Source organism: Microbacterium lushaniae (genome assembly GCF_008727775.1).
In the GTDB taxonomy this organism is placed as follows: Bacteria; Actinomycetota; Actinomycetes; order Actinomycetales; family Microbacteriaceae; genus Microbacterium; species Microbacterium lushaniae.
Genome location: NZ_CP044232.1, coordinates 1 through 57318, shown reverse-complemented (window position 1 = coordinate 57318; position 57318 = coordinate 1). Strand labels below are relative to the sequence as shown.

Below are 57318 nucleotides of genomic sequence, written 5' to 3'. Positions count from 1 at the left end.
GGTGGCGACCGGCGATGAGCGCCATCCCCGCGCCCAGCAGCGGCAGGGTGACCAGCAGCGGAACCAGCGTGCTCATCGGTCGTCACCGTCCTCGTCCGAACGCGTGCGGCGGTAGGGCCGGTCGGCGGGGGCGTCGTCACGGATGGCGTTCACGTCGTCGCTGCGCAGCAGGCGGATCGGGGCGGCCTCGGTTCCCACGAAGTCGGTCGTGGCGTCGTCGTCCTCCTCCTCGACCTCGACATCCATGGCGTCTTCGTCGGTGGGACGTTCGCGGATGGCGATGTCCTCGGCGTCGTCCTGCACGGTGTCGGCCTGCCCGAGCTGCCACGAGCGGTAGATGAGGGCGAGCAGGAACGCCGACACGGCGAAGGTGATGACGATCGCCGTGAGGGTCAGCGCCTGCGGGAGTGGGTCGGACACCGCATCCGGGCCGTCGGATTCGCCGTAGAACGGTGCCGCTCCGGGCTCACCCATCACGATCAGCAGCAGCAGGTTGGCCGCGTTGCCCAGCAGCAGGAACCCGATGAGCACGCGCGTGAGGCTGCGTTCGAGCATGGCGTACACGCCCGCGGCGAAGAGCACGGCCATGATCACGATGAGCACGAGCGACGCGGTCATACGGACACCCCCTCGCGGTCGCGCAGCTCCTGGCTCTGGCGGTCGACCTCGGCCCCGAGGCTGCGGAGCACATCGAGCACGAGTCCGATCACCACGAGGTAGACGCCGACATCGAAGATCGTGGAGGTGACGAACTCGACGTGTCCGATCAGGGGGAGCTCGGTCTCGATGAACGCGCTGGTCAGCGGCGCCTCACCGAAGAACAGCGGCACGACCGCGCACGCCGCCGCGAGGGTCATGCCCGCCCCCAGCAGACGGCCGGCGTCGGCGGGGGCGGCGGCGCCGAGCTCGTAGCGCCCGCCCGCGACGTACCGCATGACCAGCGCCATCCCTGCCACCAGGCCGCCGGCGAAGCCGCCGCCGGGGAGGTTGTGACCGGCGAACAGCAGGTAGAGCGACACGATGACGATCGAGTGGAACAGCACGCGCACGATGACCTCGAGCACGATCGACCGGTTCTCGGGGCGCACCTTCTGACCGCCCAGCAGCCACGTCTGCGGCTGGTGGCGCGTATCCGGCGTCGGTGCGCGCGGCCCCTCGTCCGTCTCCACGAGCGGCGAGCGCACGCGGCGACGCAGGCGGGGCAGCGGCGCGGTGAAATCCGACAGCGTGTCGGCGCGGTGGGTGACGAACACGAGCGAGGCGACGCCGGTGGCCGCGAGGATCAGGACCGACAGCTCCCCCATGGTGTCCCAGCCGCGCAGGTCGACCAGCGCGACGTTGACGACGTTCTGCCCGTGCCCGATCTCATAGGCCAGCATCGGCCACGAGTCCGAGATCGGCCGTTCCACGCGCGCGCTGGTGGCCACGATCGCCACGAGGGCCATCGTCACTCCGACGGCGGTGGCCAGCACGGCACGCGCGATGGGCCACACCGAGGCGTTGTGCTCGCCCATGCGGGCCGGGATGCGGCGCAGCACCAGGGCGAAGGCGACGAGGGTCACCGTTTCGACGAGGATCTGGGTGAGGGCGAGGTCCGGCGCCCCGCTCGTGGCGAAGAGCACGACCATTCCCAGACCCGTGACCGAGACCAGGACGACGCCGGTGTACCGCTTGCGGGCGCTGACGGCCAGCAGGCCCGCTGCGATCATCACGGGGGCCACCGCCAGCTGCACCGGCGTCTGCCACGCGGCGAGGTCGGCGCGCCACGTCGGGGAGGACAGCAGCGCCGTCCCCTCCGCCGCCACGAAGACGACGAAGATCGTCCCGACGTACACCGGGAGCGATCCGCGCTGGGTGAGCGACGTGGTGAACACCGCCAGGCGGGCGATCGCACGGATGGTGGCGTTGTAGACGTCGGTGGCCGTGAACGGCAGCATCCGCATCGTGGTGAACCGGCTCTTGCGCGCTGTGATCAGGAACACCCCGACACCCAGCACGATCGTGCCCAGAGAGATCCACAGGACAGGCTCGAATCCGTGCCACAGCGCGAGGTGCGGCGTGCTCTCGGGCGCGGCGAGGCCGGGGGTGGCGGCCGCCGCCGTGCGGGCGTACGGCTGCAGCACTGCGTCCACCCAGGGCGTCGCGATGCCCGCGACGACGGTGAGGGTCGAGAGCACCACGGGGGCGCCCAGGAAGCCCAGCGGCGGATCGGGCCATTCGGTGCGTTCGCGGCGGGCGCCGGCGGCGTCACGCTTGGTGGCGAATGCGCCCCACAGGAAGCGCAGTCCGTATGCGGCCGTCAGGATCGAGCCGAGGACGACCCCCAGCAGGGCCACCAGCGCCCACGCACCGCCGTGCAGGGCCTCCTCCAGGAGCGCGGCGAGCACTCCCTCCTTGGCGACGAACCCGATCGTGGGGATGACTCCGGCCATGCACGCGACGGCGATCGCGGAGAAGGTCGCCAGCACCGGCGCCTGACGGCCGACGCCGCTGAGCTCGCCGATGTCACGCGTGTTCAGCTGACGGTCGATGACGCCGACGACCAGGAAGAGCGACGACTTGAACAATGCGTGCGAGAGCAGCAGCGCGAGCCCTGCCAGCGCCGCCTCCTGCGTGCCGTAGCCGAGCACGATGGTGAGGAATCCCAGCTGGCTGACCGTGCCGAAGGCGAGCACGCGCTTGAGGTCGCTCTCGCGCAGCGCCTGGAATCCGCCCAGAAGCATCGTGAAGACGCCGAGGGCGATGACGATGGGGCGCCAGGGGGCGGCGAAGGCGAAGACCGGGGCGAAGCGGGCGATGAGGTAGATACCGGCCTTGACCATCGCCGCCGCGTGCAGATACGCGCTGACCGGGGTGGGGGCGGCCATCGCGCCGGGCAGCCAGAAGTGGAAGGGGAAGATCGCCGACTTGCTCAGCGCCCCGACCAGCAGCAGCACGAGCGCGGCGTCGACGGTGGCTCCGGTGGGGGCCAGCTCCAGGATGGCGGACAGACTCGTCGTGCCCGTCTCCACGACCAGCAACACGACGCCCACGAGCATGACGAGCCCGCCGATCGTGGTGACCAGCAGCGCCTGCAGGGCCGCGCGCCTGCTGGCGCCGCGCACGTGGTAGAAGCCGATGAGCAGGTACGACAGGATGCTCGTGACCTCCCAGAACATCACCAGCAGCACGATGTCGTCGGTGAGGACGAGACCGTACATTGCTCCGGCGAAGGCGAGCAGCACGGCTGAGAACAGCCCGACGCCCTGCGTCTTCCCGCGGAAGTACCACCGGCAGTAGAACATCACGAGCGCGCCGACACCCGTCACGATGAGCGCGAGCACCCAGCTCAGCGTGTCCATCCGCATCGAGATCTGGATGCCGAGGGCGGGGATCCACTCATATGTCTCGAACGGAATGTTCCCGTCCCTGACCGCGGCCGTCGACATCGCCGCGTGCACGAACGCACCGACCGGCAGCAGCGCCGCGACGTAGAAGGCGCGGGCGCCGAGGACCTTCACGAGCCACGGCAGCAGCAGCGGGACGAGGAAGAACGCGCCAAGGAGCGGCAGCACTTCGCCCTCCTCGGGGTCGACAGGCAGGATGCCGGGGGTCTCGGGGTGTCCCGACCATTCTACGTGGCGCGGGCGGTCGCCCGGTCCGGGGGGCTCTTCGGCCCGGCGCCGCCGCTGCCGCCCGGCGTCAGCGTGCCGGCGCGGGGCCCGTCGTGTTCCCCGCGTGGAACGTGCACGTCAGCCGCAGGGTCTCGGCGGGCGATCCCGCCAGCATCGCGGCGACCGCGCGACCGGCGGCACGTCCCTTCTCGGCCGCGGGCTGCACCGCCGTGGACAGCTCGTACGGCGAGAGCCCGTCCACGACGACGCCGTCGAACCCGGTGACGCTGAGGTCGTGCGGAACCCGCAGGCCTCTCTCCTCCGCAGCGCGCACGACGCCCGCGGCGAGGAGGTCGCTCTGGGCGATGACCGCGGTGGGGCGGGCGGCGGGGTCGGCCAGGAGCACCCTGCCCGCCGCCAGGCCCTCGTCGATGAGGCTGGCCCCGGCGGCGTAGGCCGGCGCATCGGGGTAGACCTCTCGCGCTCCCGCGAGGCGGTCGGCGGCGACATCGACCTGGATCTGCCCCTCCGCTGCGGCATCCAGCCACCCCGGCGGGCGGCCCGCCGACGTCGGCAGCGTCAGGATCGCGACGTCACGGTGCCCGAGGCCGGCCAGGTGGGCGGCGAGCTCGCGTTGCGCCTCGCGGTTGTCGAGCCTGATCTGCGGCACGCCGGCGCCGCCGTCTCCCTCGATGACCACGACCGGCACGTCTCGGGCGCGCAGCACCTGCAGCGACTCGCGCATCCGCGCGCTGCAGCCCACGAGGACGGCCGCGTCCAGGGGGGTCGTCAGAAGCGACGGCCCGGCCGCATCCCCGCCGCTGTCCTGCAGCAGGAGCAAGCCGGCACCGACGCCGGCGAGACCCTCGGCCAGGCCGTCCATCTGGAGCCGGGTGACCGGATCGGAGAAGACCGCTCCCAGGCGCGCGCCGACGACGACTCCGACGATTCCCGAGCTCCCCCGCCGAAGCGACGCGGCCCGCGGGTCGGGACCGGTGTAGCCCAGGCGCTCGGCGGCCTCGATCACGCGCTGTCGCGTCGCATCGGTGACCGGCGCCCGTCCGCTGAAGACCACCGAGGCGGTCGAGGGCGATACCCCCGCCCCGCGGGCGACGTCGGCGATGGTAGCTCGGCGCGCACTCATGTCGTGATCGTACCGCGCGCGTCGAATCGATTCGGTAGCCTGTCCGCATGGCCCACGCCCCCACCCGATCTCAGCTCGTGCGCTGGCGCGCCGCGATCTTCGCCATCTTCCTGGCCAGCGGCTTGAGCATCGCCACGTGGGCCTCTCGCGTGCCGGCGATCAAGTCGGGGCTGGAGATCGACAACATCGCGGTCGGCCTGCTGCTCCTGGGCGCGGGGATCGCCTCGATCATCGGCCTGTCGATCGCGCCGATCGTCCTGGCCCGGGCGGGAGCACGGCGCGGGATGCTGACGGCCCTCGTGATCGTCGGCATCGGCGTCGCGACCATCGGCATCGGCACCGACCTGCTGTCCTCCTACCCCGTGGTGCTGGTCGGTCTCGCGCTCTTCGGGTTCGGCAACGGCGCGGTCGACGTCATGATGAACGTCCAGGGCGCCGCGATCGAGAAGTCCAGCGGCCGCACGCTGCTGCCGCTGTTCCACGCCTTCTTCAGCTTCGGCACCGTGATCGGCGCAGGGCTGGGGGTGGTGGCGGCGGCTCTCGAGATCACCGTGGTCGCCCACACCGGCCTCATGGGCGCAGTGATCGTGCTCCTCGCGCTGGTCAGCGTCGCCGGCATCCCCGCGCGGGAGGATGCCGGCGTGGATGCCGCCCCGGCCGCGCGCCCGCCGTGGCGCGAGCGCGTCCTCGTCGCCGTCAGCGCGTGGCGCGAGCCGCGCACGTACGCGCTCGGCGTCATCATGCTGGGCATGGCGTTCGCGGAGGGCGGCGCCAACGACTGGATGCCGCTCGCGGTGGTCGAGGACCACGGCGCGGACGAGGCGCTCGGGGCGGCCGCGCTCACCGTCTTCTCGGTCGCGATGACCGTCGTCCGGGTGCTCGGGGGACCGCTCGTGGATCGGGTGGGACGCGTGGCGGTGCTGCGCACGCTCGCCTTCACCGCCGCGGCGGGGCTCCTCCTGTTCATCTTCGCCCCCACCCTCCCCCTCGTCTTCCTCGGGGCCGCCCTGTGGGGCGCGGGCGCGTCGCTGGGATTCCCGCTGGGGATGTCGGCGGCCGCGGACGACCCGGAGAAGGCGCCCGCGCGTGTGAGCGCCGCCGCGACGATCGGCTACGTCGCGTTCCTGTGCGGACCGCCGATCCTCGGCTTCATCAGCGAGAACGTGGGACTGCTGAACACCCTGCTGGTGATCGTCGTCCTGATCGTGCTGTCGGGCCTGTTCTCCTCCGCCGCGCGCCCGCTGGCGGTCGCATCCGCCGACGCGCCCGTCGGCGCGCCCTCGCGTTCCCGCCCGTCCGAGCGCTGACCGGGCGTCGCACAGCGGCACGCACGATGCCCCGGCCGTCGGGCCGGGGCATCGTGCGGTGCGCAGTGGGTATCGTCAGGGCTGGGTGACCAGGGTCCCCGGCAGTTCGTACTGGCCCTGCTCGGGCTCGGTGCCGTCCTCGACGTAGTCGCCGATGAGGTCGGCCACCTGAACGACGATCGCCGCCCAGTCCTGCTTGACGGTGGCGACGAACGGTCCGCCCTTCTCGATCTCGGCGAGCGCGAAGTCCTGACCGTCCACCCCGACCACCGGGATGTCGCTGACCCCGGCGGCCTGCAGCGCCTGCACGGCCCCGAGGGCCGGCTCGTCCCAGCCGCCCCAGATGCCGGTGACGTCGCCGCCCCGGGCGGAGATGACGTCCTGTACCGAGGTTCGCGCGTCATCCACCGGTCCGGGAACGTTGACGTGCTTCTCCTCGACGATCTCGATGCCCGCCGCCTGGAACACCTCGCGGGCGCCCTCGGCGCGCGCACGCACGCCGGGGTGCGGGTCGTGGGTGAGCATGACGACCGATCCGGAGCCGCCCATCGCCTCGATGAGGGCATTGGCGCTCTGCTGCCCGAGATCGACGTTGTCGCTCGTGACGTTCGCGGCGATGCCATCGGCCGCGCCGGCATCGATCGCGAACACCGGCACGTCGGCGTCGGCGGCGGCCTTCAACCCCAGCGAGATCTGCGTCGGGTCGCCCGTGCCGAGAACGATGGCGTCGGGCTGCTGGGCCGCGGCGTCCTGGAACGCGCTGTTGAGCTTGTTCATGTCGCCGGCGGTGTCGACGACCGAGACCGTCCAGCCGCGCTCCTCGCCCTCCGCGGTGAAGAGGTCGATCGCCTCTTTCGTCGCGGCGTTGGCCAGGTACGGCGTGACCACGGTGACGGTGACCCCGTCACCGCCGTCGCCCGCCTCCGCACCGCCTGCGCATGCGGTGAGGCCGAGGCCGGCCACGGCGGTCACGGTCAGGGCCGCGAGGGTTCTGTTCAACTTCATTGTCTTCCCTTTCATGGATGAGATCGGTGCGCGAGTGGGATCACTCGTCGGGCAGCGCTTGCGGCGACATCCCCGCGAGGGCGTGGAATGTCCCCGCGAGAGCCGGGTAGAGCTCGCGGTGCGCTGCCAGCAGGCGCCCGTAGCCGCTGCGGGCGGGACCCGGGTGGGTCTCCTCTACGACGGCGCCCGGTGCCAGCAGTGGCCGGATGCGGCCACCCAGCCCTGTCGCCTCGGCGGCGGCGCGTGCCGCCGACACGCATCCCGGGTCTTCCGCGTCACCCGTGACGATCGTCGCGTCGAAGACGTCGGCGAGGATCTGCCGCCACGCCGGCGAGGCGACCGCACCCCCGACGGCGGGGATGCGGGTCTGGTGGATCTGCATCGCCTCGGCCGCGTGGCGAAGACCCATCGCGACGCCGGTGAGCACCGCGAGGTAGTGGTCGGCGGCATCCGTGGCCTCCGTCACGCCGACGAAAGCGCCACGGAAGTGCCCGTCGCGCACCGGCGTGCGCTCCCCCGCGAGCCCCGGAAGGCACAGCGGGCGGGCGGAGAGGTCGCCGACGCGATCGGCTACGGCTGCCTCCACGGCGGCGAAGTCGCTGTCGGGGAAGAACGTGCGCCGCGCCCACGCCGCCGCCGATCCGGCCGACTGCACGGCGCCGATGCGCAGGCGGTGGTGCCATCCGGGGAGCACGAGGGAGTGGATGGGCGAGGGTTCGGCCGGTGCGCCGGCGGTCACGCCCGCGAGCCACCCGGTGGTGCCGAGGTACAGGTACGCGTCGCCGGGGGTGGATCCGACCAGGCCGTCGGTGGCCGAGCCGGCGTCTCCGGTGGCGACGGCGACGGGGATGCCCGCCCGCACGCCGAGCTGGGCGGCGGCCGCGGGCGAGACGGTCCCGGCCAGTGCGTCGCCGGGCTCGGCGCCCACAAGAGCGGGGAAGCGGTCGGCGGGTGCGCCGGATGCCTCGATGGCGTCGCCGAGCCATGTGCGCGCGTCGATGTCGAGCAGTCCGGTCGTCGACGCGGTCGTCACGTCGCACGTCGCCCGGCCCCCCGCGCGCCACGCCAGGTAGCCCGCGGCGCCGAAGAACAGCTGCGCCGCCTCCGGGAGGACACGCGGTTCGTGCTCGACGAGCCACGCGAGCTTCGCGGCGACGTTCGTGAGGTCCTGGTGGTTGCCCGTGCGCCGCTCCCACTCGGGGATGCTCGCGCGCAGCCGCTCATGCTGGGCGCCCGCGCGCGTGTCGGAGTACAGCAGCGCGGGGCGCAGCGACCGGCCGTCGGCGCCGATGACAATGAGGTCCTGCATCTGCCCTGTGACGCCGAGGGCGTCGATGCGGTGGGCCATGCCGGTGTCGGCGAGCGCACGGCACGCCGCATCCCACCAGTCCTCGGGGCGCTGCTCGATGATGCCGCCGGCGCCGTGGACGGTGTCGTACGACGCGGTGGCCCGCGCGATCACCGCTCCCTCGGACGTCAGCACGGCGAGCTTGACGCTCGACGTGCCGATGTCCAGGCCCGCGATCAGGGTCATGTCAGCGCCGCTTCCGGCTCAGGCGGCTGAGGCTCACGGCCAGGACGATGATCACGCCGGTGAGAACCTGCTGCACGTAGCTGTTGACCTGCAGGATGTTCAGGCCGTTGTTGAGCACGCCGACGATGCCCAGGCCCACGACGGTGCCGCCGACGGTGGGCTGGCCGGCCCGGGAGAGGGTGATGCCGAGGAAGACGGCGGCGATCGAGGACAGCATGAGCGGGTCGGCCGCGGTGGGGTGACCCGATGCCAGCCGCGCGGTCAGCACGATGCCCGCCAGCGCCGCGCCGAAACCGGCCACGACGAACGCGGAGAAGCGCACGAGCTTGGTGTTCACGCCCGACAGTCGCGCCGCCTCCGCGTTGCCGCCCACGGCGTACCAGCTGCGCCCGAGTACGGTCTTGGACAGCGCGAACCACACCAGCAGCACGAGGATGACCGCGACGATGACCGGAACGGGAACCGGGCCCACCCGCCCCTGACCGAGCCACACGAAACCCTCCGGGAGGCCGAAGACGGTGGCGCCGTTGGACAGCAGCAGCGCCAAGCCCGTGAACGAGGTCATCGTGGCGAGGGTCGCGATGAACGCCGACAGACCCAGGTAGGCCACGAGGAATCCGTTGATCGCACCGGCGGCCAGCCCGGTGAGCAGCCCCAGTCCGACCGCCACCAGCGGATCCATCCCGCCCACCAGGAGCTGGGCGGTGATGACGCCGACGAGGCTCGCGAGCGATCCGACCGACAGGTCGAAGTCGCCGACGACCATGACGACCGTCTGCACGGCGGCGATCATGGCGAGGATCGCGAGCTGCTCGAGGATGTTGGTGAAGTTCACCGGTGTGAGGAACACCTGCGGCTTGAGTACCGCGAACAGCACGATGAGGGCGAGCAGGCCGAGCAGGGTGCCGTAGGAGGCGAGGCGGGCCGGCAGCGCTGCGCCGCGCGTTCCGGCGGCGGGCGCCTGCGGAGTGGTCGTGGACATCATTCGGGCTTCCTGTAGCAGAGGTGGAGGATGGATTCTTCGGTGGATGCGGCGGGGTCGGCGATGCCGGTGAGCCGGCCCTCGTGCAGCACGGCGATCTCGTCGGCGAGCCCCAGCAGTTCGGGGATCTCGCTGGAGACGACCACGACCGCGACGCCCTCGTCGGCCAGACGGCGGATGAGCTGATAGATCTCGGCCTTCGTGCCGATGTCGATGCCGCGGGTGGGCTCGTCCAGCAACAGCACGCGGGGCCGCCGCTGGAGATATTTGGCCAGGACGACCTTCTGCTGGTTGCCGCCGGAAAGCTCCTCCACGGGCTGGCTCACCGATGTCGTCTTGATCTGCAGGTCGGTGCGGCCGCGCTCGGCCGCTTCGCGCTCGCGCCGGGAGGATGCCACGCCCGCCACGCTCAGCGCACGGAGGTTGCCGAGGGCGATGTTGGCCTGGATGGAGTGCGTCATGACGAGCCCCTGGCTGCGGCGCTCCTCCGGCACGTAGGCGATGCCCGCATCCATCGACCGCGCCAGCCCCCGGCGGGTCACGTCGTCACCGTCCAGGAGCACGCGCCCCGTCTGCGCGCGCTCGGCGCCGGCGATGATCTTCAGCAGCTCGCTGCGCCCGGCCCCGGCCAGGCCCGCGATGCCGAGCACGCGCCCGGAGCGCGCCTGCAGGCTGACTCCGCGGAGGGTGTGGCCGCCGAGGTCTTCCACGGCCAGCAGCACGGGACCGGCCGTCCCGGCCCTGGCCGGGTAGACCTGCCCGTGCTCGCGCCCGATCATCGCCGACACCACGTCGTCGGTGTCGGTCTGCGCGATCGGCTTGGTCCACACGTGCCGGCCGTTGCGCATCACGGTGGCGGTGTCGGCGAGGGCGAACACCTCCTCGAGGCGATGCGAGACGTACAGGATCGCCGTCCCGCCGTCGCGGAGGGCGCGGAGCACGACGAACAGCTGCTCGGTCTCGGTGTCGGTGAGTGCCGCGGTCGGTTCGTCCAGGATCAGCACGCGCGCATCCCGCGCGAGCGCGCGGGCGAGGGCGATCATCGTCTGCTGCACGGCCGAGAGCTCCCCCACCGGCACGTTCAGCGGCAGCGACTGGCCGAGACGTTCCAGGAGCGCGCCGGCGTCGCGGTCGAGGCGGCGGCGATCGACGATCCCGGGGATGCCGCCTCGGCGCGTGCCGAGGAAGATGTTCTCGGCCGCACCCAGGGTGGGCACGAGCGTGAGCTCCTGCGGCAGCGCGACGACCCCGCGCGACTGCCCGTCGCGCACCGAGCGCAATACCGCGGGTGCACCGTCGATGACGACCTCGCCCTCGCTGGGCGTGATCACCCCGGCGAGCATCTTGATGAGCGTCGACTTCCCCGCGCCGTTCTCGCCGAGGAGGGCGTGGATGCTGCCGGCGTGGAATTCCAGCGTCAGGTCGGAGACGACGCGGACGGGGCCGTAGTCCTTGCTGAGGCCGCGCGTGGCGAGCACCGGTGCGGCCGTGAGAGTGGGGGTCATGGTCTTCCTGTTCCCGGCGGTCGTCAGCGACCGCCGCGTACGAACGGCGTGGATTCGTCGGCGATCATGGGCGCATCGCTGGAGAGCACGAGCTCCAGGCCCGGCTCGTTCGCGCGGCGCTCGGCCGAGACCACGACGCTGTCGCCGGCGGTCAGGGCGCGGTCATCCACCACCGCGGCGCCGTCGGCGCTCAGGGTGAGGCGGGCCGACAGCAGGGCGGCCTCCCCTTCGGCACGCTGCAGGAGGCCCGCCGATTCGGCGTCGAGGTTCGTGGCCTGAACCGTCTCGGTCGCGCGGTCGATGCGGATGCCGAGGTCGGTGGAGAGCACCTCGTACAGCGAGCGCGTCGCCAGCGTAGACACCTCGATCCCCGCGGCGATGGCCGGCGGCAGCAGGGACGTCTGCAGGATGAGGGGTTCGCCGTCGACGTAGCGCAGGCGCACGAGCTCGAACGCCTCACGCGTGGGAAGGGCCATCCGGCGCTGCTCCAGGGGCGACACCTCGATCGCGGCGTAGCCGAGCACCTCGGTGCGCAGCGTCCGGCCCGAAGCGGCGATCTGCGCCGCGAAGCTTGCCAGCGGCCCCATCTCCAGGCGGTACGGGCGGCTGCGCACGTACGTGCCCTTGCCCTGCTCGGTACTGAGCAGGCCCTGGTCGGTGAGGGTCTGCACCGCCTGGCGCACGGTCATGACCGTCACGCCGAAGCTCTCGGCCAGTTCCTTCTGCGAGGGCAGGGTCTCGCCGGCGGTGAGCTCCTCCTCGGTGATCGCCAGCGCCAGCGCCCGCGCGATCGCGAGGTACTTCGGCAGGCCGTCGTTGCGGCTGAAGGAGATCCGCTGCGGGCTCCACGGCGTCCGGTCACTCATGCGCGCGCCTCGTCCCGGCGTACGAGGATGGGGGCCACCTCGTCGACGATCGCCGCCACCGGCTCCGGACCCTCGTTCGCGGCGGCGACCAGGCGCGTGCCGATGATCGCGCCGTCGGCGCCGGCGACCATGAGCCGCTGCACCTCCTCGTGCCCGCGCACACCGAACCCGACGCACACGCCGTACGGCCGCTCGCCGAAGGCCTCGGCGAGTTCGCCGAGTCGCTCGGCGGCCTTGGCCGCATTGAAGCGGCCGCCGGTCTGTCCCTCGGCGGACTGCAGGTAGATGAAGGGGTCCGGGAAGACGCCCGACGACAGCAGCGCGAGATCCTCCTGCAGGTGCAGGAAGATCACCGGCTCGATGCCGCGCTCTCGCGCCCGGGCCCCGATCTCGAGCTGCTCGGCGACGGGATGCTGCGGCAGCAGCACGCCGTCGATGTCGGCGGCGGCGAGCGCGTCGAGGAACTCGTCGGCGGGAAGGCGCTCCAGCGTGCGGGCGTACGCGAGGGCGATGATCGAGTCCCCCGGGTCGCGGCGGCTGGACGCGGCGAGTTCGAGCGCCTCCGCGATGGAGCCGAGGTGGTGCGAGGCCTGCAGGGCCGCCGCCTGGATGAGCGGGCCATCCAGCGCTGGCGCTGGCCCGGGCATGCTCACTTCCAGCGCGTCCAGTCCCGCCTCGAATGCCGCACCGGCGGCGAGGCGGAAGCGGTCGGGGTCGGGGTAGCCGGCGGGCAGGAAGCCCATCAGGATGCCGCGGCGCTCGGCGCGTGCCTGCGTCAGCCGGCGTCTCAGGCGGTTGGCCACGGATGCTCCTCATCGAACTCTTCTAGATGACTAGAACACAGTAGGGGTCCGCGCCGCCGCGCGCCAAACCCACGCGCTTGCCCTTGCTCGCAGCATCCCCACCCCATTCCGCGAAAGTGCATCAACCCGGCGAAAGTGCATCGAATCCGGTGCACTTTCGCCGAGGTGATGCACTCTCGGTGAGGCGGTTAGGCTCGACGGGTGCGTCTCGTCATCGCCCGCTGCTCCGTCCACTACACCGGGCGGCTCAACGCGCACCTCCCCCTGGCTACCCGGCTGCTCGTGCACAAGGGCGACGGCAGCCTCCTGGTGCACTCCGACGGCGGGTCGTACAAGCCGCTGAACTGGATGAGCCCGCCCTGCACGCTCACGGCCGAGGAGCCGGATGCGGCCGACCTCGATGACGGCGTCATCCAGCGCTGGCGCGTCACTCACGCCAAGTCGGGCGATGCGCTGCTCGTGCGCATCCACGAGATCCTGCACGACACCTCCCACGACCTCGGCGTGGACCCGGGCCTGGTCAAAGACGGCGTGGAAGCCGACCTGCAGCGCCTCCTCGCCGAACAGGTCGCCCTCGTCGGCGACGGCCTGACGCTCGTGCGCCGCGAGTACCCGACCGCGATCGGGCCGGTCGACCTGCTGCTGCGCAATCCCGACGGCGGCACGATCGCCGTGGAGATCAAGCGCCGTGGCGACATCGACGGCGTCGAGCAGCTCACGCGCTACCTCGAGCTGCTCGGCCGCGACCCGCATCTCGCTCCCGTGACCGGCGTGTTCGCGGCCCAGGAGATCAAGCCGCAGGCCCGCGTTCTGGCCACCGACCGCGGCATCCGCTGTCTCACGCTCGACTATGCGGAGATGAAGGGCATCGAATCCGGGGCCCCGCGCCTATTCTGATCCGCCGCCCGTTCCGCCGCCGGACGCCGCGGCCGGTGAGCGCCGATAGCGTGGAGGGCATGCCCACTCGCTCACCCTGGTCGTGCATCCTCTGGGATGTGGACGGCACCATCGTCGACGCATCCGAGGGGATCCTCCGGCGCCTGACCACCACCCTCGAGCACTTCGGGCTGCAGCCGCCCACGCGCGGCGAGCTGGCGCACTGGATCGGTCCGCCCATGTTCGAGTCGTTCCAGACCAACGTCGGGATGAGCCCGGAACAGTCCACCGAGGCGGTGACCTTCTACCGCGGATTGAGCAAGGCCGAGGGCTACACCTCGAGCGCGAAGCTCTTCCCCGGGGTCGCCGAGGTGATCGCGGCCGTCGGCGCCGCCGGCGTTCCACAGGCGACCGCCAGCTCCAAGCCCGAGGTGCAGGTGTCCGCCCTGATGGACCACTTCGGACTCACCCCGTACTTCACCGCCGTGGTGGGCGCCACACCGGATGAGCGCACCCTCAGTGCGAAATCCGACATCGTCGCCGAGGCGCTGCGGCGCCTGTCCGCGGCCGGGGTCGACATCAGCCGCCCCGTCCTCGTCGGCGACCGCCACCACGACATCGAGGGCGCCGCCGAGCACGGCGTGCCGGTCATCTTCGTGCGCTGGGGATTCAGCTGGCCGCACGAGGCCGACGGCGCGCAGGCCGCGGTCGACGACGCCCACGAACTGGCCGGCCTGCTCCTGCTTCCCGACTCCCCGGCATAGCCGGGCCCCGGCACCCACCCCGGCCGTAGGGTGGGGCGCATGGGCGAGCAGCCGAGCTGGGCGATCCGCATCCGGCATCTCGCCGGACGCATCCCCGCCACGCTCGTGCTGGTGGCCGTCGTCACCGCCGGCGGCGTCGTGACACAGGGACTGTGGTCGCCCCTCATCGACTCCCCCCTGTGGGAGGGCATCGCCTACGGCGTGCCCGCGCTGGAGGCAGGCCGTTGGTGGACGCCCCTGACGGGATCGTTCTTCCTCGCCCGCCCGTGGGTGTACGCCGTCGCCCTCACCGGATTCGCGGGCATGGCGCACCTGGAGTACCGGCGCGGATCGCGTGTCGCGCTGACCTACTTCGCGGTCGGCCAGGTGTTCGCGGTCCTGGGGACCATGCTGCTGCTGTGGCTGTGCGCGATGCTGGCGTGGCCGTGGGCGCAGGAGCAGGCGGCGGCTCTGGATGCGGGGCCCTCGGGCGGCACGATGGCCTGCATCGCCGCGGCGGTCAGCCTGTTCGCCCCGCCGTGGCGCCTGCGGGCGTGGGTCCTCCTGGTGACGATCGTCCTCCTCTTGCTGCTGTTCTCGGGCTCGCTCGCCGATCTCGAGCATCTCCTCGGCGTGGCCCTCGTGCTGGCCGTGGACCGGTCGCTGCGTCCCCAGCGGGTGACCGTGCGCGAGCAGCGCCTCATCGCGTTCGTGATCATGCTGGGTCTCGGCGCGATCCAGATCGTGACGCTCCTCGTGCCGACGAACGGTCCGTTCGGCCGCACCGCTCCTCTGGCGACATCCTGGGTCGATGTCGTCGTCGACGTCGTGGTGGTCATCGTGGTCGCGCGGGGGATGCGGCGGGGCCGGCGCTGGGCGTGGGTGGTCAGCGTCGTGCTGACCACCGTCAACGTGCTGTTCGGTGTGGCGCTGATGGTCCTGATCTCCGCCCTCGGCGTCGATGCGGTGGAGGCGGCGCTCTCCGCCGATGTGAGCGTGGCGCTGGCGACCTCCGTGCTGGCGGCGATGGCGCTGGGCTACCTCATCCTCGTCCGCGGCGCGTTCCGGGCGCGGCGCACGGCCCACATCGGCCAGGGTGCGCGCCCCACCACCGACGAGGTGAAGTCGGAGATCCGCCGGCACGGCGGCGGCACGCTGTCGTGGATGACGACGTGGGACGGCAACGACTACGCGCGCGCCGGCGGCGGCATCGTGGCGTATCAGCGCAGGGTCGGTGTCGCCCTGGCGCTGGCGGATCCGCTCGGGCCCGCCGCATCCCGTGCCGACGCGGTGACGGTGTTCATCGCCGACGCCGAGCGAGCCGGGCTCGTCCCGTGCTTCTTCAGTGCCGGCGAGGCCACCCGCGCCGCCGTGCCACGGGGGTGGCGGAGTCTCGTCGTGGCCGACGACACGATCGTCGACCTGCCCGGCCTCCGGTTCACCGGCAAGGCGTGGGGCGATGTGCGCACGTCGCTGAACCGCGCGGGCCGCGAGGGGATGCAGTTCCGGATGACGCGGCTGCGCGACGAGCCGTGGGGCATCCAGCAGCAGCTGCGGGCGATCTCGGAGAGCTGGGTGGCCGAGAAGGGCCTGCCGGAGATGGGGTTCACCCTCGGGACGCTGCAGGAGGCGGCCGACCCGGAGGTGCGGGTGGCCCTCGCCGTCTCCCCCGTGGGCGACGTCGACGGCTTCCTGTCCTGGCTGCCGGTCTACGGCGAGGGGCGCGTACGGGGGTGGACCCTCGACCTCATGCGCCGCCGCCCGGGCGGATTCGGCCCCGTGATGGAGTACCTCATCGGTTCGTCCGCCGCCCTGTTCGCGGAGGAGGGCGCCGAGATCCTGTCGCTGTCGGGGGCCCCGCTCACGCATCCGCCGGGCTCTGGCGCGATCGCGGACGTCACCACGTGGGTCGCGGATCTGATCGAACCGGTGTATGGGTTCGCCTCGCTGCACCGCTTCAAGCAGAAGTTCCAGCCGCGCTATGAGCAGATGTACCTGCTCTACCGCGACGAGGCCGACCTCACCCGGATCGCCGCCGCGCTCACGCGCGCGTACCTGCCGACCGCGACGCTGCGGCAGTTCGCCGACGCCGGGCGCGAGCTCGTGCGCGGCGAACACTGACCCGACCGCCGGCGGAGGCGGCCGTTTCAGCGATCAGATCGGGCGGATGTTCTCCGCCTGCAGGCCCTTGGGGCCCTGCGCGATCTCGAACTCGACTCGCTGATTCTCTTCCAGCGAGCGGTAGCCCGACGCCTCGATCGCCGTGTAGTGGGCGAACACATCCGCGCCGCCCTCATCGGGCGCGATGAAACCGAACCCCTTCTCCGAGTTGAACCACTTGACCGTGCCCTGGGTGCTCATTGCATGCCGTTCTGTTCTTGCCGGCGCCCTTGTGCGCCGTGGGAATCCCACGCTAACGCTCGCAAGCGCCCGCGTCACGGGGTGGTGACAGAAACGTTGCACGCCGTCAGAGGCGGCGAAGCCGTTAACCATACGACGCCCGGGCCGAGCCAGAAGCTCAAAGCCCGGGCGTCGACGGATCCCCCCGGATAGGCCGCGCAGAGCGCGGCTGCCCTCACTCTACTGACATCACCCCGGCCAACGCGATAGCCAAGGGCAAACTCGTATCGCCGGCTTTCCCTTCGTAGGGTGTCGGCGTGGCCCACATCGATCTGCGCGACCTCGACGACGACGATCTGGACGCCGTCGGTGCACTTCTGAGTGACCCGGACGAGGTCGCTCCGCCCGGTGTGGACGCTGCCGATCGGGAGGGGCTCGACCAGTGGGTGGCCCGCCGGCGCGCCGACCCGGATGCCACGATCCTGGTCGTGACCGAGAGCGGCGGGTTCGCCGGGGCGGCGGCCGCGTACACCCTCGACGGCGAGCGCGAAGTGGCGTGGTGGATCGCCTCTCACGCTCGCGGCCGCGGGGTGGGCGCCGACGCCGTGCGTCTGCTCGCGGCCCTCGAACCCGAGCGGCCGCTGTACGCGCGGGTGTCCGCATCCGAGGCGCCGCCGGAGGCGATGCTCGAACGGATCGGCTTCACCGAGGTGACGCCATCCGCCGGCCGCCCCCTCCGCTACGTGCTTCCGCCGACGCTCGAATAGCCCTCACCGGCCGCGGTCGGCAGAATCCGTCGTGTCATCCGGTGGCGGGAGGCGCAGCGGGTCGGGCCGGAATGTCTCGTCGACGTGGGAGGTCTGGGCCGGCTCGAGGTGCGGGTGCGTGGCGGCCGAACGTCCGAGGTAGGCATCGGAGTAGGCGTCCGACGCGGAGAGGTCCGCGTCCGACGGCCGGGGCCGCCCGCGGATGGACAGCGCACTGATCGCACCCAGGCACGCCATCCCGCCCACGACGTAGCCCCACGACGTAGCCCCACAGCGGAACGCGCCATGCGAACGCGATCGACGCCCAGTACGCGGCGAACCCGCACACAACGACGACGGCGATCGCGATCCGCCGCCACGTGGTTGCCATGGTTCACGGTAAGGCCCCAGCCTCGCGATAGGTACCCCCACCGAGAAGCGCGTTCGCCGCGATTCCTACCGACCCCCATCGCCTCACGGCACTCGGTTCTCACCTGCGGCAGAGATCCTCGCCGCGACCTCGTCCACGTACCTGTTCGACGGACCCGACAGCGACCGGAAACCAGTCCGGGCCAGTTCCAACTCGATGACCGAACCATCTGGTGAGCGAAGGGTGAGCGAGGGCACGGTGATCCATGGCGACAGGAAGTGCTCGCGCTGCACCGTCACCGCATCCGAAATGGTGACGATCTCTGGAAGCTCACCATCTGCAGTCTGGATCTCAGCTGTCCCCTCGGCCATCTGTATCCAACCAGCGCCGATACGGTGTTCGCGGCCTGTTGACGCGTCGAATGCGAGTCCCCGCGTGAACAGACAGACGACCTGAGCGCCGCGGGCATCGGCTTGCCGTGCAAGAGCGCGATGGCGCGTCGCCATGACCAGGGCGAGCGCGGCCGGCATCGAAATCGCCAAAGCGATCCATCCGACGACGACCCCCGGAGAAGCCCCGACTCGTGCGTTCACGATGGCTCCAGCGAGGGACACACTGACGACGATCACCGCCGCGAACGCGGCCGTTGCGGTTTTCCCGCGCGCGCGGGAAAACCGCAGGCCCGGGGCGGAAGTGTCAGTCATTGGGAAAGGGCTCTCGACGACGGCGAAACACCGACCGGCAGGTCGTCGATGTTCCGTCGATAATGCCGGCGATGGGAGTGGCTTGTCATTGTCGGAGGCCTTCAGGCACGCCGTTGCGCGCGGGTGTCAGCGGGAGAAGCCGTCGGCGGGGCAGGATGAAGCCAGAGCGTCGATCCGGTCGGCCAGCGCGCGCAGGCGGCTTCTGCCGTACGGGAACATGCTGCGGATCCCGTACCGGGTGGGGGCAGCCTCGAGCACGCTTCCGTCCGAGAACCAGACCGCCAGTTGCGTGTCGGTCAGAGCACCGCCCAGCACACACACCTCGGCGACGCCGGTGATGTCGCCGCGGAGCACGACCCGCGGCTCACCTGCGTCACGTAGCCAGACCTTCATGGAGTCATCCCCCAGCCACAACCATCCGCCACTGACGCCGTGATCGGGCTGCGCGATTAGATTCTTCGGCCCCAAATGCCTCGATATCGCGGCAGCCGACAGAAGGTACACACTTCCGCCGTCTCGTTTCAACTGCGCCTCGGCGGCAACCTTTAACCCGCGGTAGCGCAGGACAACAACGGACAGAATGACCGCGACGACCAGGAAACCGAACGGGAGCATTATCCACCGCGCAGGGTCAGCGGCTGAGAGCGGCACGAACACGATGCCGAACGACAGGAACGTCATAATGAGGAACCCGCACACGTACAGGGCGCCCATGAACCGGAACTGCGGAGGCAGGACCGACGCCGCGACTCGGACAGACCGGGGCATCGTCTCTCCCAAAAGTTCAATCTGAACACCGTGCGCGGCGACTCGTCCGGCCATTGCATTGTGGCGGACACACCGCACCATCCGGGAACCTCGCGGCGCAATCTGGGCGAGTTGTGCTCACATTCAGGTCAACGCGAACGACGACGAAGGGATGAAGCTGGCAACACCCCCCGTACTCAGGGGCAGCCACGGCAGCATCCGAGCGGGAGCCGGACAAAGAGTCGTCCCGCAGCCGTAGCGGCGTCCGCCGTCCTCTTGGCACCAGCTTTCATGCGGCAATGAGTCAGCAAGGAACATCGTCGACCGGCCCGGTTGGCGCGACCCATTGGCCATCCGCGAGTTGCTCTGGGGCGTCAATATTGAAGGTGGCCAAGTCATTGGCCGTGCCGGGGGCCACCTGGTCCGCGTCTAAGAAGATTACGAGCGGATAATTGTCGAGCGGGATGGAACCTGACGTGTGGTACTCGAGCCCGATCGGCGGTTCGCGCGTCGTGAACTCCTGCTCCGTTCCGAATCGGAACAGCCCCTCTCCCTGAGCTGCCGTGAAGTACTCCTTGTCATCATCGACTACGGCCCGATAGATGATCTCCAGCGATTGGAACTCTGGGGTCGTCTCCCCGCACCAGCGGAACACGACGTCCCCGTTGCGCTCTGTGAGAAAGACCGGCGCCGAGTTGGGCCTCGAAGGAAAGACCAATGCACACCCAGTGAGACCAATCAAGGTCACCGCTCCGACAACAGCGGCCACGAAGCGCTGACAGCGCGCTCTCCGGTCGTTCAGCATCACTAGCCCCAAAACTGAAGTCCGCGTCGACCTCGAAGTGGTTCGCGCTTGAAGAGTAGCGCGGCCACACCGGCTACTCGTGGTGGCGTCGGTCGCCATGACGAAGCCGCCGAGCGTGCCAACCGCGACCCCGCGACAAGCAAAGAACCTGGCGGAGCATCTTGCTCCGCCAGGTTCTCCTCTTTCCACGCATAAGGGCCCGGTATTTCGCATACCGGGCCCTGCTGTGCGCGAGGGGGGAGTTGAACCCCCACGCCCTTTCGGGCACTGGCACCTGAAGCCAGCGCGTCTGCCTATTCCGCCACTCGCGCGAGGCGCGGAACGGATCCCGCGCACTCAACTTCCCGAGGATATCACGGCCGACGGCTGCCACCGCAAAGCGCTCCCGCCGCACCACCGCGCAGAACTCAGGAGATTCCGCCGCCGCCCCGCCCCGACACCCCGGAAAACGTCGGATTCTCCTGAGTTCTGAACGGCGCAGCGGATGCGGCGGACGAGCTGAGGAGCGGCGACCCGACGCCATCCCGGCGCGCGCCCCCGCAGCCCCTCCCCCGGCCACCGCGCAGAACTCAGGAGATCCGGCCGCATCCGGCCGCCACAGCCCCCGAACCCCCGGAATCTCCTGAGTTCTGAACGGCGCAGCGGATGCGGCGGGGGCCTCGGGGGGCGGCGTCCATGGCCTCCCCAGTCGTCCTGACTACGATGTACCCACCGGTCTGCCTGCCTGAAGGAGTCTCGTGGGACTACTCGACAGTTTCGAGAAGGGTCTCGAACGCGCTGTCAACAGCGCCTTCGCGAAGACCTTCCGCAGCGGCATCCAGCCCGTGGAGATCGCGTCGGCGCTGCGCAGCGAACTCGACAAGCAGGCCGCTGTGGTCAGTCGCGACCGCATCCTGGCGCCCAACACATTCACCGTGCGCCTCTCGCCCGCCGACGACGAGCGGATGGCGCAGCTCGGCGCCGCCCTCGGCGATGAGCTCGACACCCTGGTGAAAGCCCACGCCCGCACGCAGGGCTATTCCTTCGCCGGTCCGGTCGGCATCACCCTGACGCGCGACGAGTCGCTCTCCACCGGCACGCTCCGGGTGGACTCGCAGACCGCCGCCGGCACCGTCTCTTGGCGCGGGGTCGTCGACATCGACGGAAAGCGCCATCCGCTCGAGAAGGCACGCACCGTGATCGGCCGCGGCAGCGACGCCGACATCACGATTCCGGATGCTGGCACCAGCCGCCGGCACGTGGAGATCCTGTGGGACGGCGAGCGCGCGATGGTGCGCGACCTGAAGTCCACCAACGGCACGCAGCTGAACGGCCAGAAGGTCTCCGAGGCACCGCTGCCACCCGATTCCACCGTCACGATCGGGCGCACCGACATCGTCTTCCGCGTCGTGCCGCAGGCCGCGCCCGCCCGTCCGCACAGCGCCGGCGCCGACGCCACGCGCGCGTTCGGCCTGCCCGAGAGGGGTCCCTCCGCGTGAGCGAACTCACCCTCCTGCTGCTGCGCATCGGATTCCTGCTGCTGCTGTGGTTCTTCGTCTTCGCCGTGGTCTATTCGCTGCGCGCCGACCTGTTCGGCGTGAAGGTGCGGAAGCTCCCCGAGCCCGCCGCGGCAGCGGCTCCGGCCGGCACAGCGGGGCCCGCCGGCGTCACCGAGCCGGTGGGCCGGCCGGCGTCGGCGCCGAAGGCGAGGGATGCCGCGCCCGGGGGTGCGGCGACCACCAGCACCGTCTCGCGCATCGTCATCACGAGCGGACCGAAGGCCGGTGTCGAGCTACCGCTGGGCACCGAGCCGCTCACGATCGGCCGCTCGAGCGAGTCGGCGCTGGTCATCCGCGACGACTACACCTCCAGCCACCACGCACGCCTCGTGCTGTGGGGCGACAAGTGGATGATCCAGGACCTGGATTCCACCAACGGCACCTTCCATGACGGCACCCGCGTGGCCGCTCCCGTCCCGATCAAGATCGGCGCACCCATCAAGGTGGGCGCGACGACCTTCGAGCTGCGGAAGTAAGCGCCGGATCCTCCATGGTCTTCCAGGGCTCGAGCGCCGCCATCTCGCACACCGGCAAGGTGCGCTCCAACAACCAGGACTCCGGGTACGCCGGCTCCAACCTCTTCGTCGTGGCCGACGGGATGGGCGGCCATGCGGGCGGGGATGTCGCCTCGAGTCTGGCGATCGCGCGCCTGGCGCTCCTGGACCAGCCGTTCTCCTCGACCGCCGAAGCCGAACTGGCGCTGCGCGACTCCATCGCCGACACCGCGACCGAGCTGATCGAAACCGTCGGCCGTCGCCCCGAGCTGGCCGGCATGGGAACGACCGTCAGCGCGCTGGTGATGGTGGACGACTACGCCGTCATCGCGCACATCGGCGACTCGCGCATCTACCTGTACCGCGAGGGCACGCTCACCCAGATCACGACCGACCACACGTTCGTCCAGCGCCTCGTGGACTCTGGCCGCATCACCCCCGAGGAGGCGCGCTACCACCCGCGCCGCTCGGTGCTCATGCGCGTGCTCGGCGACATGGACCCCGACCCCGAGGTCGACACGTTCATCATGCCCACGCAGCCGGGCGATCGGTGGCTGCTGTGCTCCGACGGACTGTCGGGCGTCCTGGATGATGCGCACACGGCCAAGGCGCTGAGCCAGGGCCTCGCCCCCGGCCGCACCGCCGATCTGCTGCTCAAGCACGCCCTCGACGGCGGCGCCCCCGACAACGTCACGATCGTGATCGTCGACGTCGGCGGGCAGCATCCGGTGTTCCTGGGCACACCCACGATCGTCGGCTCGGCGTCGAATCCCATCGGCGTCGAGGTGCCCGCCGCCCGTCCGGGGCGCAGCAGCTGGCTGCACCCGAACCGGCAGGCCGCCAACGAGCCGACCCACTTCGAGCCGGATGCGGAGTTCCTCGAGGAGCTCATCGAGGAGGACCGTCGACGGGCCCGCCGCCGGCGGATCGGGTGGATCGTCGGATTCGTCCTGGTCCTCGCCGCCATCGCCGCCTCACTGGCCGTCGCCTACAACTGGACGCAGACCCGCTACTACATCGGCGCCGACGACGACACCGTGGTCGTCTACCGCGGCGTCCAGCAGTCGATCGGCCCGATCCCGCTGTCCACCCCGCACGAAGACACCGGGATCGCCCTGGCCGACCTCCCCGACTTCGAGCGCGCCACCGTCGAGCGCACGATCTCGGCGCGTTCGCTCTCCGACGCCGAGCTCATCGTGGATCGCCTTCGCGACATGGCGGGAGCGGAGAACTGATGGCGACCGGAACGCCTCTCGCCCGCCCGTCCGCTCCGGCCGACGGCGTGAGCACCGACACCGCGGTCGTGCGGGCGCTGCGCCGCCTGCGCGTGCCGCAGACCCAGCGCAACCGCGAGCTGGCGCTGCTGCTGTTCGCCCTCGTGCTCAACCTCGCCGCCGTGACCCTGGTCGACCTGGGCACCGGCCGCACACCGGGAACCGATGTCGCCCTCTACGGCGGACTCCCCGTCGCCCTCGCGCTCGCCCTCCACGTCGTCCTGCGCCTGCGCGCGCGCGACGCCGACCCGTTCGTGCTCCCGATCGCGACGCTGCTGACGGGCCTGGGCATCGCGGAGATCTACCGCATCGACATCGCCCGCGACCACCTAGGGTGGGATGCCTCGTCCACGCGGCAGCTCGCCTGGTCGGCGCTCGCGATCGGCGGCGCGCTGGCCCTGGTCCTGCTGCTGCGCAACTACCGCGTGCTGTTCCGCTACACGTACCTGTTCGGCCTGGCCGGTGTCCTGCTGCTCCTGCTGCCGTTCGTCCCTGGGCTGGGCACCAACCAGAACGCCGACGTGTGGGTCTCGGTGGGTGGGCTGTTCCAGTTCCAGCCGGGCGAGCTGGCGAAGATCGCGCTGGCGATCTTCTTCGCCGGCTACCTCGTCCGCACGCGCGAGAGCCTCACCTCGGTGGGCACGCGCTTCCTGTGGATGACGTGGCCCCGCGCGCGCGAACTCGGTCCCCTGCTGGTGATCTGGCTCGTCTCGCTCGGCATCATCGTGCTGCAGCGAGACCTGGGAACAGGGCTGCTCCTGTTCGGCATGTTCGTGGCGATGCTGTACGTGGCCACCGGCAAGACGAGCTGGGTGCTCATCGGCGTCGTCCTCGCCGGCGGCGGCGCGTTCCTCGCGTCCCGCGTCCTGCCCTACGTCGGCGCGCGCTTCTCGAACTGGCTGGATGCGTTCAACCCCGACCTCATCAACGGCAGCAGCTACCAGCTCGTGCAGGGCATCTTCGGTCTCGCGCAGGGCGGCCTCATCGGCACGGGACTGGGCCAGGGGCGGCCGTACCTGACGCCGCTGTCGCAGAGCGACTACATCCTGCCGAGCCTCGGCGAGGAGCTGGGGCTGGTGGGGGTCTTCGCGATCCTGTGCCTGTACATGGTGTTCGCCAGCCGCGGCGTGCGGATCGGCCTCGCCGGCCAGGACGACTTCGGCAAGCTGCTGGCCACGGGGCTGTCGTTCACGATCGCCCTGCAGGTGTTCATCATGGTCGGCGGGGTCACGCGGCTCATCCCGCTGACCGGCCTGACCACCCCGTTCCTGACCGCGGGAGGGTCCTCGCTCATCTCCAACTGGCTCATCGTCGCCCTCCTGCTGCGCATCTCCGACGCTGTGCGCAGCCGTCCCCGGGTGGTGATCGGATGACGAAAGAGCTCCGCCGCCTCAGCATCCTCATGCTGGTGATGTTCCTGGCCCTGTTCGGGTCGACGAGCGTCATCCAGGTCGTGCAGGCCGACGATCTGGCCCGCAACCCGGCCAACACGCGCGCCCTGTACGACTCCTACGAGGTCCAGCGCGGATCGATCATCGCCGGCGGCACCGCCATCGCATCCTCGGTGCCCTCCGACGATGTCTACAGCTGGCAGCGCGTGTATGTCGATGCCGACATGTGGGCCCCCGTCACCGGCTACATCAACCCGGTGCTGGGTTCGGCCACCGGGCTCGAGCAGGCGATGACGCAGGCGCTCAGCGGCACCGCCGATTCGCAGTTCCTCTCGCGCCTCGATCGGATCGTGACCGGTCAGCCGCCGCGCGGGTCGAACGTGGAGACCTCCCTGGATCCGGTCGTCCAGCGCGCCGCCTTCGACGCCCTCGCCGGCCTGCAGGGAGCGGTCATCGCCATCGAGCCCGACACCGGACGCGTGCTGGCGATGGCCACGAGCCCCAGCTACGACACGAATACGCTCGCCTCCCACGACACCGAAGCCGTGGAGGCGGCGTACGAGGCGCTCCTGGACGACCCCGCCGATCCGCTCGCCAACCGCGCGATCGCGGGCGACCTCAACCCGCCGGGTTCGACGTTCAAGCTGGTCGTGGTCTCGGCCGCGCTGGCGTCGGGGGAGTACACGCCCGATTCGACGCTGCCCAACCCGGCGCTGTACCAGCTGCCGCAGTCATCCCGCACCGTGCGCAACGCCGGCGGCGGCACGTGCGGCCCCGGCGAAGAGGTCACGATCGCCGACGCCCTGCGACTGAGCTGCAACATCCCGATGGCCGAGCTCGCCGTGCGCCTGGGTGACGACGCGATCCGCGAGGAGGCGGAGAAGTACGGTTTCAACCGCGCCTTCGAGCTTCCGCTCACCTCGACGCCCTCGTCCTACCCCAGCGGACTGGATGACGCGCAGACCGCGCTGTCGGGCTTCGGTCAGGGCCGGGTCATCGCCACGCCGCTGCAGATGGCGATGGTGTCGGCGGGGGTGGCCAACGGTGGGATCGTGATGAATCCGCGGATGGTGGACGCCGTGATCGGACCGGACCTGACCGTCCAGGAGACCTTCGACAGCACGGAGTACGGCCGTGCGCTGGAGGAGCAGCTCGCCGACGAGCTGGCGGGCATGATGGTCGCCAATGTCCGTGAGGGTGCGGCCTCCGGTGCAAGAATAGACGGGGTGCAGGTGGCCGGTAAGACGGGCACCGCGGAGAACGGCGACCGCCCTTACACGCTCTGGTTCACCGGCTTCGCGCCGGCGGATGACCCACAGGTCGCCGTGGCGGTTGTGGTCGAAGCCGGCGGAGGACAAGGACAGTCGGGGAGCGGAGACACCATCGCCGCTCCCATCGCGAAGAAGGTCATGGAGGCGGTGCTGGGTAGATGAGACCGACACAGGGTGTGACCTTCGGCGGACGCTACGAACTCGAGTCGCGAGTCGCGATCGGGGGATGGGCGAGGTCTGGGAGGCGACCGATCACGTCATCGGACGGACGGTCGCGATCAAGATCCTCAAGGACGAGTACATGGGCGATCCGGGCTTCCTGGAGCGCTTCCGCGCCGAGGCCCGTCACGCCGCGCTCGTCAACCACGAGGGCATCGCGAGCGTCTTCGACTACGGCGAGGAGAACGGCAGCGCGTTCCTCGTGATGGAGCTCGTCCCGGGCGAGGCGCTCTCGACGATCCTCGAGCGCGAGGGCACGCTTTCCACCGACAAGACGCTCGACATCGTCGCGCAGACGGCCGCTGCCCTGCAGGCAGCCCACGCTGCCGGTCTCGTCCACCGTGACATCAAGCCGGGCAACCTGCTGATCACGCCCGACGGACGGGTCAAGATCACCGACTTCGGCATCGCGCGGATCGCCGACCAGGTCCCGCTCACCGCGACCGGTCAGGTGATGGGGACGGTGCAGTACCTCTCGCCGGAGCAGGCGTCGGGGCATCCCGCGTCACCCGCGACCGACACCTACTCGCTCGGCATCGTCGCGTACGAATGCCTCGCCGGCAAGCGCCCGTTCACCGGCGAATCGCAGGTCGCCATCGCGATGGCGCAGATCAACGAGCAGCCGCCGCCGCTTCCGTCCACCGTCCCCGAGCCGGTGCAGCGACTGGTCATGGCCATGATCGCCAAGAAGCCGGAGGAGCGCCCCGCGTCGGCCGCCGCCGTCTCCCGGGCCGCGTCGGCGCTGCGCCGAGGCGACCTCACCGCCGCCATCGCCGCCGTCCCGGCGGTCGGTGGGGCTGCCGCCGCCGACGATGTCACCCAGCTGCTCACCGCGGGCGGCGACACCGCCGCTGCCACGCGCCTGCTTCCCTCACCGACCCTGGCGACCACCACGCCGGCGCCGGAGGAGGACGCGGCTGAGAAGAAGCGCAAGCGCAGCCCGTGGACATGGCCGCTCATCGCCCTCATCGCCCTGCTCGTGCTCGTGCTCGGCGGCACGCTCATCGCGTTCTTCGTCAACCAGGGCGACCCGGCTCCGGAGGAATCGACCACCTCGAGCGCCCCCCGGTCACCGACGCCGAGAGACACGCCGACACCCGAACCCACGACCGTGACGGTGAGCCTCGAGTCACTCGGGCTGATCGGCATGAACTGCGATACGGCGGTGCAGACGGCCAACGACGCGGGCCTGCGGGCCACCCGCGCCGACGGCTCCGCGGCGCCCAGCGCGGAGCAGGTCGACACGGTGGAATCCACCGATCCCGCGCGCGGCAACCTCGAAGAGGGCCAGGCCCTGACGGTGACGTGCTTCGTCGAGCAGACGCAGATCCCGAGCCCCGGCAACGGCCCCACCGTGACCCCGAACCCCGCTCCCTCCGGGGGCACGGCGACAGTGTCGTGGGACGGGTTCACGTGCCCGAGCGGCACCGGCACCCTCAGCGGCTACACCGTGACCATCACGGGCGCGATCTTCGCCGCCGACGGCACCACCCAGCGCAGCTTCGGCGCCGGTGAGCTGTCCGCCGACATCCAGGTGCCCGCCACCGGGAACATCACGGCCAGCTATGTCGCGCTGTGCAGCGGCCAGGGCGGCCAGCGCGAGTCGGGGCCCTCGCCGACAACCCAGGTCTCGATCGCCGCGGCGCCGACCCCGGACCCGTCGCCGACGACCGACGAGGAATAAGCTGACCTTTGTTCCACCACCTGGGGAGTGCACCGTGACGACCGAGACGCGCGTGCTGTCCGGCCGCTACCGCATCGATGAGCTCATCGGCCGCGGCGGCATGGCCAGCGTGTACCGCGGGTACGACGTCACCCTCGGCCGGGCCGTGGCGATCAAGATCCTCCGCCGCGAACTGGCGGAGGATGCCGCCTTCCGCACCCGCTTCCGGCTGGAGGCCCAGGCCGCCTCACGCATGGCGCACCCCGCGATCGTGCGCGTCTTCGACGCGGGCGAGGACTCCGAGGTGGGCACGGACGGCGCGCAGCATCCGGTGCCCTACATCGTCATGGAGCTCGTCCACGGCAAGCTGCTGAAGGACGTCATCTCCGAGGGTCCCGTACCCATCGACGACGCGCGCCGCTATGTCGACGGCATCCTGGAGGCGCTGGAGTTCTCCCACCGCGCCGGCGTCGTGCACCGCGACATCAAGCCCGGCAATGTCATGGTCACCGACACCGGCCAGGTGAAGGTGATGGACTTCGGCATCGCCCGCGCCGTGTCGGACTCGTCATCCACCGTCGCCGAGACCACCACGATCCTCGGCACCGCGTCGTACTTCTCGCCCGAGCAGGCCAAGGGCGAGCCCGTCGATGCCCGCGCCGACCTGTACTCCACCGGCGTGGTGCTCTACGAGCTGCTCACCGGCCGCCCGCCCTTCCGTGGCGAGTCGCCGGTGGCGGTGGCGTATCAGCACGTCAGCGAGGCGCCGGTGCCGCCGTCGGAGATCACCGACACCGTGCCCCGCGCAATGGACGCCATCGTGCTGCGCGCACTGGCGAAGGATCCGTTCCAGCGGTTCCCGGATGCGGCGAGCTTCCGTGCCGCGCTGGATGCGACCGTGCACGGCAAGGAGCCCAGCAAGAAGCAGCTGGGCGCCCTGACGAGCGAGCTGTACGGGCCCAATCCGCGGCACGCGGCCGAGACGGCGCGGTCGCTGCGGCAGCTGAGCACCGACACCACGATGCGGCGCACGCAGTCCGGACCTCCGGTGGCGTGGATCTGGGCGGGAATCGCCCTGCTGGCCGTGCTCCTGGTCTCGGTGCTGATCTGGACCATGTCGATCCGGCCGGCCACCGAGGTGCCCGGCAACGCGCGCATCGTGCCCGACGTGTCCGACGTCGCGTGGGAGCGGGCCGAGGAGCTCCTGCTCGCCGAGGACCTGGTGCCGATCCGGGAGGACGAACCGAGCACGACGGTCGCCGAGGGCAACGTCATCCGCACCGACCCGGCCGCCGGCATCTCGGTGGGCCGCAGGGACGAGGTCAGGGTCTATGTCTCGCGCGGCGAGGAGACGGCGACGGTCCCCACGCTCACCGGACTTCCCGAGGAGTCGGCGCGGCAGGCGATCACCGACGCCGGCCTGACCGTCGGCGCGATCCGTCAGCGCAACGACCCGAGCGCTGCGGGCGGGACGGTGCTCGAGACGGATCAGGCCGAAGGAGCCACCGTGCCGCTGGGCACGACGGTGAACCTGGTGGTCTCCACCGGCCGCGTCGTCATCGTGGATTACGCCGGGTACCCCCTGGATGCGGCGACCCGCGAGCTGCAGAGCCCCGAGATCCAGCTGACCGTCATCACCGAGGAGGATCCCGCGTGCCCCGCAGCGGCGACGCCGACGGTGTCGCGTCAGTCCATCGGACCGGGTGAGGTGCCGATCCACTCCGAGATCGTCCTCACGGTGTGCACGGGGCCGTGACCGCCCCTCGCGGGTGCAGACGGCGTCCGCGTTCGTCGGCTCCGGCCAGGCCCGCCGAGGCCAGCCAATTGCCCAGGAGCCGGTGACCGCCCTCGGTGAGGATGCTCTCGGGGTGGAACTGCACACCCTGGATGGGCGCACTGCGGTGGGCGACACCCATGATGACGCCCGACTCGGTGACGGCGGTGACCGCCAGCTCCGGGGGCAGCGACTCCGGCACGATCGTGAGGGAGTGATAGCGCGTGGCGACCATGGGGCGGGCCAGGCCCCGGAACAGGCCGGTCGCGTCGTGGTCGACGAGGGAGGTGAGGCCGTGCATGAGCTCGGGTGCGTGGTCGACAGTGGCTCCGAAGGCGACGCCGATCGCCTGGTGACCCAGACAGACGCCCAGCAGCGGCACGCCGCCGTCCGCCGCCGCGCGCACGATGTCGATGGACGCACCCGCATGCTCGGGGTCGCCCGGTCCGGGAGACACCAGCACCGCCTCCGCATCCGCGATGACGGACGCCGCGTCGTCCGGGCGCACCGCGTCGGCCTCGATGAGCGTGACCTCCGCGCCCAATTGCCGGATGTAGCCGGCGAGGGTGTGCACGAAGCTGTCGTGGTTGTCCACCACGACCACGCGGAAGCCGCTCACTGGACCGTGACGTCCTGCGGATTGACGAACTGGCTGACCCAGGGGAACACCCACGTGAACAGCCCATACACGATCGCGGTCGCCAGCACGAGCAGGATCAGCACGCGCACCCACCACGGCCCGGGGAGAACTCGCCACAGCGCGGCGTACATCAGCTCAGGGCCTCGGTCAGCGCGGGCGGTACCGCGTCCCCGCTGCGGGGCATGAACGACTCGAACAGGCCGTAGCCCACGATCCGCTCGGCCATGGAGTTCATCGGACTGCAGCTGGTCAAGGTGATGTACCGCTCTCCCGCAGGGACTTCGGGCTGCTGCGGGACATCCAGCAGCACGTCCACCGCGTCGGGTGTGACGTACTCCAGCGTACGGAAGCGGTAGGTGTACCAGCCCTCCTTCGTCTCCACCACGATGGCATCGCCCAGCCGCAGGTCCGCGATGCGGTTGAAGGGCTTGCCGAAGGTGGTGCGGTGGGCGGCGAGGGCGAAGTTTCCCACCTCTCCCGGCATCGCGGTGTCGGGGTAGTGGCCGATGCCGATCGGGTCGAGCGTGCGGGGGCGACTCACGCCTCCCGCGATCGGCATGGCGTAATCCGCGCCGAAGCGGGGGATGTGCATGACCCCGAAGATCTCGGCATCACCGGGCTGGGGGAGGATCACCGGCTCGATCGCCGCCGGATCGGCCGGGGTGACGGACTCCTCGGGTGCCGGGTCCTCGGTGGGGACGGCCGGTCCCACCTCCTGCTGCCACTGCTCGGACAGCTCGACGCCGGCCCGGTTCTTCTCCGCCGCGTAGATCACGTCGCCGATCCACAGCTGCCACGCGACGTACAGCAGCACCACCGCACCGACGGTGATGAGCACCTCGCCGAGGATGCCGACGATGGAGACGCGTCGCCTCGGCCGCGTGCGTCGCGCACGCCGGGCCACCACCGTCTCGCTCTCCGCCACGGTGCGATCTTAGAGCCGCGGGCTATGCGGCGGCTGCCAGCTAGACTGTGGGCATGGCACGAACTGGCAGCGGCGAAGACCCGATCGCCCAGCGCAGCGAAGGTGCTGCGGCACCCAATCCGGTGTGGTTCAAGCCGGTGATGCTGGGGCTCATGGTGATCGGCTTGATCTGGGTGCTCGTCTTCTATCTGAGCGGCACCAATTACCCGATCCCGGGCATCGGCGCGTGGAACCTCGCGATCGGCTTCGGCATCGCGTTCATCGGCTTCCTGATGACCACCCGCTGGCGCTAATTACACACGTGTGATTTTGTCCCCATGTGTGGATAGACCTGTGGATAACCCCGGCGCTGCTTACGCGTAGAGGACCGGCGGAAGGGCGAGGAGCCCGACCAGCAGCGCCGACAGCGCGACCAGCAGGCCCACCCTCAACCGCGCCTGCCGCACTGCGCGCGTGCGCGCATAGATCAGCCCGACGGCGGCTCCGACGATCAGCCCGCCCAGGTGCGACTGCCACGAGATCTGGATCGCCGAGAGGGCGCCCGCGAACGAACCGGTTCCGGCGGCGGAGATGAGCGCCAGGACGAACGGCAACGCGAAGTTCACCCCGATCAGGATCGCGATCACGCGGATATTGGCGCCCAGATGCCGCCCGATCACCAGCAGGGCGCCGAACAGACCGAAGATCGCCCCGGAGGCCCCGACCACGGGCACGTTCGGCGCCAGCAGCGCGACGGCGACCGAGCCGCCCGCTGCGCTGAGCACGTACAGCAGGAGGAACCGCGCGGCGCCCAGGAGCGGCTCGAGGCTGCGTCCGATGAACCACAGCGCCAGCATGTTCAGACCCACGTGCCAGAACCCGCTGTGGACCAGGGCGACGGTCAGGACGCGCCACGGCTGGAAGACACCGCTGATCTGTGGATAGATCGCGGGGGCGTAGAACGACAGGTACCCCTCGACGACCCGGCCGATCCCGGGGATCAGGGTCACCACGAACACCAGCGCAGTGACGGCGATGATCGAGTACGTCACCGTAGGACGGCCGCTCGTCGCGGTCATCGCGGCCGGACGCGACCAGCGCCGCTCCGCCTTGCGCTGCGCCGGCGTCGCCGCCGCACGCTGCTCGGCCAAGCACTCCGGGCAGATGACCCCGACGGCGGCCTGCGTCTGACACTCCGGGCAGATCGTGCGCAGGCACCGCTGACACAGGACGAAACTCTGCCGATCGGGATGCCGATAGCAGAAGTTGTCGCGGTTGCGGTGGAACTCGTCCGTGGTCACCGCCGGGGTCCTCGGGTCAGACCGGGACGACGTCGATCGAGCTGATGACCACCGGCTCGATCGGACGGTCGCCCGCCGCCGTGGGAACGGCGGCGATGGCGTCGACGACGGCCTTGGAGGCGTCGTCGGCGACCTCGCCGAAGATCGTGTGCTTGCCCTGGAGCCACGGCGTCGGGTCGGTGGTGATGAAGAACTGCGAGCCGTTGGTGCCTTCGAGGTTGCCGGTGATGGCGTTGCGGCGCATCCCGGCGTTGGCCATGGCCAGCTTGTAGGGGGCGTTGAAGTCGAGTTCGGGGCTGATCTCGTCGTTGAAGTTGTAGCCCGGTCCGCCCACGCCCTGACCGAGCGGGTCGCCGCCCTGGATCATGAAGCCCGGGATGATGCGGTGGAAGATGACATCCGAGTACAGGGGTCCCTCGCCGGGCTGACCGGTCGCGGGGTGGGTCCACGCCTGCGATCCATCGGAGAGCCCGATGAAGTTCTGCACGGTGCGAGGGGCCTGATCCCCGAACAGGTTGACGACGATGTCGCCGTGGTTGGTGTGGATGGTGGCGACGGCGCTATGGGATGGCATGGGTACATTCTCGCAGAGTTATCTGCAAGCCCCTCCGTCCCTCGGAGGCCGCGTCTGGCAAGATGGGCGGATACGTCCCATCGATCGGGAGGGCACAACCGTGAGCGTCAGCCGCAAGCGTAAGAAAGAACTCCGCAAGCTCCAGGAGCAGGCGACCAAGCTTTGGGAGTCGCAGCAGGTGCTGCTGAACCAGAGCGCGAACGTCGCCCGCGAGGCCGGGCGTCAGATCGGCAACTACGGCCGCGAGCAGGTGGTCCCCGTCGTACAGCAGAGCTACGGCAAGTACGCCGCCCCCTACCTCGACAAGAGTGTGCAGCTGTCGCGGCACCTCCTGACCGACAAGGTCGTCCCCACCGCGGGTGCCGTCGTCGGATCGGCGATGTCGGTGTGGGATGCCGCGAACGACACCCGCACGCGTCTTGCTTCGGGCCGCGGCCTGGCCCTACCGGACGCGAAGACCTACGCGAAGAAGGCCGACAAGTACGGCAAGAAGGCGACCAAGGCGCTGTCGGCGAAGTTCGCCGAGCCCAAGCGCTCGGGCATGGGCGCCGGCGGCGTCATCGCGATCCTCCTCGGGATCGCCGCTGCGGCCGGCGTCGTCTACGCGGCCTGGCAGACCCTGCGCGCCGACGACGAACTCTGGGTCGCCGACGACCCGCTGCGCGCGCCTGACGCGTGAGCGACGACTCCACCTCGAGGGTCCGTGACGCGGCTGCCGCGCGCGGCCTCGAGGTGGAGTTGGTGGAGCGGCCCGCCGCATCCAGCCTTTCCGAGGCAGCGGCCCTGCTGGGTCTGACCCCCGCCGACATCGTCAAGACGCTCGTGGTCAAACGAGCGGACGACACGTACCTGTTCGCCCTGGTCCCCGGTGATCGGGCGATCTCGTGGCCGAAGCTGCGGGCCGTCGTCGGGGTCAATCGCCTCCAGCTGCCCGACGCCGAGCGGGCGCTGGCGGCGACGGGGTACGCCCGCGGCACGATCGTCCCGCTCGGCAGCACCACCGAGTGGCCGGTCTATGCCGACGAGAGCATCCGAGGACGCCGCATCGCGATGGGGGCGGGCGCGCACGGCTACAGCCTGTTCGTCGACGCCGACGCGCTCATCGCCGCCTATGACGCGACGGTCGCCGACATCACCGTCGAGGCGCCCGCGAGCTGATCGCCGCACCGCCGCATTCAGCGCACATCTCCGCGCGGATGCGTGGCCGCATCGATCAGCCGGTCCAGTGACCGGTGGAGCGCTGCTCGCGCCTGCGGATGGCGATCGCGCTCCATGACCCAGAGCGCGCCTTCGTTCATCGCGCCGGAGAGCAGCTGCGTGAGGGCTTCCACCTCACTCGCGGGTGCGACCTGGGCGACCGCGTCACGCAGTTCGGCGACGGACGCCGCGGCATCCAGTCCGCGCCACTCCGACCATCCGAGCACGGCCGGCGCCTCGATCAGAAGAAGGCGGGCGGCGGCATCTGTGGTGATGCTGTCGACGAAGGCATGACATCCCGCCCGCAGCTGCTCCGCGGGGTCGGATTCGCCCTCCGCCCGCCGCACCACCGCCGAAGCCACGCGCTCGTGTCCTGCCCGTGCCGCGGCCCGCAGGAGGCCGCGCTTGTCGGTGTAGTGGTGGTACACGGCACCTCGTGTGACGCCTGCGGCGCGCGCGATGTCGTCGACGGAGGCGGCGGCGTATCCCTCGGCGGTGAACCGCTCGAGGGCCGCGTCGAGGATGCGGTGGGCGGTGCGGGCCGCGTCGGCGGCAGAAGCGCGAGGCATCCTCTTACCTTACGTACATCATGCATGTATCCTCCTTTTACATTCACGCTGTATGTAAGGAGTTCTCATGACCTTGACCGCTTTCTACCCCGTCGTCCAGACCGCCGAGCCCCGTCGCGCCGCCGACTTCTTCATCGAGCGTCTCGGGTTCGAGGAGACCTTCGGCGCCGACTGGTACGTGAGTCTGCGCCACGGTGCGCACGAGCTGGCCTTCCTGCAGGACGCCCATCCGACGATCCCCGAGGGATACCGCGGTCCCGCTTCGGGACTGCTGCTGGACGTGGAGGTGGACGACGCGGCCGCCGAGTATCGGCGGTTCACCGAGGCGGGGGACGTCGAGATGCGGCTGGAGCTGCGGGATGAGCCGTTCGGACAGCGCCATTTCATCTTCGAAGCTCCGGGCCGGGTGCTGGTGGACGTGATCGAGGAGATCCCGCCGGCACCGGAGTTCTCGGCCGCTTTCGCGCGCTGATTCCCAGCCGTTCACCCGTCCCGCGGTCCGGGCCCGTCGCGCAGGCCGGCCATCCGGAGCCCGATGTCCACGAGCTTCACGCGGGGGAGTGCTTCGATCTGCTCGAGGGTGAACCAGTCGGCCTGGTCCGTGGATCCACCGACCTCGTCCTGCAGCCGTCCGCCGGTGACGTGTGCGCGGTAGACGATCCGCAGTGCCTGGAGCGGGCCGGTGGCATCGCTGCTGAGGCGGTCGCCGGCGGGGATCACGCGGGAGTGGATGCCGAGCAGCTCATCGAGCACGACGCGGAAGCCGGTCTCCTCGAGCACTTCCCGGCGCGCCGCGTGTTCGGGATCCTCGCCCGGCTCCAGTCCGCCCCCAGGGAGCGTCCAGGCGGCGTGGCGGCCTTCGTTCCAGTGTGCGAGCAGCACGCGGTCGTCCGCATCCGTGACGATGGCGTAGGCGGCGACCCTCATGTCCATGAATCCACACCTTACCCATCCCAATGTCCGGGGGCGCTCTTATGCTGGGGCCATGACGGCGGCGCGAAGCAGCGAGGCCGAGCGGCTCCTGACCCTCGCCGCCGAGCACATGCTCGCGCACGGCGTGAGCCAGCTCTCACTGTCGCAGCTGGCGCGCGCCATCGGCTCGAACAACCGCATGCTGCTGTACTACTTCGACTCGAAGGAAGCTCTGTTCGCGGCCGCGCTGCGGCGCGCATACGAGGGAATGCCCGCCGAGGGCGCGTTGCTGGCGCACCTGCAGCGGCCTGGAGACCTGAGGGCGCAGCTGGGGGAGGCGTGGCGCCTGCTGCGGGCACCCGAGAACGTTCCCTACATCCGCCTGTTCTTCGAAGCGTTCGGCACGGCCGTGCGCGATCCGGACGGAAACCGGAGCCAGCTCACCGACATCGCCGCGGTCTGGCCCCGGGAGTTCCAGCGCGCGTTCGTCGTGCACGGTTACCCCGAGGGGGATGCGGAAGCCGCCACCTCCCGGCTCCTCGCCCTGTGGCGCGGACTGCAATTCGCCCTGCTCGAAGGCGTCGACACCGACACCCTGGACGACACGCACGACCGCGCGGTGGCCGCTCTGTTCCCCGCCTGACGACGCCGGCGATCCGCCTCGACCTGTCTGACGCCTGGAGTGTCCGGTCGGGATTCAGGCGATCCCGACATCGGCAGGGAGGCGGGAGCGGCCGCCGGCGGAGTCTCCTGAGTTCTGCGGCATGCGTACCGCCGCGGGTCCGTGGGCTGCGGAGCCGAAAGGCAGTGCGCGGGAGCGGTCCGTGAGCCTGTCAACGGGCCGGCACCGGGAAACCCGGGCGGCGCGTGGTGGAGCCTTGCGGATTCGAACTGATGACATCCCACTTGCAAAGCAGGTATGGCAGGCACAGCCGACCGTCACCCGATTCTCCGGGCGCTCTTGTTTGGCCGAGAGCGCGCTCCTGGGCCTCCGCGGGCCCGCGGCCCACGCCGCGTCTTGCGCTCCGACCGGTTGAGAGCGCCTCATTCTCAGCCCGGCGGTGCGCCTGATTCGCCTCCCCGCTCGGCGTACGAGACAATCACGCCGCTGGCATTGGCTCACGTATTCTGGTAGCGACCGTCCGGTCTAACCCCCGTGCCCGCCAACCCGGGGCATCTTGGGCCTGGACCCGCAGCAGTACCTCCCGCGCGCGGCTTTGGGCCTTGCCCGAGGCGCTCGGCGTCATCGCCACGGGGCCGCATCCGCCGCCACTAAGGACGAACCATCACGTGTCGCCGGCGCCGCTGCGGTACATTGCTTCGCTATGCGTATCTCCGACCTGTTGAAGTCGCCCCTTGATCTGCGGCTAAAGGCAGGCAGCGGGTATGCCCTGCAGCGCAAGCTGGCCTCGGTGGTCTCAACCGAACTGGTCGATCCGAGGCCGCTGCTCGAGCCCGGTGACCTCGTCCTCACGACAGGGCAAGCGCTCTACACGGTGGAGCAGCAGACGAGCTTCGTGGGCCGGGTGGCCTCCGCAGATGTCGCCGGCATCGGGTTCGTCACGGGCGTCGCTCACCAGGAGGTGCCGAGCCTCATCGTGTCCGCATCGTCACGACACGACATCCCGCTCATCGAGGTCTGTGGGACGGAGCCATTCGCGCGCCTGATCCACATGGCTGGCGGCCACCCATCGAACACATCCCTCGCACCCGATGACATAGGGCTTTACGAGGCGATGGCCGACATGGTCTTCTCGAGTTCCGGCCTGACCGGTCTGGTGGACTACTACTCGAGAGTGCGTGGTTACCCTGTCGGTGTCATCGACGTGTGGGGGCGCGTGATCGCAGCATCGCCGTCGCACCTCGCGCTTGACCCGCAGGCCATCGTCGAGCGGGCGCCGTGGCAGCGCTCGAATCGCAACGAGGGCACACAGGTCCATGAGATCCGTGGCACCGGCGGGATCCTCGCATATCTGTACCTCGAGTCGCGCGAGGAGGAACCGGCAGCGATCCGCTACGTGATCCGGCTCATCGCCCTCGCGATGGAACGCGCTCATGCGGGGCAGCTGGCCGAAAGGCAGTTGCTCGGCCAGATCATCGAGGACATCACGGAGGGATCGATCGGCGTCGACGATGCGGCGCAGCGTCTCGAACGGCACGTGATCCGTATGGACCGGCGGCACGCGATCGTTCTCGGGAGGCTCGCGAACACAGATATGCGCGTGCCGATGGCGCCCCTCACAGGCGAGGTCTCGGATGTCGGGAACCACCCGGTGATCACCGGCGTGGTCGACGGATTTCTCGTAGCGGTTCTGGATCAGGTGCACTCTCTTGAGTCGACCGCACAGGTGATGTACGACCAGCTCAGATGGCTCGGCGCCGGGGAGCCCTCGGTCGGCATGGGCACGTTCCGGGATGGTGTGGAGGGATTGAGGTGGAGCTACTTCGAGGCCCTGCAGGGGATCCACAGCGGCCCCGGCATCAACGCGCCCCGCCCCCTGTCAATCGCGATGATGATCGAGGCGACACAGTCTCGCTTCGTTCGCGAATTGAGCCTCGAGGTGCTGCAGCCCCTGCTCGACCGAGAGAGTAACGCCGACGGGTTGATGCCGACTCTGCGAACGTTTCTCGGTGCGGGGCTTTCGGTTGCGCGGACAGCTGACATCCTGTTCGTCCACCGCAACACAGTTCGATATCGGCTCCAGCGCATCCAAGAGCTGACAGGACTCAGCCTGTCCGAGACAGATCACATCGTCCAACTCGCTTTGGCTCTCCAGGTGCTGAAACCAGAACCGCGGGGCCGCCCGCAACCCCGGGGGTGAGCACGCGCGGCTGCGCACGGCCGCGGACTCAACGCGGTTGTTTCCTTGGCGTTACAGCTTTGTTTAGGCCGCGATTATGCGGCGGCGTGTTTATCTCTTTGCCTCGGCGCTCCCCATAAAGTCTGTGCAGCAGTCCAATGAGGGATGGCGTCTCGCCCAATATCGTGTGTCGAGCGTCCACTCGATCCGATGGAGGAACCTTCCTTGCTCGCTCACGATTTCGACTCAGAGAAGACCCTGCTGATCAATGCCGGCGTCGTCGTCGCTCATCAGGCCGGCGAGCACCGGATCCTCCACGACGGCGTGGTCGTGATACGCGGCAACGAGATCATCCACGTGGGTCGATCGTGGGACGGCCGACCCGATGAAGTCATGGACGCGAGGAACAAGGTGGTGACCCCCGGGTTCATCACGACCCACCTTCACGCCGGCGGCTCGCCGCTCGACAAGAGCTGGATTGAAGACATCGGTACCCGGCAGTTCTCCTATTCCGGTCTTCCGGAGATGCTGCCGGCTCGTGGCGGAGCGATGAACGAGGCAGGGGAGCGGGCGAGCGCTGACTATTCCCAAATCGAGCTGCTGAAGACCGGCACGACGACCATGATGGAGCAGGGCGGCACCTCGGAGTACATTCTCGAGGCGGTCCGCAGGAGTGGCATCCGGGCGTACATCGCCCCGATCTTCAAGTCGGGCCGGTGGCTGACACGGAACGGCTCCAAGATTGAGTACGAGTGGAGTCCCGAGGCCGGAGAGGCCGGCTTGGACTACGCGATCCAGTTCATCAAGGATCGCGAGGCCGAGGGGGACGATCGTATCCGGGGTTCCTCGCGCCCGCGCAGGTCGACACCTCCACGGAAGACCTACTCATCCGCGCCAAAGAGGCGAGCGACACACTGGACGTGCCGATCACGCTGCACACGAGCCAGTCGGTCTTCGAGTTCGACGAGATGGTGCAGCGGCACGGCCTGACCCCCATCGAGTGGCTGGAGAAGATTGGTTTCCTTGGAGAGCGCACCTTCCTGGGACACGGCATCTACATCTCGAACATGAGCTGGGTGCAGTACCGGGGGAACGACCTGCAGATCCTCGCAAACGCCGACGCTTCCGTCGCGCACAGCCCGTGGGTATTCGCCCGCCGCGGTATCGCGCTCGAGTCGTTCCCTGCCTACCTTGAGGCAGGCGTCAACGTCACACTTGGCACCGACACCGCACCGCAGTCGATGATCGAGGCCATGCGGCTTGCGGCTGTGCTTGGCAAGGTGACGGGGCGTTCCGCCGGCAGGTCGACCGCGGGCGACGTCTTCAACGCCGCGACGGTCAACGCGGCCAATCTTCTCGGGCGGCCCGACCTCGGTCGAGTCCAGTCAGGCGCAAAAGCGGACCTCCTGTTCTGGAGCCTCGACTCGCTGTTCATGGCACCCGTCCGCGACGTCATCAAGAACATCGTTTACAGCGCGACACCGGGTGATCTCTGGGGCGTCATGGTCGACGGCGAACTGCTCGTCGAGGACGGCGTCGTCCGAGGGCTGGATGAGGGCGCCGCCATCGCCGCGCTTCAGCGCGAGGCGGATGGAATGTGGCGCCGGATCGCGCAGAACGACTGGAGAGGGCGCTCCGCAGATGAGATGTCGCCGCAGACTTACCGCGCCTTCGACTGACCCCAGCGTCCCAAAATCCCACTCCAGATCAGCACCCCAAATCACAGACAAGGAAATCAGACATGCGACTTCGAAAAGCCACAGGAGTTGTGCTGGCGGGCTCTCTGCTCGCCCTGACCGGCTGCATGGCCACCGGCCCTGGCGGTTCTTCCGACGCTGTGGTATTTGGCACCACCGGTGGAGCTGCGAGCGAAGCGTTCCAGAAAGCGTGGCTTCTGCCGTTTACCGAGGAGACGGGTATTCCCGTCGTTGAGGACGCTCCCGCAACGATGGCCAAGATGTTGCAGAGCGTCGACGCCAACGCCGTGACGATGGACGCCATCCTCGCCGTCCTATCGACCCCGGCCGACGCCAATCCTGCACTGGAAGAACTCGACTACGACATCATCGACGCGGCCCAGTTCGAAGACTCCCCCTTCAAGGTCCGCCCGCAGGCGGTCCCATTCTTCGTCTTCTCGCGCGTGGCCGCGTACAACACCGAGCTTTTCCCCGAAGGCAGCGAGCCGACGGGCTTCATGGACTTCTTCGACACCGAGAACTTCCCGGGGAAACGGCTGATGCCGGCAGCCACCAGCGGCTGGTCGGGGTTTCTGGAGCTGGCCCTCATCCACGACGGCGTGCCCCGCGACGAGCTCTATCCGCTCGACGTCGAGCGTGCGCTGAGGGTCTTCGAGCCGGTGAAGGCCGATCTCGACGTGATGGCGGATGACGGCGAGTGCGTGACCGAGGTCGCTGCGGGAGAGGCCGCGATGGGCGCCTGCTACAACGGACGCACCGAGATCGGGAAGCGCGACGGTCTGCCTATCGACATCGCATGGGGCAACGAGATGCAGTGGGCGGATTACCTGTTTATCCCCAAGGGCGCGAAGAACAAGGACAAGGCCATGGAGCTGATCGCGTATCTCGTCGACAAGGAGAACAACGGGCGCATCGCCGATGAGATCGCCTACGCTCCCGCCAACCCGTTGGCCGAGGTCGACCCGGACGGCGAGTGGGTCAACGCGATCCCCGGCGCCGGTGCACTCGAGGGAGAGCTCGCTCCCATTGTCCCGGACGAGGAGTGGTGGATGGAGAACCAGGCCGCAGTAGCGGAGCGGATCGCCGCGTGGCTGCAGTCGTAACGCCCGGCCAGACCGCCGCCGTGCCTGTCAGCGCTACGCTGGCGGGCACGGGGTGGCGCCGCGGCAATTTCTTCGCGGTGATCGCACTTCCCGGCGTCATCGCCATCGTCGCCCTGTTCATCGTGCCGCTCTTTATGGTGCTCCTTCGAAGTGTCACAGACCCGGGCCCCGAGAACTTCGCGGCCGCACTGTCGAGCCCCGTCTTCCAGAAGTCCCTGTGGACCACAGTGCAGATGGCCCTTGTGGTAACCGCGCTCTGTGTCGTCTTCTCCTATCCCTACGCCATCGTGATGGCCCGATCCGGGCCAGTCATGCTCATGGTCCTGCTCGCGTGTTTGATGTTCGCGTTCTGGACCAGCAGCCTTGTCCGCACCTATGCGTGGAAGATCCTGCTCAACAACACGGGCATCATCAACACCGCGTTAGTCGACTGGGGCGTCATCCCTGAGCCGCTACCGCTGATCGGCGGCAACTTCGCGATCTACATCGGCATGATGCAGATCCTCATGCCGTACACCATCCTGACGCTGTACGCGCAGATGCGGGGCATCCCGGATGACCTGGAGATGGCTGCGCAGACTATGGGCGCTCGCCCGCTCAGCGCGTTCTTCCGCGTCACCTTCCCCCTCTCGCTCCCCGGTGCAGCGGCGGGCGGCCTGCTCGTGTTCGTGATCGCTCTGGGCTTCTACATCACACCCCAGTTGCTGGGCAATCCACGGGAGGTCTATGTCGGATCCTCGATCGTGCAGAACTTCGACGCGCTGCTGCAGCCGGGCGTAGGGGCGGCGCAGTCCGTGGTCCTGCTCTTGCTGGCGTTGATCATCCTCCTCGGCATCGGCAGGTTCGTCGGCATTGGCAAGATCCTGGGAGTCGGGGGGCGTACGCGATGAAGTCTGGAGTCGGTTCGAAGGTGATCGCCGTGCTGCTCGCGATCGTCTTCGTCGCACCCACGACGATCGTCATCGCGACGTCGTTCACCTCCGGGAACATGATTCTGTTTCCGCCGCAGGGGTTTTCGTTCCGCTGGTACGAAGAGCTCTTCACCACTCCGCGCTGGACGAACGCCTTCGCGACCTCCTTCCAAGTGGGAATCCTCGCCGCGCTCCTCGCCATGATCTTGGGAACGCTGCTCGGTCTCGGTGCGGCCCGCGGGCGCGGGCTTGTGCCGGGCTGGCTGATCATGGGCCTCGCGCTGTCGCCCATGGTGGTCCCCACCGTGGTGGCCGCAGTCGGCTTCTACATCGCGGGCGCCAACATGGGGGGAGTCGGCAACTGGATCTACCTGGCTATCGCGCACGCCTTGATGGGGTTGCCATTCGTATTCATCAACGTACTCGCGTCGCTCGGCTCCGTGTCGGAGAGTGTCGAGGAAGCGGCACGAATCAGCGGCGCCTCGCCTCTGAGTACGGTGCTCCGGATCACGTTGCCGCTAATCCTGCCGTCAGCGTTGGTCGGGGGCCTGCTCGCGTTCGTCACATCCTTCGACGAGTACATCATCGCCTCCTTCCTCACCTCGCCCTGGCTGCGCACACTGCCCGTGGAGATGTTCGCCGATGTCACCACGGGAGCACAGCCATCCACATCTGCGGTCTCGACTCTAGTGACGGCCGCGACACTCACCATCCTCTGCCTCGGCGCAGCTATTCCGGCTCTGATGCGCCGTCGCCGCAAGGCTAACCTCGCTCACGCCGCTCCTGGGAGAAACTAATCATGTCAATTCGTCAAAGTGGCGCCTCGGTGCAGCTGCAGGACATCCGGAAGCAGTACGGCGACGTCGTCGCCGTCGAAAACGTCACTCTGGACATCAAGGCCGGTGAGTTCGTCACGCTGCTGGGCGCCTCCGGGTCGGGCAAGACCACGCTCTTGCGGATGATTGCGGGCTTCCTGACCCCCGATTCGGGGCGCATCGCCGTCGATGACGTCGATCTCACCGACGTGCCGGTGCACAAACGTCACATCGGCATGGTGTTCCAGAACTATGCGCTCTTCCCTCATATGAACGTCTACAAGAACGTCATGTTTCCGCTCGCGCGCCAGAAGTTCCCGAAGGAGGAGCGTGATGGACTAGTGCGGAAGGCACTTGCCGCCGTGCACCTGACAGGGTTCGAAGATCGCAAGCCCAAGGAGCTATCGGGTGGTCAGCAGCAGCGCGTGGCCCTCGCTCGCGCGATCGTCACTCAGCCCCGAGTACTGCTCATGGACGAACCCCTCGGAGCGCTCGATCGCCGGCTGCGGGAGTCGCTCCAGGTGGAGATCCGGCGGCTGAGCAGCGAGCTGGGCGTGACTGTCATCAATGTTACGCACGACCAGGAGGAGGCCCTGACGATGAGCGACCGGATCGCACTGCTCGCCGACGGGAAGCTCGTGCAACTCGGCACGCCGACCGAACTTTTCGATCAGCCCAACTCGGAGCTGACGGCGCGCTTCCTCGGCGACAGCAACCTGTTCCGCGGGGTACCTGTCGAGAGCGGATCCTCCACCGAGATCTTGCTGCCGGACGGCGTAGTGAAGGTGCCGGGTGGTGCAGCGGTGGGCGAGGAGTGCCTCGTGATGGTCCGCCCTTCCCGAGCGCGCGTCGCGCCGGCAAACGGTGACCTCGCTCCGGGACTGTCCTTCGTGAAGGCTCGTGTCGCGGCTGTTGTCTATGCCGGCGAGAACCGGCGCGTGGTGCTGACACGTTCGGACGGCACCGAAGTCTCCGCCGTATTCGACGCGCAGACCCCAACCGAGGTGCATGTCGGTGACGAGGCGCGCCTGGTGTGGGCGCCGCGTGACAGCACGCTTGTCAGCGAATCGGCTGCGATGGATGAGGAGAGCGAGCTGGCTTCAGGTGGCCGTTGACTGTAGGGGCGGCGCCGAGATCGGCGCCGCCCTCTCACTTCCCCTGATCGCCGGCGTCTTCACGCTGTTCGCGGCGGACGCCATGTTTCAGATCGCCCTGCCAACGGTCTTGGTGGCGGGGGCCGGGATGACGGGAGCGCAGGCGGGAACCATGCTCGCCATCGGCATGGGCGTCGGGATCCTCCTCGCAGCGCCCGTAGCCGATTGGTCCGATCGGCACGGCAGGCGAAAGGTGGTGGCAATCGGCGGTCTGACCATGCTGTGCGCCACGGTCCTCATGGTCACCGCAGGGGTCGGGTCGTCAAGCATCGCGCTGTGGCTGATTGCTGTGACGATCTTCGGCCTCGCGCGCACTCCGACCACTGTGGTGCTTCTCGCCTACGTCACCGAGCACGGCGATAAGCTCCGCATGCAGAGCTTCAACAGCGTTTCGCAACGTGGGGCGGTCGGTGTGGCCGCCGGCGTCGTCGCGCTCCTGACTGCGCTGTCAGCGGTGTGGGCCGTGTTCATCGCGATGCTGCTATTCCTCGTCGCGATGGTGCTGACGACACCGCGCATGCCCGACCGTCGTGTCGCCGCACCACCGCGCACCAAGCGCACCTCCACGTGGCGGGCGCTGGCGATGCTTCGCGAGCGTCCCATCGTCGCCTCGTCCGCCCTCAACACCGGCATGGTTATGGTGGTGCTCCTCGGGAACGCTTTTTATCCGCTCGGACTGGTCGGGCTGCCTCCCGCCGAGGTCGGGCTCTGGGTGCTCGTATTCCTGGTCACCAGAGACGCGGTGTCTGTGTGCGCAGGGCTGAGCTTCCGCCGGCTGATCCTCCGGCTCGGGATGCGCGCATCACTGATTGTCATCGGGTGCTGCAGCGTTGCAGGACTCGCTTTGCTCGCCTTCGCCCCCGCCGTTCCGTTGATGGCGATCCCCGCAGCGATGCTGCAGGGTGTCGCCAACGGGCTGGGTATCGGATGCACGAACCTCCTGGCCACGTCGGGTGCGACGAGTACCGAAGGGCGGGCGCTCCGGATCACCGCCACGCAATACTTCTCGGCGGCGGGTGCGCTGATCACACCCATCGTCTTCGGCGCGCTCTTCGATGTCAGCGGCGTCGGCATCGTCTTCGGGATCGCGGCGCTCCTCTGTGCGGTTCTGATGACAGTCGCCGTCCAGCAGGCGTGGGCGGTCACCGTGCGCCCACACGCGGGAGCGCCCGCTGCGGACGAGACCCAGCGTCGGGCATAGCGCGCGACCCGAGGCCGGCGACCCGCGCAATGTAGGAACCGTTGCGCGGCTCGCCCGCCTTGTCTGGCCGACAGTGGAGTTCCGGCGGTGCCGGCGGCGCGTCACCCGCCGCGGGCCTGGCAACACGAGAGACGCGGCCCCTTCACCGTGCACGTGCGCCGCGACGGTCCTGAGCACCACGGAGAGTTCGCACGCCAGTCGCCGCGCTGCAGCGCCTGCGCCCAGGCGGCGGCACCTCGACGAAGGTTCAGCGTACCGCGGCGACTGGTCGTTCGTGACCGCATCGACCCGCGGGTCGGGAGTGGACCCAGGAGCCACCATCAGCCAGCGGGTCGGACCCAGGGCTCGACGACCGGGACGTCGAACACACGGCTCTATCCAAGGCAGCGCAGTCGGTCACACCGTGATCCCGTGCGCCAGATGCCGCGGAGGCGGCTTGTATGGTCATGATGGCTTCGAACTCGACCGGGGTCAAGTTGCCGAGGACGCGTTGCCGGCGACGACGGCGGTGATAGGTCCGTTCGATCCAGGTCACGATGGCGAGGCGGAGGTCGTCGCGGGTGGGCCAGCGCCGGCTGTTGAGCACGTTCTTCTGCAGCAGCGCGGAGAACGATTCCATCGCCACGTTGTCACCCGCTGCGCCGACTCTGCCCCTGGATCCGATAAGCCCGTTCCGGTCGAGTTCTGTGTGGAAACGCCGGGAACGAAACTGGCTGCCCCCTATCGCTGTGAACGGTCGTGCCCGTCGGGTTGCGACGCTGGATCGCCATCCGCAACGCGGACACGGCGAGCTCTGAGGTCATCCGTTCGCTGATCGAGTACCCCACGATCCGGTTCGACCAGACGTCTTTCACGGCGCGGAGATAGAGCTTGCCTTCACCCGTCGGGTGCTCGGAGATAGCGGTGAGTCAGAGCCCGTCCGCGCCGGTCGCGGTGAACTCCCGCTGCACGAGATCGTCGGGCACGGGCGGGCCGACGAGGCGTCCCTTGCCGCGCGGCTTGCGGACCAACGCGGTCAAGATCTCGTCCTCCGAGTACACCCGCCGCTCCGACGCGGTGAATCCGGCCACCGCGAGCTCGTCGTCGATGAACCGGTATCCGAAGGCGGGGTCGTTGGCATGCACGTCGAGGGCCGCGTTGATCAGGTGCGCGTCTTCCCAATCCCGCTGCGGGACGGGGTCTTGCAGCCACCGGTAGTACGGCTGTTCACGAACTTAAACACCCGGCACGTCACCGCGACGGGGACCCCGTGGGCGGCGAGTTCACTCACGAGCGGGTAGAGCCTTTTGGGCCGGAGAGATTCGCCTGCGACAGATACGCCCCCGCCCGCCGAAGGATCTCCGCTTCCTGCTCCAGCCGTTCCACCCGCTTACGCAGCTCACGGTTCTCGGCCGCTTCGCTCGAACTCACGCTCGGACGGCGGCCGCCGTCGACTTCAGCGATCTTGACCCACCGCTGGACACACGATTCATAGATCCCGAAGTCCTTCGCGATCTGCGCGAACGACGACTCCCGCTTCAGCGCGATCGCCACGACGTCGTCCCGGAACTCCTTGGGGAACGGCCTAGGCATGAGGACATCCTTGCAGCGGTGACGAATCACCACAGATCAGGACTGGATCAGGGTGCGCGCCAGCAACCAAGATCTCCGACGCACTCCAAGCGGAAGAACGGACCTTGACCAAAAGGAGAGCGGGAATCGTGCGCGCCTCGATACGACTCAACGGTACGAGCAGGGTGTGGAGCCTAGCGGATTCGAACCGCTGACATCCTGCTTGCAAAGCAGGCGCTCTACCAACTGAGCTAAGGCCCCCAGGGCTGAGAGTGGGGCTACCAGGACTTGAACCTGGGACCTCTTCATTATCAGTGAAGCGCTCTAACCGCCTGAGCTATAGCCCCGAATCGCGCTGACGCGCATGTCGTCAACCTCGTCGACTTTACCCGACCTGCGGGCTTTTTCCGAATCGGATCAGTTCGACGTGAAACCGACGAGGAGTCCTCCGGTGACCTTGACCGCGAGGTTGTAGATGCCGGCGACCACGGCGCCCAGCACCGTCACGACGACGAGGTTGAGGATCGCCACGATGGCAGCGAATGCCATCACCTGGGGCAGCCCCACGAACGCCTCCAGCGACACACCGCCGTCGGAGAAGCTCGTGAAGAACTCATCCACACGGTCGATGAGCCCCGTGGTCTTCACGACCATGTAGATGAGGAAGAACGACACCACGGTGACGATCGCCAAGGCGACCGCGGCCAGGAACGAGAGCTTGAGCGCCGACCAGAAGTCCACGTAGACCAGTCGCAGGCGCACCTGCTTGGCCCCGGTCTTGTGGGTGGACTTCTTGGCGAGCTTGTCGGCTACCGTGCTCATGCGTCAGTACTCTCCTCGGGGGTCTCGGCTGAGGCTTCGGATGCGGCCGCATCGACGGCGGGCGCATCGCCCACGGGCTCGGGATCCTCTGCAAGGGCCGTCATACTGCGCTCGCTGTTGCGGGCGATTGCGATGATGCGGTCATCTCCGCCGGCGCGAGCGAAAACCACTCCCATGGTGTCACGTCCCTTGGCAGGCACCTCGGCCACGGCAGAGCGTACCACTTTGCCGCTGGCAAGAACCACAAGCACCTCGTCGTCCTCCGACACCATGAGACCGCCGGCGAGGTCGCCGCGATCGTCGCTCAGACGGGCGACCTTGATGCCCAGACCGCCGCGGCTCTGGGTGCGGTACTGGTCCACCGCGGTGCGCTTGGCGTAGCCGCCCTCGGTGACGACGAACACATAGCCGTCTTCGGAGACGACCGACGCCGACAGAAGGCTGTCATCCCCGCGGAACGACATGCCCTTCACGCCCTCGGTGGCCCTGCCCATGGGCCGCAGCGACTCGTCGGTCGCGGTGAAGCGCAGCGACATGCCATGCCGGCTGATGAGCATGATGTCATCGCCCTCGTCCACGAGCAGGGCGCTGACCAGCTCGTCGCCCTCACGGAGCCGGATCGCGATGACGCCGCCCTGGCGGTTCGTGTCGTACTCGGACAGACGCGTCTTCTTCACCAGGCCCCCGCGCGTGGCGAGGGTGAGGTAGGTGGCCACCTCGTAGTCGCGGATGTCGAGGATCTGGGCGATCTCCTCCTCCGGCTGCAGCGCGAGCAGGTTGGCGACGTGCTGACCCTTCGCGTCGCGCCCGGCCTCGGGCACTTCGTACGCCTTCGCGCGATACACGCGGCCCTTGTTCGTGAAGAACAGCAGCCAGTGGTGCGTCGTGGTGACGAAGAAGTGCTCGACGACGTCATCCGCCCGCAGCTGGGCACCCTTCACCCCGCGGCCCCCGCGGTGCTGAGAGCGGTAGTTGTCGCTGCGCGTGCGCTTGATGTAGCCGTCGCGCGTGACGGTGACCACCATCTCCTCTTCAGGGATGAGGTCTTCCATGCTCATGTCGCCGTCATAGCCCGGGACGATCTCGGTGCGGCGGTCGTCGCCGAACCGGTCGACGATCACGGTGAGCTCGTCGCGGATGATCCGGCGCTGCCGGATTCCGTCGGCGAGGATCTCGTTGTAGTCGGCGATCTTGGCCTCGAGCTCGGTGGCCTCGTCGACGATCTTCTGCCGCTCGAGGGCAGCCAGGCGACGCAGCTGCATGTCGAGGATGGCGGCTGCCTGCAGCTCGTCGATGTCGAGGAGCTTCTGCAGACCCTCGTTCGCCTCACTGGGCGTGGGCGAGCGACGGATGAGGGCGATGACCTCGTCGAGCGCATCCAGCGCCTTGAGGTAACCGCGCAGGATGTGCATGCGCTCTTCGGCCTTGCGCAGGCGGTAGCGCGTGCGACGGACGATGACCTCGACCTGGTGCTCGATCCACAGGGAGATGAAGCCGTCCAGCGGCAGCGTGCGCGGCACGCCGTCGACGATGGCGAGCATGTTCGCGCCGAAGTTCTCCTGCAGCTGCGTGTGCTTGTACAGGTTGTTGAGCACGACCTTGGCGACGGCATCCCGCTTGAGGACGATCACCAGGCGCTGACCGGTGCGCCCCGACGACTCGTCGCGGATGTCGGCGATGCCGGTGATCTTGCCGTCGCGGGCGAGGTCGCTGATCTTCACTGCGACGTTGTCGGGGTTGACCTGGTACGGCAGTTCGGTGATGACCAGGCACGCACGGCCCTGGACCTCCTCGACGTTGACGACCGCGCGCATCGTGATCGATCCGCGGCCGGTGCGGTACGCGTCCTTGATGCCGCGGGTGCCGAGGATCTGCGCGTGGGTCGGGAAGTCGGGGCCGGGGATGCGCTCCATCAGCGCCTCGAGGAGCGCTTCGCGCGTGGCATCCGGGTGATCCAGCGCCCACACCGCGCCGGAGGCGACTTCGCGCAGGTTGTGCGGCGGGATGTTGGTGGCCATACCCACCGCGATGCCGACCGAGCCGTTCACCAGCAGGTTCGGGAAGCGGGCGGGGAGGACGACAGGCTCCTGCGTCTGACCGTCGTAGTTGTCCTGGAAGTCGACGGTCTCCTCTTCGATGTCGCGCACCATCTCCAGCGCGAGCGGAGCCATCTTCGTCTCGGTGTAGCGGGGGGCCGCGGCGCCCTGGTTGCCGGGCGAGCCGAAGTTTCCCTGCCCGAGCGCGAGCGGGTAGCGCAGCGACCACGGCTGCACGAGACGCACGAGGGCGTCGTAGATGGGCGCGTCACCGTGCGGGTGGTAGTGCCCCATCACCTCGCCGACGACGCGTGCGCACTTGGAGAAGGACTTGTCGGGGCGGAACCCGCCGTCGTACATGCCGTAGATCACTCGGCGGTGCACGGGCTTGAGTCCGTCGCGCACGTCGGGAAGCGCACGACCGACGATGACGCTCATCGCGTAGTCGAGGTAGCTGCGCTGCATCTCCAGCTGCAGGTCGACCTGGTCGATCTTGCCGTGCTCGTGGGCCGGTGTGGCGGGGCGTTCTTCGTCAGCCATGTCTTCTCAGTTCTTCGTAAGGTCGGCGGCGAGCTCAGATGTCGAGGAAGCGCACGTCTTTCGCGTTGCGCTGGATGAACCCGCGACGGGATTCGACGTCTTCACCCATGAGCACCGAGAAGATCTCATCGGCCGAGGCCGCATCATCGATCGTCACCTGGCGGAGGGTGCGGGTCTGCGGGTCCATCGTGGTCTCCCACAGCTCGTGGTCGTTCATCTCGCCCAGACCCTTGTACCGCTGGATGGCGTTGTCCTTCGGGATGCGCTTGCCCTCGGCCTGCCCGGCCACGATCAGCGCGTCGCGCTCACGGTCGCTGTAGGCGTACTCGTGCGCGTGGTTGGACCACTTGATGCGGTACAGCGGCGGCTGCGCGAGGTAGACGAACCCGGCCTCGATGAGCCCGCGCATGTAGCGGAACAGCAGCGTGAGCAGGAGCGTCGTGATGTGCTGACCGTCGACGTCGGCATCGGCCATCAGCACGATCTTGTGGTATCGCGCCTTCTCGATGTCGAAGTCCTCGCCGATGCCCGTGCCGAAAGCCTGGATCATCGCCTGGACTTCCTTGTTGCCCAGCGCCCGGTCCAGCCGCGCGCGCTCGACGTTGAGGATCTTCCCGCGCAGCGCCAGGATCGCCTGCGTGTGCGGGTCGCGTCCCTGCACGGCAGAGCCACCGGCCGAGTCGCCCTCCACGAGGAAGATCTCGCTGATCGAGGGGTCCTTGCTCGTGCAGTCCTTGAGCTTGTCGGGCATCGCCGCCGATTCGAACACGCTCTTGCGCCGCGCGGTCTCGCGGGCCTTGCGCGCGGCAAGGCGGGCGGTGGCTGCGTCGATGGCCTTGCGGATGATGTTCTTGGCCTGCACCGGGTTGCGGTCGAACCAATCGCCGAGCTGGTCGCCGACCACCTTCTGCACGTACGCCTTGGCCTCGGTGTTGCCGAGTTTGGTCTTGGTCTGACCCTCGAACTGCGGCTCGGAGAGCTTGACCGAGAGCACAGCGGTCAGCCCCTCGCGCACATCCTCACCCGTGAGGTTGTCGTCCTTCTCTTTGAGGAGGTTGTTGGCGCGCGCGTACCGGTTGACCAGAGTGGTCAGGGCCGCACGGAATCCCTCTTCGTGGGTGCCGCCCTCGTGGGTGTTGATCGTGTTGGCGAACGTGAAGACGTTCTCGCTGTAGCTGGTGGTCCACTGCATCGCCATCTCGAGCGCGATCTTGCGGTTGTTGTCCTCCGACTCGAAGTCGATGATGACGTCGTTGACCACCTCGGAGCGACGCACCTTGTTGAGGTACTCGACGTAGTCCACGAGTCCGCGCTCGTACAGGAAGCTGTCGTGCGGCTGGTGCGGGATCTCCTCGCCGGTTTCGCTCGCCTCGACCGAGACCGACTGCGGCCGCTCGTCGCTCAGATCGATGCGCAGCCCCTTGTTGAGGAACGCCATCTGCTGGAAACGCGTCCGAAGGGTCTCGTAGTCGAAGTCGACCGTGTCGAAGATGCTCTCATCCGGCCAGAACGTGATGGTCGTGCCGGTCCCATCGCTCGCCTCGCCCTTCTCCAGGGGCGCCACCGGCACACCGCCGTCGCGGAACGACTGGCGCCACACGTGACCCTGTCGCCGGACTTCCACGTCCAGGCGTGAGGAGAGTGCGTTGACCACGGAGGAGCCGACGCCATGGAGCCCGCCGGAGACCGCGTACCCGCCGCCGCCGAACTTGCCGCCGGCGTGCAGCACCGTGAGGACGACCTCGACGGTCGACTTCTTCTCGGTGCGGTGCATGTCCACCGGGATGCCGCGACCGTTGTCGACCACGCGCACGGCCCCGTCGGGCAGGATCGTCACGCCGATCGTGTCGCAGTAGCCGGCGAGGGCCTCATCCACGGAGTTGTCCACGATCTCGTAGACCAGGTGGTGCAACCCGCGCTCACCGGTCGAGCCGATGTACATACCCGGGCGCTTGCGGACAGCCTCGAGACCCTCGAGCACCTGGATCTCGTCTGCGCCGTACTCGTGCGGGTTCTTCGTGGGAGCGGAAGCGGCTTCTTCGGGAACGTTGGCGGGGTTCTCGGACGTCATAAGTTCGCGCGCTCCATACAGGTCGGCAGATGTTCTCCCAGTCTACCAACCTGGAGGTGTTCTCCGATGCGTGTACGCCCCTGTGGCGCGTTGAAATCTGCCCGGACAGCCCTGAACGTGGTTCAGCCGTAGGTATCGCGCGGACCACGGCCTGGAATGGCTCTCGGACCCCATTTCCAGGAGGGGACGTCCGGCCCGATGAACCGGATCGCGTCGACCCCCGCCTCGGGGAAGCGCCGCATGATCTCCGAAAGCACCTGTGCACGCATGAGCTGCAGCTGCTTCGCCCACGCCGTCGAGTCGGCCTGGACCGTCAGCAGACCCGCATCCAGCGCGACCGGACGGGTGTGCCGTCCGGTCTCGGCGCCGGCCACCTCCTCCCACGTGCGGGCGATGTCGGCGCGTGCGAGCTGCGGCTCCCAACCGGCATCCCGGGTGAGGGTGTCGAGCACGTCGCCGACCCCGTGCGGATCGCGTCCGCCCATGAACGGCTGGTTCTCATCGGCCACCGGGCGGGGCCCACGCCGGCGGCGGAACTTCGACGGTTCCAGTCCGCGCAGGCGCAGGTAGGTCGCGATGGTCTCGGGGACGTCGGGGGCTCCCTTGTCAGACATCTGCATCCTCCAGGATGCGTCCGGCTTCGACCCGCACGACGTGGGCACGGAGCCCGTCGGGCACGTCCTCTTCCACAGCGGAGGTGACGATGACCTGCTCGTAGCCGCCGGCCAGCTCCGCCAGGCGCGCGCGCCGGCCCGCGTCGAGTTCGGCGAACACGTCGTCGAGGATGAGCACCGGGTCTCCCAGCCGCGACTCGGCGCGCAGCAGTTCGGCCGATGCCAGGCGCAGCGCGAGGGCGACCGACCACGATTCGCCGTGCGAGGCGTACCCGCGCACGGGCAGGCCCCGCACCCGCAGCACCAGGTCGTCGCGGTGCGGGCCCACCAGCGTCAGCCCGCGTTCGAGTTCGGCTGAGCGCCGCGCTGCCAGCGCCGCGCGGAACTGATCGGCGATGGAGGCGGGTTCGGCAGCATCCGACGACGACGATTCACCCTCCTCGGGATCGCCGCCCCGCACCGACAGCGCCCACTCCAGCCGCGGCTCGTGGTCGGCGCCGGCGATCGCGGTGTAGGCCGCCGCGACCGGCTCGGACAGATCCGCCGCGAGAGCCAGGCGGGCTTGGATCACCTCGGTACCCAGGGCGACGAGTTTGTCATCCCACACGTCGAGGGTGGACAGCGCGTCCCCGCGGATGCCACGCGCCCGCGCCGACTTCAGGAGCGCCCCGCGCTGCCGCAGCACGCGGTCGTAGTCGGCCAGCACACCGGCCAGGCGCGGCGCCCGCTGAATGAGAAGCGCGTCGGCGAAACGACGACGGGCGGAGGGGTCACCGCGCACGATCTGGAGGTCTTCGGGCGCGAACAGCACCACCTGCGCGTACCGCGGGAGCTCCGCCGTGCGCACGGCGGAGCCGTTCACGCGCGCCTTGTTGGACCCGCTGCGGTTCAGCTGGAGTTCCAGCAGCACGCGGCGGTCACCATGGGCCAGTCGCGCCCGCACGATCGCCGCCTCGGCTCCGTCGCGGACCATCGGTGCGTCGGAAGAGACGCGGTGCGAGCCCAGCGTGGCGAGGTAGGCGACGGCTTCGACGAGGTTGGTCTTGCCCTGACCGTTGCGTCCCACGAAGACGTTGGGACCGGGGTGCAGTGAGAGGTCAGCGACCGTGTAATTACGGAAGTCGACGAGCCCGAGCTGCTCCACGATCATGCGACCACCCTAATTCCGACGTGCGACGCCGCGGACGCCGCGGCGGGAGCGTCAGCGCAGGAGGAGATTGGGCTGCAGGAGGTACTTGAACGACTCCGCGCCGCCCTTGTCGACCGAAGTCTGAGGCGTCACCAGCACGGGGCTGAGCTTGTTCGCGTTCTCGCTCGAGGTGAAAGTCACGCGGGTGAACTCGCTCTTGACCGCGCCCAGGGACTCCAGCAGGTACTGCGGGTTCAGACCCAGCGTCACATCCTCGCCCAGCAGCGTCGCGTCGACGGACTCCGTGGCTCGTGCCTGCTCGGTGCCCGAAGCATCCATCGAAACCGAGTCGCTGGAGAAGGTGAACCGCAGCGGGGCAGAACGATCGAGCACGAGAGACACCCGGCGGACGGCTTCGGCGAGCTCGGCGGTGTTGACCACGGCGTGGTGCTCGGTCTGAGCGGGGAAGAGGCGCCGCACGGGCGGGAAATTGCCCTTGATCAGGAGAGAAGTGACGGTCTTGTTGCCCGCGGTGAAGGCGATGATCTCGCGATCGCCCGAGCCGGAGAACGCGATGGCGATGTCGCCGCCGTGTGCGAAGGTCTTCCCGACCTCCTGCAGCGTGCGCGCCGGCACCAGTGCGGTGATCGGCTCCTCGCTCGCGGTGGAGCCGCCGTCCCACGGGATCTCACGCAGAGCGACGCGGTAACGGTCGGTGGCGACGAGGCTCAGCGTGGTACCGGTGACTTCGAGCTGCACGCCGGTGAGGACGGGGGTGACGTCATCGCGCGACGCGGCGAAAGCCACCTGGGCGATCGCGGTCGCGAAATCCTCGGCCGGCACGAGCCCGGACTGACCGCTGACCTCGGGGATCGCAGGGTATTCCTGAACGGGCATGGACGCGAGGGTGAACCGCGCAGAGCCGCACGACAACAGGATGCCGCCGTCGTCGTCGACGGTGATCTGAATCGGCGCGTTGGGCAGACGGCTCGCGATCTCGGAGAGCAGACGACCGTGCACGAGGATCGTGCCGGGTTCGTCGACGGTCGCCTCGATCGTCGTGCGCGCCGAGGCTTCGTAGTCGAAAGCCGCGAGCGAGAGCCCGCCTTCGCCCGCTTCGATCAGCACGCCCGCGAGGATCGGCTGCGGGTTGCGCTGCGGAAGGAGCTTGACGACGAACGACACGGCTTCGCTGAACACATCGCGATTGACGTGAAACTTCACGGGTGCTCCCTCGGCTTCGTCTGGCGTACCCATGCTAGTGCCCGAGTCCTGTGTTCCCGGAAGCACCCGTTCCCACCGTCAAGGTGATCGAGTGGATTTCCTCGAAGGGATTTCTCTTCATCTTGTTAACAGCTGTGGAAACTGTGGATAGATCGTGCGATGCCACGCGGGACATGGGAACTACACGCGTGTGAGATGTGGGACGCCTGCGGAACGGCTCCGGAGAACGTCGTGTAATCACAACCGTGTAATTCCGCGTCCTCCACAGCGACGGGGGAAACAACTCACATGACTCAGGCGTGTCGTCCACGGTTATCCACAGGTTATCCACACTGTGCAGAACCGCATGATGAAGGCACCGCACAGCGGTGTCAAGAACGCGGGGAGTGCCGGGCGCGTCGCGTGGTTCAGCGAGAACGGCCCAGCTGAGTGGTGATCTCGGAGACCTGGTTGTAGATCGAGCGACGCTCTTTCATGAGGTCGCTGATCTTCTTGTACGCGTACATCACCGTGGTGTGATCGCGGTTCCCGAAGAGCTGACCGATCTTCGGCAGCGACAGGCTCGTGCGTTCGCGGCACAGATACATCGCGATCTGGCGCGCCGTGGCGACGGCCTGGGACCGGCTGGAGCCGTACAGGTCATCGACGGAGAGCTTGAAGTACTGAGCGGTCGCGGTGATGATGTCGGTCGGCGAGACCACGTTGGCGTCGTCCTGGTCGATGATGTCGCGCAGCACCGTCTGGGCCAGTGACATGTCCAGATTCGAGCGGTTGAGGCTCGCGAAGGCGGAGACGCGGATGAGGGCGCCCTCGAGTTCGCGGATGTTCGAGGACACGACGCTCGCGATGTACTCGAGCACCTCGTCGGGGATCTGCAGGCGCTCGCTCTGCGCCTTCTTGCGGAGGATCGCGATGCGCGTCTCCAGGTCCGGCGCCTGCACGTCGGTGATGAGGCCCCACTCGAACCGGCTGCGCATGCGGTCTTCGAAGCCGGTGAGGAGCTTGGGCGCCACGTCGCTGGTGATCACGACCTGTTTGTCGTGGTCGTGCAGCGTGTTGAACGTGTGGAAGAACGCCTCCTGCGTCTCCGCGCGCCCCTGCAGGAACTGGATGTCGTCGATCAGCAGGATGTCGACGTCGCGGTAGCGGGCCTGGAAGGCGGAACCGCGGTTGTTGACGATGGAGTTGATGAAGTCGTTGGTGAACTCTTCGCTGGAGACGTACCGCACGCGGATTCCCGCGTACATGCTCACGGCATAGTCGCCGATGGCATGCAGGAGGTGGGTCTTGCCGAGGCCTGAGTCGCCGTAGATGAACAGCGGGTTGTAGGCCTTGGCCGGCGCCTCGGCGACGGCGACCGCGGCGGCGTGCGAGAACCGGTTGGACTGGCCGATGACGAAGTTGTCGAACGTGTACTTGGGGTTCAGGCGCGTGTCGCTGCGGGATGCCGGCGACGCGGCCTCGCCGGCATCGTCGGGGGCGGGGCGGGAGACGGGGGGCGGCGGCGGCGCCGCGGACTGCAGGGAGATGGGTGCGGTCAGGTGGGCGTCGATCAGGTCGGGGTTCACGGCGACGCGGAAGGAGGTGGCCGGCTCCGGGGCATCCACCTTGGTGAGGGCTTCGAGGAGGGGAAGACGCAGGCGCTTGTTGATCTGCGCCGCGGTGAGGTCGTTGGGCACATCGAGGTAGAGCACACCTGCGTACACACCGCTCGGGACCACGAGGTGGAGGAATCCCTGGAGCTGGGGCGTGACCCGCTCATCGGCGAGGAGGAGGTCGAGCACCGCCGTCCAGAGGGGCACGTCCGATGTGTCGGTGTCTGACATGGCTCCCCCGAGGGTGGTCGATGGCGACGAAA

52 protein-coding genes, 3 tRNA genes and 2 pseudogenes (1 of these 57 only partly in view) are annotated in these 57318 nt (G+C 68.9%); 25 read left to right on the top strand and 32 right to left on the bottom strand.

All coding sequences use genetic code 11. From position 1 onward, the window contains the following. The 4 genes from F6J85_RS00275 to F6J85_RS00260 form a co-directional block, all read right to left on the bottom strand. Nucleotides 1-76, bottom strand: partial view of a Na+/H+ antiporter subunit D gene (locus F6J85_RS00275; RefSeq protein WP_150923349.1) — the 5' end (the start) only. Its footprint begins 1481 nt before the window's first position; 76 of the gene's 1557 nt are visible here — the first part of the coding sequence; the start codon lies at nt 74-76; the stop codon falls past the left edge of the window. Next, nucleotides 73-618, bottom strand: a complete 546-nt coding sequence (locus tag F6J85_RS00270; protein WP_150923348.1) for a Na(+)/H(+) antiporter subunit C — start codon at nt 616-618, stop codon at nt 73-75. The genes F6J85_RS00275 and F6J85_RS00270 overlap by 4 nt, the downstream gene beginning before the upstream one ends. Then, the gene (locus tag F6J85_RS00265; protein ID WP_150923347.1) at nt 615-3554 is read right to left on the bottom strand and encodes a Na+/H+ antiporter subunit A; all 2940 of its coding nucleotides are present in this window, start codon (nt 3552-3554) and stop codon (nt 615-617) included. The genes F6J85_RS00270 and F6J85_RS00265 overlap by 4 nt, the downstream gene beginning before the upstream one ends. A 127-nt stretch (nt 3555-3681) precedes the next feature. Further along, nucleotides 3682-4737, bottom strand: a complete 1056-nt coding sequence (locus F6J85_RS00260; protein WP_150923346.1) for a substrate-binding domain-containing protein — start codon at nt 4735-4737, stop codon at nt 3682-3684. 47 nt (nt 4738-4784) lie between these two features. Between F6J85_RS00260 and F6J85_RS00255 the strand changes: the two genes are divergently transcribed. Next, complete coding sequence (locus tag F6J85_RS00255) at nt 4785-6044, top strand: MFS transporter (RefSeq protein ID WP_150923345.1); 1260 nt, start codon at nt 4785-4787, stop codon at nt 6042-6044. Between the two features lie 75 nt (nt 6045-6119). On the opposite strand, the gene F6J85_RS00250 is transcribed toward F6J85_RS00255, so the two are convergent. The 6 genes from F6J85_RS00250 to F6J85_RS00225 are packed head-to-tail and all read right to left on the bottom strand — an operon-like array spanning nt 6120 to nt 12739. After that, the gene (locus F6J85_RS00250) at nt 6120-7049 is read right to left on the bottom strand and encodes a sugar ABC transporter substrate-binding protein (RefSeq protein ID WP_191640047.1); all 930 of its coding nucleotides are present in this window, start codon (nt 7047-7049) and stop codon (nt 6120-6122) included. A gap of 40 nt (nt 7050-7089) precedes the next feature. Continuing rightward, nucleotides 7090-8583 (bottom strand): xylulokinase, encoded by a 1494-nt coding sequence (locus F6J85_RS00245; RefSeq protein WP_150923344.1) that lies wholly within the window; start codon nt 8581-8583, stop codon nt 7090-7092. Nucleotide 8584: 1 nt separating this feature from the next. After that, nucleotides 8585-9565 (bottom strand): ABC transporter permease, encoded by a 981-nt coding sequence (locus F6J85_RS00240; protein ID WP_202980854.1) that lies wholly within the window; start codon nt 9563-9565, stop codon nt 8585-8587. Beyond that, nucleotides 9565-11070 (bottom strand): sugar ABC transporter ATP-binding protein, encoded by a 1506-nt coding sequence (locus F6J85_RS00235; RefSeq protein WP_150923343.1) that lies wholly within the window; start codon nt 11068-11070, stop codon nt 9565-9567. The genes F6J85_RS00240 and F6J85_RS00235 overlap by 1 nt, the downstream gene beginning before the upstream one ends. Nucleotides 11071-11093: 23 nt before the next feature. Further along, on the bottom strand, nt 11094-11936 hold the full coding sequence (locus F6J85_RS00230; RefSeq protein WP_150923342.1) for a GntR family transcriptional regulator: 843 nt from the start codon (nt 11934-11936) through the stop codon (nt 11094-11096). Next, the gene (locus F6J85_RS00225; RefSeq protein ID WP_150921767.1) at nt 11933-12739 is read right to left on the bottom strand and encodes a tryptophan synthase subunit alpha; all 807 of its coding nucleotides are present in this window, start codon (nt 12737-12739) and stop codon (nt 11933-11935) included. Before F6J85_RS00225 ends, F6J85_RS00230 begins: the two co-directional genes overlap by 4 nt. Nucleotides 12740-12940: 201 nt before the next feature. Between F6J85_RS00225 and nucS the strand changes: the two genes are divergently transcribed. The 3 genes from nucS to F6J85_RS00210 are packed head-to-tail and all read left to right on the top strand — an operon-like array spanning nt 12941 to nt 16479. After that, nucleotides 12941-13636, top strand: a complete 696-nt coding sequence (gene nucS, locus F6J85_RS00220) for an endonuclease NucS (RefSeq protein ID WP_150923341.1) — start codon at nt 12941-12943, stop codon at nt 13634-13636. Between the two features lie 59 nt (nt 13637-13695). Then, nucleotides 13696-14379: an HAD hydrolase-like protein gene (locus tag F6J85_RS00215; RefSeq protein WP_150923340.1), complete on the top strand. Its 684-nt coding sequence runs from the start codon at nt 13696-13698 to the stop codon at nt 14377-14379. A gap of 39 nt (nt 14380-14418) precedes the next feature. Continuing rightward, on the top strand, nt 14419-16479 hold the full coding sequence (locus F6J85_RS00210) for a bifunctional lysylphosphatidylglycerol flippase/synthetase MprF (protein ID WP_150923339.1): 2061 nt from the start codon (nt 14419-14421) through the stop codon (nt 16477-16479). A 33-nt stretch (nt 16480-16512) separates the two neighbouring features. Here F6J85_RS00210 and F6J85_RS00205 read toward each other — a convergent pair whose 3' ends face one another. Next, nucleotides 16513-16719, bottom strand: a complete 207-nt coding sequence (locus F6J85_RS00205) for a cold-shock protein (RefSeq protein ID WP_135062416.1) — start codon at nt 16717-16719, stop codon at nt 16513-16515. 296 nt (nt 16720-17015) lie between these two features. Here F6J85_RS00205 and F6J85_RS00200 point away from each other — a divergent pair, with 296 nt between their 5' ends. Next, nucleotides 17016-17465: a GNAT family N-acetyltransferase gene (locus tag F6J85_RS00200; protein ID WP_150923338.1), complete on the top strand. Its 450-nt coding sequence runs from the start codon at nt 17016-17018 to the stop codon at nt 17463-17465. Nucleotides 17466-17918: 453 nt separating this feature from the next. Here the strand turns inward: F6J85_RS00200 and F6J85_RS00195 are convergent, their stop codons facing one another. From F6J85_RS00195 to F6J85_RS00180, 4 genes are all read right to left on the bottom strand, one after another. After that, a complete protein-coding gene (locus F6J85_RS00195) occupies nt 17919-18518 on the bottom strand; it encodes a hypothetical protein (RefSeq protein ID WP_150923337.1) in 600 nt (199 codons plus the stop codon). Between the two features lie 126 nt (nt 18519-18644). After that, complete coding sequence (locus F6J85_RS00190) at nt 18645-19232, bottom strand: hypothetical protein (protein ID WP_150923336.1); 588 nt, start codon at nt 19230-19232, stop codon at nt 18645-18647. 337 nt (nt 19233-19569) lie between these two features. Then, on the bottom strand, nt 19570-20070 hold the full coding sequence (locus F6J85_RS00185) for a hypothetical protein (RefSeq protein WP_150923335.1): 501 nt from the start codon (nt 20068-20070) through the stop codon (nt 19570-19572). Nucleotides 20071-20297: 227 nt separating this feature from the next. Next, nucleotides 20298-20381, bottom strand: a tRNA-Leu gene (locus tag F6J85_RS00180). A 426-nt stretch (nt 20382-20807) separates the two neighbouring features. Between F6J85_RS00180 and F6J85_RS00175 the strand changes: the two genes are divergently transcribed. From F6J85_RS00175 to pknB, 7 genes and pseudogenes are all read left to right on the top strand, one after another. Next, on the top strand, nt 20808-21548 hold the full coding sequence (locus tag F6J85_RS00175; RefSeq protein ID WP_150920217.1) for an FhaA domain-containing protein: 741 nt from the start codon (nt 20808-20810) through the stop codon (nt 21546-21548). Then, nucleotides 21545-22084, top strand: a complete 540-nt coding sequence (locus tag F6J85_RS00170; protein ID WP_150923334.1) for an FHA domain-containing protein FhaB/FipA — start codon at nt 21545-21547, stop codon at nt 22082-22084. The genes F6J85_RS00175 and F6J85_RS00170 overlap by 4 nt, the downstream gene beginning before the upstream one ends. 14 nt (nt 22085-22098) lie before the next feature. Next, the gene (locus F6J85_RS00165) at nt 22099-23337 is read left to right on the top strand and encodes a PP2C family protein-serine/threonine phosphatase (protein ID WP_150923333.1); all 1239 of its coding nucleotides are present in this window, start codon (nt 22099-22101) and stop codon (nt 23335-23337) included. Continuing rightward, nucleotides 23337-24749 (top strand): FtsW/RodA/SpoVE family cell cycle protein, encoded by a 1413-nt coding sequence (locus F6J85_RS00160; RefSeq protein ID WP_150920220.1) that lies wholly within the window; start codon nt 23337-23339, stop codon nt 24747-24749. Before F6J85_RS00165 ends, F6J85_RS00160 begins: the two co-directional genes overlap by 1 nt. After that, complete coding sequence (locus F6J85_RS00155) at nt 24746-26200, top strand: peptidoglycan D,D-transpeptidase FtsI family protein (protein WP_150923332.1); 1455 nt, start codon at nt 24746-24748, stop codon at nt 26198-26200. The genes F6J85_RS00160 and F6J85_RS00155 overlap by 4 nt, the downstream gene beginning before the upstream one ends. Next, nucleotides 26197-27941: pseudogene (locus tag F6J85_RS00150) on the top strand (serine/threonine-protein kinase). The gene F6J85_RS00155 and the pseudogene F6J85_RS00150 overlap by 4 nt, the downstream one beginning before the upstream one ends. Nucleotides 27942-27975: 34 nt before the next feature. Next, complete coding sequence (gene pknB / locus F6J85_RS00145) at nt 27976-29676, top strand: Stk1 family PASTA domain-containing Ser/Thr kinase (protein ID WP_150923331.1); 1701 nt, start codon at nt 27976-27978, stop codon at nt 29674-29676. Here pknB and F6J85_RS00140 read toward each other — a convergent pair. From F6J85_RS00140 to F6J85_RS00135, 3 genes are read right to left on the bottom strand one after another with little or no spacing between them, the layout of a single operon-like run. Continuing rightward, nucleotides 29654-30313 (bottom strand): anthranilate synthase component II, encoded by a 660-nt coding sequence (locus F6J85_RS00140; RefSeq protein WP_150923330.1) that lies wholly within the window; start codon nt 30311-30313, stop codon nt 29654-29656. The two genes, pknB and F6J85_RS00140, sit on opposite strands and share 23 nt — an antisense overlap. Beyond that, entirely contained in the window at nt 30310-30465 is a 156-nt protein-coding gene (locus F6J85_RS17590) for a hypothetical protein (protein WP_191906685.1), read from the bottom strand. The genes F6J85_RS00140 and F6J85_RS17590 overlap by 4 nt, the downstream gene beginning before the upstream one ends. Further along, entirely contained in the window at nt 30465-31259 is a 795-nt protein-coding gene (locus tag F6J85_RS00135) for a class E sortase (protein WP_150923329.1), read from the bottom strand. Before F6J85_RS00135 ends, F6J85_RS17590 begins: the two co-directional genes overlap by 1 nt. A 53-nt stretch (nt 31260-31312) precedes the next feature. On the opposite strand from F6J85_RS00135, the gene F6J85_RS00130 reads away from it, so the two are divergent. Further along, nucleotides 31313-31552 carry a cell division protein CrgA gene (locus F6J85_RS00130; protein ID WP_150920226.1) on the top strand — a complete coding sequence of 80 codons (240 nt, stop codon included), beginning with the start codon at nt 31313-31315 and terminating at the stop codon, nt 31550-31552. Nucleotides 31553-31612: 60 nt separating this feature from the next. Here F6J85_RS00130 and F6J85_RS00125 read toward each other — a convergent pair whose 3' ends face one another. Further along, nucleotides 31613-32539 carry a rhomboid family intramembrane serine protease gene (locus F6J85_RS00125; RefSeq protein ID WP_150923328.1) on the bottom strand — a complete coding sequence of 309 codons (927 nt, stop codon included), beginning with the start codon at nt 32537-32539 and terminating at the stop codon, nt 31613-31615. 16 nt (nt 32540-32555) lie between these two features. Beyond that, nucleotides 32556-33113: a peptidylprolyl isomerase gene (locus F6J85_RS00120; protein WP_150920228.1), complete on the bottom strand. Its 558-nt coding sequence runs from the start codon at nt 33111-33113 to the stop codon at nt 32556-32558. Nucleotides 33114-33213: 100 nt separating this feature from the next. Between F6J85_RS00120 and F6J85_RS00115 the strand changes: the two genes are divergently transcribed. Both F6J85_RS00115 and F6J85_RS00110 read left to right on the top strand, forming a co-directional pair. Beyond that, nucleotides 33214-33792: a DNA helicase gene (locus F6J85_RS00115; protein WP_150923327.1), complete on the top strand. Its 579-nt coding sequence runs from the start codon at nt 33214-33216 to the stop codon at nt 33790-33792. Beyond that, complete coding sequence (locus F6J85_RS00110) at nt 33789-34271, top strand: aminoacyl-tRNA deacylase (protein ID WP_150923326.1); 483 nt, start codon at nt 33789-33791, stop codon at nt 34269-34271. Before F6J85_RS00115 ends, F6J85_RS00110 begins: the two co-directional genes overlap by 4 nt. Before the next feature lie 17 nt (nt 34272-34288). On the opposite strand, the gene F6J85_RS00105 is transcribed toward F6J85_RS00110, so the two are convergent. Next, nucleotides 34289-34879: a TetR/AcrR family transcriptional regulator gene (locus F6J85_RS00105; RefSeq protein WP_150923325.1), complete on the bottom strand. Its 591-nt coding sequence runs from the start codon at nt 34877-34879 to the stop codon at nt 34289-34291. Nucleotides 34880-34946: 67 nt separating this feature from the next. Between F6J85_RS00105 and F6J85_RS00100 the strand changes: the two genes are divergently transcribed. After that, entirely contained in the window at nt 34947-35351 is a 405-nt protein-coding gene (locus tag F6J85_RS00100) for a VOC family protein (protein WP_150923324.1), read from the top strand. A gap of 11 nt (nt 35352-35362) precedes the next feature. Here the strand turns inward: F6J85_RS00100 and F6J85_RS00095 are convergent, their stop codons facing one another. Then, the gene (locus F6J85_RS00095; RefSeq protein ID WP_150923323.1) at nt 35363-35812 is read right to left on the bottom strand and encodes an NUDIX hydrolase; all 450 of its coding nucleotides are present in this window, start codon (nt 35810-35812) and stop codon (nt 35363-35365) included. Nucleotides 35813-35864: 52 nt separating this feature from the next. Between F6J85_RS00095 and F6J85_RS00090 the strand changes: the two genes are divergently transcribed. The 9 genes from F6J85_RS00090 (at nt 35865) to F6J85_RS00055 (ending at nt 45473) form a co-directional block, all read left to right on the top strand. Further along, nucleotides 35865-36434, top strand: coding sequence for a TetR/AcrR family transcriptional regulator (locus F6J85_RS00090; RefSeq protein ID WP_191906684.1), 570 nt, complete (start codon nt 35865-35867; stop codon nt 36432-36434). A gap of 682 nt (nt 36435-37116) precedes the next feature. Continuing rightward, the gene (locus F6J85_RS00085; protein WP_150923321.1) at nt 37117-38613 is read left to right on the top strand and encodes a helix-turn-helix domain-containing protein; all 1497 of its coding nucleotides are present in this window, start codon (nt 37117-37119) and stop codon (nt 38611-38613) included. A 189-nt stretch (nt 38614-38802) separates the two neighbouring features. Continuing rightward, a complete protein-coding gene (locus F6J85_RS18080) occupies nt 38803-39582 on the top strand; it encodes an amidohydrolase family protein (RefSeq protein WP_202980853.1) in 780 nt (259 codons plus the stop codon). Next, nucleotides 39480-40271, top strand: coding sequence for an amidohydrolase family protein (locus tag F6J85_RS18075; RefSeq protein WP_275094067.1), 792 nt, complete (start codon nt 39480-39482; stop codon nt 40269-40271). Before F6J85_RS18080 ends, F6J85_RS18075 begins: the two co-directional genes overlap by 103 nt. 62 nt (nt 40272-40333) lie before the next feature. Next, nucleotides 40334-41392 carry an extracellular solute-binding protein gene (locus tag F6J85_RS00075; protein ID WP_150923320.1) on the top strand — a complete coding sequence of 353 codons (1059 nt, stop codon included), beginning with the start codon at nt 40334-40336 and terminating at the stop codon, nt 41390-41392. After that, on the top strand, nt 41377-42282 hold the full coding sequence (locus F6J85_RS00070; RefSeq protein WP_150923319.1) for an ABC transporter permease: 906 nt from the start codon (nt 41377-41379) through the stop codon (nt 42280-42282). The genes F6J85_RS00075 and F6J85_RS00070 overlap by 16 nt, the downstream gene beginning before the upstream one ends. A 29-nt stretch (nt 42283-42311) precedes the next feature. Further along, complete coding sequence (locus F6J85_RS00065) at nt 42312-43100, top strand: ABC transporter permease (protein ID WP_191906683.1); 789 nt, start codon at nt 42312-42314, stop codon at nt 43098-43100. 29 nt (nt 43101-43129) lie between these two features. Further along, nucleotides 43130-44233, top strand: a complete 1104-nt coding sequence (locus tag F6J85_RS00060) for an ABC transporter ATP-binding protein (protein WP_202980852.1) — start codon at nt 43130-43132, stop codon at nt 44231-44233. Continuing rightward, on the top strand, nt 44199-45473 hold the full coding sequence (locus F6J85_RS00055) for an MFS transporter (protein ID WP_191906682.1): 1275 nt from the start codon (nt 44199-44201) through the stop codon (nt 45471-45473). The genes F6J85_RS00060 and F6J85_RS00055 overlap by 35 nt, the downstream gene beginning before the upstream one ends. A gap of 448 nt (nt 45474-45921) precedes the next feature. Here the strand turns inward: F6J85_RS00055 and F6J85_RS00050 are convergent. From F6J85_RS00050 to dnaA, 10 genes and pseudogenes are all read right to left on the bottom strand, one after another. Next, nucleotides 45922-47045, bottom strand: a pseudogene (locus tag F6J85_RS00050) (IS3 family transposase); the annotation flags it as partial. A 167-nt stretch (nt 47046-47212) separates the two neighbouring features. Beyond that, a tRNA-Ala gene (locus F6J85_RS00045) sits at nt 47213-47285 on the bottom strand. A 12-nt stretch (nt 47286-47297) separates the two neighbouring features. After that, a tRNA-Ile gene (locus tag F6J85_RS00040) sits at nt 47298-47371 on the bottom strand. Nucleotides 47372-47441: 70 nt separating this feature from the next. Beyond that, a complete protein-coding gene (locus tag F6J85_RS00035; protein ID WP_150920237.1) occupies nt 47442-47846 on the bottom strand; it encodes a DUF3566 domain-containing protein in 405 nt (134 codons plus the stop codon). Beyond that, nucleotides 47843-50422: a DNA gyrase subunit A gene (gene gyrA / locus F6J85_RS00030; RefSeq protein ID WP_150923315.1), complete on the bottom strand. Its 2580-nt coding sequence runs from the start codon at nt 50420-50422 to the stop codon at nt 47843-47845. Before gyrA ends, F6J85_RS00035 begins: the two co-directional genes overlap by 4 nt. 34 nt (nt 50423-50456) lie before the next feature. After that, nucleotides 50457-52493, bottom strand: coding sequence for a DNA topoisomerase (ATP-hydrolyzing) subunit B (gene gyrB, locus F6J85_RS00025; protein ID WP_150923314.1), 2037 nt, complete (start codon nt 52491-52493; stop codon nt 50457-50459). Between the two features lie 122 nt (nt 52494-52615). Then, nucleotides 52616-53107: a DciA family protein gene (locus F6J85_RS00020; RefSeq protein WP_150920240.1), complete on the bottom strand. Its 492-nt coding sequence runs from the start codon at nt 53105-53107 to the stop codon at nt 52616-52618. After that, nucleotides 53100-54257, bottom strand: coding sequence for a DNA replication/repair protein RecF (recF, locus tag F6J85_RS00015; RefSeq protein WP_150923313.1), 1158 nt, complete (start codon nt 54255-54257; stop codon nt 53100-53102). The genes F6J85_RS00020 and recF overlap by 8 nt, the downstream gene beginning before the upstream one ends. A 51-nt stretch (nt 54258-54308) precedes the next feature. Then, nucleotides 54309-55460, bottom strand: a complete 1152-nt coding sequence (gene dnaN / locus F6J85_RS00010; RefSeq protein WP_150923312.1) for a DNA polymerase III subunit beta — start codon at nt 55458-55460, stop codon at nt 54309-54311. Nucleotides 55461-55867: 407 nt separating this feature from the next. Next, entirely contained in the window at nt 55868-57286 is a 1419-nt protein-coding gene (dnaA, locus tag F6J85_RS00005) for a chromosomal replication initiator protein DnaA (protein WP_150923311.1), read from the bottom strand. Between the last annotated feature and the right edge of the window lie 32 nt (nt 57287-57318).

Bases quoted from the DNA above. Each gene is read 5' to 3' on its own strand.
- F6J85_RS00270 (WP_150923348.1), bottom strand. From the start codon at position 618: ATGACCGCGTCGCTCGTGCTCATCGTGATCATGGCCGTGCTCTTCGCC.
- F6J85_RS00260 (WP_150923346.1), bottom strand. From the start codon at position 4,737: ATGAGTGCGCGCCGAGCTACCATCGCCGACGTCGCCCGCGGGGCGGGG.
- F6J85_RS00255 (WP_150923345.1), top strand. From the start codon at position 4,785: ATGGCCCACGCCCCCACCCGATCTCAGCTCGTGCGCTGGCGCGCCGCG.
- F6J85_RS00250 (WP_191640047.1), bottom strand. From the start codon at position 7,049: ATGAAGTTGAACAGAACCCTCGCGGCCCTGACCGTGACCGCCGTGGCC.
- F6J85_RS00245 (WP_150923344.1), bottom strand. From the start codon at position 8,583: ATGACCCTGATCGCGGGCCTGGACATCGGCACGTCGAGCGTCAAGCTC.
- F6J85_RS00240 (WP_202980854.1), bottom strand. From the start codon at position 9,565: ATGTCCACGACCACTCCGCAGGCGCCCGCCGCCGGAACGCGCGGCGCA.
- F6J85_RS00235 (WP_150923343.1), bottom strand. From the start codon at position 11,070: ATGACCCCCACTCTCACGGCCGCACCGGTGCTCGCCACGCGCGGCCTC.
- F6J85_RS00230 (WP_150923342.1), bottom strand. From the start codon at position 11,936: ATGAGTGACCGGACGCCGTGGAGCCCGCAGCGGATCTCCTTCAGCCGC.
- F6J85_RS00215 (WP_150923340.1), top strand. From the start codon at position 13,696: ATGCCCACTCGCTCACCCTGGTCGTGCATCCTCTGGGATGTGGACGGC.
- F6J85_RS00210 (WP_150923339.1), top strand. From the start codon at position 14,419: ATGGGCGAGCAGCCGAGCTGGGCGATCCGCATCCGGCATCTCGCCGGA.
- F6J85_RS00205 (WP_135062416.1), bottom strand. From the start codon at position 16,719: ATGAGCACCCAGGGCACGGTCAAGTGGTTCAACTCGGAGAAGGGGTTC.
- F6J85_RS00195 (WP_150923337.1), bottom strand. From the start codon at position 18,518: ATGACTGACACTTCCGCCCCGGGCCTGCGGTTTTCCCGCGCGCGCGGG.
- F6J85_RS00190 (WP_150923336.1), bottom strand. From the start codon at position 19,232: ATGGGCGCCCTGTACGTGTGCGGGTTCCTCATTATGACGTTCCTGTCG.
- F6J85_RS00185 (WP_150923335.1), bottom strand. From the start codon at position 20,070: ATGCTGAACGACCGGAGAGCGCGCTGTCAGCGCTTCGTGGCCGCTGTT.
- F6J85_RS00165 (WP_150923333.1), top strand. From the start codon at position 22,099: ATGGTCTTCCAGGGCTCGAGCGCCGCCATCTCGCACACCGGCAAGGTG.
- F6J85_RS00160 (WP_150920220.1), top strand. From the start codon at position 23,337: ATGGCGACCGGAACGCCTCTCGCCCGCCCGTCCGCTCCGGCCGACGGC.
- F6J85_RS00155 (WP_150923332.1), top strand. From the start codon at position 24,746: ATGACGAAAGAGCTCCGCCGCCTCAGCATCCTCATGCTGGTGATGTTC.
- F6J85_RS17590 (WP_191906685.1), bottom strand. From the start codon at position 30,465: ATGTACGCCGCGCTGTGGCGAGTTCTCCCCGGGCCGTGGTGGGTGCGC.
- F6J85_RS00130 (WP_150920226.1), top strand. From the start codon at position 31,313: ATGGCACGAACTGGCAGCGGCGAAGACCCGATCGCCCAGCGCAGCGAA.
- F6J85_RS00120 (WP_150920228.1), bottom strand. From the start codon at position 33,113: ATGCCATCCCATAGCGCCGTCGCCACCATCCACACCAACCACGGCGAC.
- F6J85_RS00105 (WP_150923325.1), bottom strand. From the start codon at position 34,879: ATGCCTCGCGCTTCTGCCGCCGACGCGGCCCGCACCGCCCACCGCATC.
- F6J85_RS00100 (WP_150923324.1), top strand. From the start codon at position 34,947: ATGACCTTGACCGCTTTCTACCCCGTCGTCCAGACCGCCGAGCCCCGT.
- F6J85_RS00095 (WP_150923323.1), bottom strand. From the start codon at position 35,812: ATGGACATGAGGGTCGCCGCCTACGCCATCGTCACGGATGCGGACGAC.
- F6J85_RS00090 (WP_191906684.1), top strand. From the start codon at position 35,865: ATGACGGCGGCGCGAAGCAGCGAGGCCGAGCGGCTCCTGACCCTCGCC.
- F6J85_RS00085 (WP_150923321.1), top strand. From the start codon at position 37,117: ATGCGTATCTCCGACCTGTTGAAGTCGCCCCTTGATCTGCGGCTAAAG.
- F6J85_RS18080 (WP_202980853.1), top strand. From the start codon at position 38,803: ATGGAGGAACCTTCCTTGCTCGCTCACGATTTCGACTCAGAGAAGACC.
- F6J85_RS00075 (WP_150923320.1), top strand. From the start codon at position 40,334: ATGCGACTTCGAAAAGCCACAGGAGTTGTGCTGGCGGGCTCTCTGCTC.
- F6J85_RS00055 (WP_191906682.1), top strand. From the start codon at position 44,199: ATGAGGAGAGCGAGCTGGCTTCAGGTGGCCGTTGACTGTAGGGGCGGC.
- F6J85_RS00035 (WP_150920237.1), bottom strand. From the start codon at position 47,846: ATGAGCACGGTAGCCGACAAGCTCGCCAAGAAGTCCACCCACAAGACC.
- gyrA (WP_150923315.1), bottom strand. From the start codon at position 50,422: ATGGCTGACGAAGAACGCCCCGCCACACCGGCCCACGAGCACGGCAAG.
- gyrB (WP_150923314.1), bottom strand. From the start codon at position 52,493: ATGACGTCCGAGAACCCCGCCAACGTTCCCGAAGAAGCCGCTTCCGCT.
- F6J85_RS00020 (WP_150920240.1), bottom strand. From the start codon at position 53,107: ATGTCTGACAAGGGAGCCCCCGACGTCCCCGAGACCATCGCGACCTAC.
- recF (WP_150923313.1), bottom strand. From the start codon at position 54,257: ATGATCGTGGAGCAGCTCGGGCTCGTCGACTTCCGTAATTACACGGTC.
- dnaA (WP_150923311.1), bottom strand. From the start codon at position 57,286: ATGTCAGACACCGACACATCGGACGTGCCCCTCTGGACGGCGGTGCTC.